This is a genomic window from Actinomyces sp. Z16, assembly GCF_003111765.1.
Lineage (GTDB): Bacteria > Actinomycetota > Actinomycetes > Actinomycetales > Actinomycetaceae > Actinomyces > Actinomyces glycerinitolerans.
On sequence record NZ_CP027862.1, the window covers coordinates 749,730 to 807,400 of the forward strand.

Here is a 57,671-nt window from a genome sequence, read left to right on the forward strand (position 1 = left end):
GCAGTACAGCTGGGAGGACCGCTTCACCGCCGCATCCCTGGCGGGCATCACCCAGTACGGCGGCTACCACGGCATCCCCTGGACCTTGCAGGCACAGGGCCTGTACTACAACAAGACCTTGTTCGAACAGGCCGGCATCGCCGCCGAGCCGACCACCTATGACGAGCTCATCGCCGCCTGCGACGCCCTCAAGACCGCAGGCATCACGCCGATCGAGTTCGGCGGCACCGTCAACTGGCACGTCATGCGTCTGCTCGATTCACTGATCGAAACCAAATGCGGCGCCGACGTCGCCAGAACCCTGGTCACCGACAAGACGGGCTGGGACACCGAGACAGGTGTAGCCGAGGCCTTCACCGAACTCAAGACCTGGGCGGATAACTACTTCAACGCAGGCTACATGTCCATTTCCAATGACGACTCCAGCCTGCTGTTCTGGAACGGGCAGGCAGCCATGGCTCTGGAGGGCACGTGGTTCGACGCCCAGTGTGTGGACAACGGAATGGACCCCGAAGAGGTCGGCATCTTCCCCTTCCCCACAGGAACCGGACGCCTGTATGGATTCGGCGAGGGCTTCTACATCAACGCCAACACCGAGAAGGCTGACCTGGCCGCGTCATTCCTCGACTTCGTCACCTCGGCTGAACAGATGGGCGGCAGCGGCGGTGCCTGGGCGGCTGTGAGTGTGAATAAGGACGTCGAAGTCTCCGAGGCCAACCCACTCGACGCACTGTGGCCCCCGATCCTGGAGTCCTCGGAGGAGATGTACAACAACTTCGACCAGGCCCTCAGTCTGGATGAGACGACCGAGTACTGGCGCATCCAGAACGCCGTCCTCATCGGTGATATGGCCCCGGAGGAGGCCGGCCCGGCCATGCAGAAGTTCATCGACGCCAACTCCTGATCGGCCGGTACCGCGCGAGCGGACAGGCCAGTTCAGGTCCGATCCGCGCAACAAGCTCAGCGAAAGAACTTCTCATGGCAACAGCTCAAACGGCGTCAGCGCCCGTACGGGCCATCAAACAGCACCGCGTGCTGCGTTCCCTGCCCTACCTGGCCCCGGCGGCCCTGCTGTACGGCATATTTCTGCTGTATCCGATGATTGACTCGGTACGGCTGTCTTTCTTCTCCTGGTCCGGCTACGCCACCGCCGCCCAGGAATTCGTCGGGCTCAAGAACTATCGGTACCTGCTCACGCAGGACACGGTGTTCTGGACTGCCCTCAAGAACTCAATGATCTGGGTGGTGCTATCGGTAGCCATCCCCATGGTGCTGTCCCTCCTCATGGCCCTAGCCCTCAACCAGCGCATATGGGGGCGCAATGCCTTCCGCTCGATCTTCTACATCCCGAGCGTTTTCGCATCCATCACGGTGGCAGCGATCTGGCGGTGGATCTACAACCCCACCATGGGCGTTATCAACCAGGTACTCGAAGCGGTCGGTCTGGGCGGACTGGCCCACGAGTGGTTGGGTGACCCACGCACCGCCCTGTACTCCATCTTTGTCGCCTCGGTATGGCAGGGGGTCGGCTTCAACATGGTGCTCTTCCTCGCCGGTCTGCAATCCGTGCCGGCCGAGCTCGTGGACGCGGCCAAGGTTGATGGGGCGGGCCGTTGGCAGGTCTTCCGCAACGTGACCTGGCCCGCGCTGCGACCGACGACCGTCGTCGTTGTCATTCTGACCATTATCAACTCGCTGAAGGTCTACGACCTGGTGGTCGGCATGACCGGGGGAGGGCCGGCGCAGTCCAGTCAGGTTCTCGCCCTGTGGTCGTACCAGCAGTCCTTTTCCAACCACAACTTCGGGGCCGGTGGTGCCGTCGCCACCGTCCTGCTGATTCTCTCGCTGTGCCTGGTGGTTCCCTACCTGGCCTGGTCCATGAAGGGGGAGGACTGAGATGACTGCTATTCCTGTGGCCCGCACCGCCGTCGGCTCCGATGCCGGGGCAGTCGCCGCACCGAACCGGCCGCCGCGCGACTGGGTCACCATCGGCCTGTGGGTCGCGCTACTCATCACGGCTGCGTTCTGGCTGGTGCCCTTCGCCGTCATGCTGCTCACCTCCTTCAAGAGTCGAGCGGACCTGGCGAGCGGATCTACGCTCGGTTTGCCCTCGCAGTGGCTCTGGAGCAACTATGCCGACGCCGTCGACACCGGTGACTTGTGGATCAGTGGCAGTAACAGTCTGCTGGTCTCGGTCATCAAAGTGCCGTTGGGCCTGCTGCTCGCAGCACTCGCGGCCTACGCATTGGCCCGTATCCATATGCGGCGGGCCAAGTGGGTCGTCGCCGTCTTCGCTGTCGGCTCTATGGTGCCCATCCAGGTTGCCCTCGGGCCCATGTTCCAACTGCTGCTGAAGGCGGACTTGCTGGACACCTACGTGGGCTTGATCCTGCCGTACCTCGCCTTTGGCGTGCCGTACCAGGTCTTCATGCTCTATGGCTCCTTCCGAGCCATACCCGATGAGGTCGAGGAGTCCGCCCGGCTCGACGGCGCCTCCACCTTCCGCATCTTCTGGCAGATCTGCTGCCCGTTGATCAAGCCGACGCTGGCTGCTCTGTTCGTCCTGGATTTCGTGTCTACCTGGAACGAGTACGCCATGGCCTCCACAATTCTGCAATCAGGATCGATGGCGACTATCCCGCTGGCCGTGCAGAACTTCTCCGCCCAGCACGGCACCGACTACGGGCCGCTGAACGCCTTCATCATTATGACTGCGATCCCGGTGCTGATCGTCTACCTGCTCTTCCAGCGCTATTTCGTCTCCGGTGCCTTCTCCGGGGCGGTGAAGGGCTGAGCGCGCCGGCCGCATCGACGGGCTCGGCGTCGGGCGATCGACGGGGAGCTGGGGGTGGGGCGTCCGGTGACCAGCGGTGTCCGAAATGGTGACAAACGTCGGACTCGGTGCCCGGATTGGTTTTCGCAGCCGCATGATTCCAACGTTTCGTGAGTCGTGGGCCGACGTCCCGGGCTCGTTTGTCACCGTTTGTGACAATGCGGGTGCCGTCATCCATCATCAACTGGCCCTTTCAGGAACTAACAGGGGATAATGACGAAACCGTAACGTACGTCGACCCGTCACGCCAGGTGCCTTCGAGACCCTGGGGCGCGCGAGGGACCCCGGAACCCAGGCAGCGTTAAGGTGCCGCCAGCGTCGGCACTACCTTCAAAGGAGAGAATGATGCTCAAAGGAATCAATACCCTGATGACGCCCGAACTGCTGGGCGTGCTGGCCCGTATGGGGCATGGCGACGTCATCGCCGTCGTCGATTCCAATTACCCCGCCTACGCCACCGGCCGGCCGGTCATCCCCATGCCCTCGCTGAACAGTCCCGAGGCCGTGCGGCTGGTGGTTGAGCTCATGCCGCTCGACACCTTCGTCGACGCCCCCGTGCGCTACATGGTCGGCGAGGGCGACACCGAGTTGCGCGAGGTGACCCGCGACGTCCTCGCCGTGGCCACGGAACTCGAGGGCCGCGAGATCTCCGGTTCCGCAATGGAGCGCTTCGATTTCTACGAGGCCGCTCGCTCCGCCTCCGCGGTCATTCACACCCAGGAGACCCGGCCTTACGGCTGTTATCTGCTCACCAAGGGCGTGCTGCCGAGCTTTGGGCCGCAGGACTGACAAGGAGGGGACGATATGTCCGCGCATGTAGTTGTAATCGGCTCCATCAACCAGGATGTCACGGTCACCGTTGACCGCTTCCCAGAGCCGGGGGAGACCCTGTATACGCGCTCCCTCAGCTATCGGCTCGGCGGCAAGGGTGCCAACCAGGCCGCCGCGGCAGCCCATGCCGGCGCCCGCGTCCGCTTCGTCGGACGCGTCGGCTCTGACGCCGCCGGCCCAGCGCTGCGCGAGGAACTTGCCGGTCATGGTGTCGATGTGAGCGGCCTGCTGGTAGATGAGGGGACCACCGGCTCCGCCTTCATCACCGTGTCCGCCACCGGGGAGAACACGATTCTCATTGACGCGGGTGCAAACGGCCGGGTCGCCTCCGAGCAGGTCGACGCCGCAGCTCTGCAAGCAGGAGACGTCGTCGTCCTCCAGGGTGAGATTCCGGCCGCCGCCAATGCGGCCGCCATCGCCTCCGCTCGCGGGGCCGGGGCGACGACGATTCTCAACCTCGCGCCGGTCTACGGCATCGCCGCGGAGGATCTCGCCGCGGTGGACATCCTCGTGGTCAATGAGACCGAGGCCGGTCTGGTTCTCGGTCGTCCCGCCCCGCGCGGCGCTGCGGAGGCGCTTGACGCCGCCGCCCAGCTGACCGAGCGGGGGCCGCGTCGCGTGCTGATTACGCTCGGGGGCGCCGGCGCCGTCTGGTACGACGCCGCGGTTGCCGGTGGTCCACAGGCCGCACACGTTGACGCGATTTCCGCGGGTCCGGTGGTCGACACCACCGGTGCGGGGGATGCCTCCGTCGGCGCGCTGGCGGCTGCCCTGACACTTGGGCTGGACTTTGAACGGGCCGTGGCGGAGGCCATGCGGGCGGGTTCGGCGGCGGTGCTATCCGCAGGCGCGGCCGCCTCCTACGGTGCCATCGAACCCATTGGGATCTGAACCGCAGCGGCGTGAGTGCGCCACAGAAGCTCGGGGCCCGCCGGACGTCGGCTGGCCCCGAGCTGTTTCTGCGCTCGTGTCCCTCCCAGGAGTCAACCGCCGTTATGAAGTTGACAGAAACGAGACCGCGGGCGACACTAGAGTTGTCATTCATGGACGAATGAATATGTCAACGCAGGCGGATCGTCCCGAATCCGCCACGACAGAGCGAGGAGGCTCAAGCGGTGGCACGAACTAACAAGACACGACGCGGGCGCCCCTGGGGTGTCATCTTCAAGGTCGTCGGAGCGGTGGTGATACTCGCCATCTGCTTCTTCGGTACCACCTTCATGACCCCGGAGGAGGCGGAAGCCGTGCTCACAGCCGGATCGACGGATCCCGTCGCATACGCCAACGAGCACTACGACTCCACCATTGCGTACGTCAATGACAACGCCACCGACCTGGCGGGGCTGCTCGAAGATCTCCAGGAGGACGAGGAGGGCACCAGCGAGGAGCTCGGCCACCGTGACGGTGAGGCCGCGTACACCTTCGCTGTGACCACCACCGGCACCGTGGAGGAGGGCGGCTTCGGCCAGGTCAACCTAGCGGTCGACGGCGTGCCCTCGGGGGTCACCGTCTCCGTCCAGACGGGTCCCGCCGTGATGGGCACGGCTCTGCGAGACGTTACCGGTGAGGTCACCTTCGACATGTTTGAGAACCAGATCGACTACGCCCAGGTGGGACTCTCCCTCAACGATCCCCTTAAGGCAGGAGTGCTCACCGAGAACGACCTGAACTCCATGATCGGCCAGAAGATCACGGTGGTCGGCGCCTTCGCATACTCCGATTCCGCGCACGTCGTCATCACCCCCGTCTCTATTGAGGTGGCGTCATGACCGTAAGCGAGAACGCCCCCGTCGTCCTCGCCGGCCGCGACATCACCAAGGCCTTCGGGGCGACTCACGCCTTGCGCGGCGTCGACTTCGAGATTCACCGGGGCGAGGTAGTGGCCCTCATCGGAGAGAATGGCGCCGGCAAGTCCACCCTGATGAAGATCCTCTCCGGAGTGCAGCCGCCGACCTCTGGCACGATCGAGCTCGACGGTGAGCCCATCACCTTCACCGACACCACCGATGCCGTTGCGCACGGAGTCGCCATCGTCCATCAGGAACTCAACCTCTGTCCCAATCTTTCGGTGGTTGACAACATCTTCCTCGGCCGTGAGATCGCCTCACCTACAGGCATCTCGCGCTCCCGGCAGCGGGAGCAGGCCGCCGCGGCGCTCGCACGCCTGGAAGAGCCGATCGACCCCAACGCCCTCGTGGGCGACCTGCGGCTGGGGCAGCAGCAGCTCGTCGAGATCGCCCGCACCCTCGTCGAGGGGGCGCGCGTGCTCATCATGGACGAACCCACATCGGCGCTCTCGGCCACGGAAGTGAAGGTGCTCTTCCGCATCATTCGCGAACTGACCGCGGACGGCGTCGCCATCGTCTACATCTCTCACCACATGGACGAGTGCCTCGAGATCGCGGACACCGCGGTCATCCTGCGCGACGGCCGGCACGTGGCCACGGCGCCCATGGCGGACGTGGACCTGCCCTGGATCGTCAAGACCATGGCGGGACGGGATCAATCCGATCTGTTCACGGCGATCACCGCTACTCCCGGCGAGCCGATCCTGGAGATAGAGGACCTGGTGGTGCCGGATCCCGCGAACCCGTCGCGCATCGCGGTTGACAACCTCTCACTCACGGTGCGTGAGGGGGAGATCGTTGCCATTTATGGGCTCATGGGTGCCGGGCGCACCGAACTGTTGGAGACGCTCGCGGGACGGCATACCGCCGCATCCGGCCGGATCCTGCTCGATGGGCAGGACATATCCAATGCTCCAATCGGCGAGCGGATCGACGCCGGACTCGTCCTGTCCCCGGAGGATCGGCAGGCCGACGGCATCGTCCAACTCATGAGCGTGGGCCGCAACATGAGCCTGGCGGCGTTGCGCATCCTCACCCGCAATGGGCAGGTCAAGCGCAAGCAGGAGGCCAAGGAGATCAATCACGGCATCGAGGCCGTCCGCATCAAGACCGAGTCCCCAGGCATCGGGATCACCTCCCTTTCCGGGGGCAACCAGCAGAAGGTCGTCATCGCCAAGGCGCTGATGACTGCACCCCGCATGCTGCTCATGGACGAGCCCACCCGCGGAATCGATATCGGCGCCAAGTCGGACATTTTCTCCACCATGGCCGAGGTGGCGGGAACCAAGGTCGGCGTCCTCTTCGCCACCTCCGAACTGTCCGAGGCGCTGGGCGCCTCCACCCGCCTGATCGTCATGGCCCGCGGACGCATCGTGGCCGACTTCGACCCGCGCACCACCACCCGCGACCAGGTCATGGCCGCGACCGGCGAACAGATCACAGCTACCGACGACGACGCCGCGAGCGCAGACAACGCCGCGACGAGTGACACAAAGGACGAGGACCAAGCATGACACCCGCATCCACCCACAAGTCCGGCCTGCGCATAGGCAATCGGAGCATCGGCGAGTTTCTGATGGCGCAGCGCGCCTTCATCGCCCTGCTCGTGCTGATCGTCATCTTCGCCTCGCTGTCCAACTCCTTCCTGACGGCCACCAACCTGGTGACCATGACCAAGCACGTGGCTTACAACGCGCTGCTCAGCCTGGGCATGCTGCTGGTCATCCTTACCGGCGGCATCGACCTGTCCATCGGATCGATCGTCGGCCTGTCCGGCGTTATCGCCGGCGTCATGCTCAAGGGCATGCACCTGTCGGTCTTTGACATCAACGCCTACCCGTCGGTGCTGGTGGTCGTCATTGTCGCCTTGGTGGTGGGCACCTTCGTCGGTGCGATCAACGGGCTGCTGATCACCAGATTCAACGTTGCCCCCTTCATCGCCACCCTGGGCACCATGTATATGGCGCGCGGCGCGGCGCTGCTCATCTCCAAGGGAGCCACCTACCCGGACCTGGCGGGCGAGGAGGCCTTCGGCAACACGGGATTCTCCTTCCTGGGGGTGTCCCGGCCGCTCGGATTGCCCACCAGCGTCTGGCTGATGATCATCTTCGCGATCGTCGTCGCCCTGGTGGTCGCCCGCGCCCCCTTCGGCCGCTGGCTCTACGCCGTGGGCGGCAATGAGCGTGCCGCCGAGCTCTCCGGTGTGCCCGTCAAGCGGGTCAAGATGCGGGTGTACATGGTCTCCGGCTGCATGGCCGCCCTGGCCGGACTCATCATCGCCTCCGAACTCACCGCCGCCGCACCGGCTGCCGGTGAGACCTATGAGATGAACGCGATCGCCGCCGTCGTCATCGGCGGGGCTTCGCTTGCGGGCGGGCGCGGGGACGTCAAGGGCGCCCTCATCGGCGCCTTCGTCATCGGCTTCCTGAACGACGGCCTGGTCCTCGTGGGCGTGTCCTCGTTCTGGCAGACCTTCCTCAAGGGCCTGGTCATCGTCCTGGCCGTGATGCTCGACCAGGGGCAGCAGCGCCTCGAGCGTTCTCGTGCCGCCGCCCAGGCCGCACAAGAAGTCAAACGGGAGGCCGCCCGCATTCAGCGGGCCGAGGTCAGTCCCGGCGACGCCTCCGCCTGATCCCGTCGAACTGTGAAACAAGCAGAGAAGAAGCGGAACCCATCATGACATCTACCATCACCTCCATCAGCTCGTCCATGAGCCCGATCCCTCGCCGCACCGTATTGCGCGCAGGCGCATTCGGAGCGCTCACGATCCCCCTCCTGCCCGGCCTGGCCGCCTGTTCCGCGGGCGGTGACTCCAACTACTTCGCGGTCATCACGCCTTCGCATGACAATCCGTTCTTCAAAACGGAGGCCGAGGCGGCCGTTGCCGCCGCTCGGAAGCTCGGCTACACCGCCGACGCCTTCTCCCACGACGACGACGTAAACAAGCAGTCCGAGCTGTTCGACTCCGCGATCTCCCGGAATGCCGCGGCGATCATCGTGGACAACGCGGGCGCCGACTCCACCGAGGGGGCGGTCCGCAAGGCCGTTGAGGCGGGCATCCCGGTCTTCTTGATCGACCGGGAGATCAATACCTCCGGCCTTGCCGCCGCACAGATCGTGGCCAACAACTCCCAGGGTGCAGCGCTCGTTGCGGAAAAGCTCGCGGACACCCTCCAGGGGGCGGGTCGCTACTACGAGCTCTTCGGACGGGAGACGGACACCAACGCCCAGGTCAGGTCCACGGCCTTCCATTCCGTGCTCGACCAATATCCGGACATGGAACTGGTCGGTACCGAGACGGCCGACTGGGACCAGCAGCTCGGTTATCAGAAGGTCGAGACGCTGCTCCAGCGCGACGCCGACGTCCAGGCGATCATCTGCGGCAACGACACCATGGCGGTGGGCGCCGTCGCCGCGGTGCAGCAGGCCGGTAAGACCGACGACATCCTGGTGATCGGCTTCGACGGCTCTCCGGATGCTGTCAAGGCGATCAAGGAGGGCACGATGCTCGCCACCGGTATGCAGCCGGCTGTGCACATCTCCGAGATGGCCGTGGAGCAGGCGGACGCTTTCATTAAGAACGGCGAGACCGGGAAGAAGGAGAAGCAGCTCGTGGACTGCATCCTGATCGACGGGTCGAACGCTGATCGCTACACGCTCTTCGAACTTGAAGAGGAGTGAGTGTCGGTAGCTCGCGCCGCGGTCAGAGGAGGTCCCGGGCCGAATCGGCTTCGGCCCGGGGCTTCCCAACCACGGCGGCACCTGCTAGGCTCACATCTAGATTCAACGAGGAATAAAAATGCCAAGCGCTGGTCGCGCTCGGCACGCAGGAAAGGAGGCGCTGCATGAGCGATGCGGCTCGACATGCGCCCGGGGGAACGGCAGGTCCCTACGTCCTCGCCCTCGACGAGGGCACTACCAACGCCAAGGCCTTCGCCATCGCCCCAGACGGCGCGATCCTGTCCTCCGGCTCGGCTCCGGTCGCCGTCTCCTACCCACGCCCCGGCTGGGTGGAGCAGGATGCGGACGCCGTATGGGCCGCCCAGTGCGCCGCCATCCGGGAGTGCCTGGCCGGGGTCGTGGGCACGCCGGTCGGCATCACCATCTCCAACCAGCGTGAGTCCGTGGTCGCCTGGGATGGCGTCACCGGCCGGGCGTTGGCCCCGATGCTCGGTTGGCAGGACTCTCGCACCGCCGAGTTCTGCGACTGGTTGCGTTCCCCGGAGCGTGAATTCGCCGTCGCCTCCACCACCGGCCTGAGCCTGGATCCCATGTTCTCGGCGCCCAAGATGCGCTACCTGCTTGATCAGGTCGGTTCGGGGCCGGTGCGCATCGGCACCGTGGATGCGTGGCTGGTAAGCCGCCTGACCGGTCAGTCCGCTTACGTCATTGAGGCCGGCAACGCCTCCCGGACGCTTCTGTTGGACCTCGCCGCGCTCGACTGGTCGCCCGCCATGTGCGAGCTGTTCGGCATCGATCGTGCCGCGCTGCCCGACGTCGTCGCCTCCAACGCCGTTTTCGGCGTCACCGCCGGGCTGGACTTCCTGCCCGACGGCGTGCCGATCGTGGGTGTGCTCGGGGACTCCCATGCCGCCCTGTTCGGCCACGGCTGCCGCAACACCGCCGAGGGCAAGGCCACCTATGGCACGGGCTCATCGGTGATGATTCCCTCCGGCACGGACCGCTCCGTCCGCACCGGGGTATCCACCACCTTGGCCTGGCTCACCGACGCCCCCATGTACGGGCACGAGGGCAATATCGTTGCCTCCGGCACCGCCATGGACTGGACCGCCCGCCTGCTGGGCGTGAAGCCCGGCCTCGAGTTGGATGAGCTGGCCGCCACCGTGCCCGACTCCGGCGGCGTCAGTCTGGTGCCCGCCTTTACCGGACTGGGGGCTCCTTGGTGGGACCGCCAGGCCGTTGGCATCATCTCCGGGCTCACCGCCGGCACGAGCCGTGGCCACGTCGCGCGCGCCGCCCTTGAGGCCGTCGCCCACCAGATCGCCGACGTCGTGGACGCCCTGGACACCTCCGACCTGCAGGTTCTCCACGCCGACGGCGGCGCCACCGCCTCCCGCCTGCTCATGCAGTGCCAGGCGGACCTGCTCGGCCGCGACGTGGTCGTGGCCGCCAACGCGGAGGTTTCCGCCCTGGGTGCCGCCCTCATGGGCTTCACCCGACTGGGTTGGGAGCTGCCGGCGGTCGCGCAGCAGGAGGGCAGTCGCTACCGCCCGGCCTTCGAGGACGGTGCCCGCGCGGCCGCACGCTCACAATGGCGCGACGCGCTGGCTCGCTCCCGGGCCGTGCCCGCCTGACCGGCGGTCATCAACCAACCATCCGACAAGATCACCAACACCGATACACCGACACAACAACGACTGGAGTTGAACAAACAATGTCTGACACCCCCGTTTTCGGCGCAGGCCTGTGGAACTTCGCCACCTACGTGGACCGTTACGCCACCGACGGCTACGGCGACCCCCGCTCCACCATCGAGCAGATCGAACTGGCCGCCGAGGTCGGCGACATCAGCTACGTGGACCTGAACTACCCCTTCACGGCCGGCGTGAGCCTCGACGACGTCAAGGCGGCTCTGGAGCGCACCGGCCTGAAGGCCATCGGCGTCACCCCGGACATCTACCTGCGTGAGCACCAAATGGGCGCCTTCACCAACCCGGACCCGGACAAGCGGGCCTCAGCCATGGCGATCATGCAGGGCGCCGCCGACGCCGTGCGCGAACTCGGCGCCCGCTATGTCAAGATCTGGCCCGGGCAGGACGGCTTCGACTACCCCTTCCAGGTGGACTACCGGGAACTGAACCGGCTGGCCGTGGAGGGCATGCGCGATCTGGCCAAGGCCAATCCCGACCTGAAGTTCGTCATCGAGTACAAGCCCCGCGAGCCCCGCACGCACATGTTCTGGTCTTCGGCGGCCAAGACCGTGCTCGGTATCCAGCAGATGGGTGTGGACAACGTCGGCGTGCTCCTCGACTTCGGACACGCCCTGTTCGGCGGTGAGGCCCCGGCCGAGGCCGCCCAGCTGCTCATCGACCACGGCCTGCTGTGGGGCATGGATGTCAACGACAACTACCGCGGCTGGGACGACGACATGGTCGTCGGCACCGTCCACATCACCGAGATCTTCGAGTTCTTCTACACGCTGAAGAAGAACGGTTGGGAGGGGGTCTGGCAGCTCGACCAGTTCCCCTTCCGGGAGGACGTGGTGGACAACGCCCGCACCTCCATCCGCTTCCTCAAGGCCCTGCACCGCGCCCTGGACAACCTCGACGAGGCCGCCCTCGCCGACGCCCAGGCCCGCCAGGATCCGCTTGCCGCGCAGCGGGTCGTGCAGGACGCGCTGTTGACCTGCATGGCCTGAGGCTCCGGGCCGCCCCATCACGCCCAATGCTCTAGGAGTAAAGAACCATGACAGTTTCTGTTGAACTGCCCGTAGTCGGGCGCACCACGCCCGACATGAGCCGGGAGGAGGTGATCGCGCACATCAAGGAGGGAGCGCGCCTCATCCGCCGCAAGGACCTCACACTGGTGGCGAATGCTCGCATGGGCCACCTCGGCGGTGAATTCTCCATCACCGACGTACTGGCAACCCTCTACCTCCACGTCCTGAATGTGACCCCGGAGAACCTGCATGACCCCGAGCGCGACCGCCTGATCCTTTCCAAGGGACACGCGGCCTGCGCCCTGTACACCACACTCGCCGCAGCCGGCCTGCTGGATGTGGCCGAATTGGAGACCTTCGTGCAGCCCGAGTCCCGACTCAACGGCCACCCCAACCGGCTGTATGTGGATGCCGTGGAGGCCAACACCGGGCCGCTGGGGCACGGTCTGCCGATCGCCGTCGGCCAGGCCATCGCCGCCCAGCTGGTCGGCTCTCCCCGCCGTGTATTCGTCCTGACCGGTGACGGTGAGCTGCAGGAGGGCTCCAACTGGGAGGCACTCATGTTCGCCGCCCAGCGCGGCCTGGCGAACCTCTGCGTGGTCGCCGATCGCAACCACCTCCAGCAGGGCGCTACCACGGAAGACACCAACGATCTGACTCCGCTGGATGACAAGGCCCGCGCCTTCGGTATGGAGGTGGTGGATGTTGACGCGCACGACATCGGCGCCCTGCTGGATGCCTTCGCCGCCGTACCAGCCGCCTCCGGCAAACCCACCTTCATCATCGCCCACTCTCACAAGGGACACCCGATCTCCTTCATGTCCGACGCCGTCGCCTGGCACCACAAGCTGCCCACCGACGCCGAGGTGGAGCAGGCACTAGCAGAACTGGAGGCACTGGCATGACCGCCATCGCCGAAGCGAACGCCCTGTACGACTGCCGTGACGCCTTCGCCGACGTCCTGACGGAACTGGGGGAAGCGGACGAGCGCGTCGTCGCCGTCGTCAACGACTCCGTGGGCTCCTCCAAGCTCGGGGGGTTCGCCAAACGCTTCCCCGAGCGCATTATCAATGTGGGCATCGCCGAGCAGAACCAGGTGGGCGTGGCCGCGGGACTCGAGGGCGGCGGCCGGCTACCGATCGTCTCATGCGCCGGCTCCTTCCTGTCCGCCCGGGCGATGGAGCAGGTCAAGATCGACGCCGCCTACTCATACCGGCACATGGTGCTCACCGCCCAGAGCCCGGGCCTGGCCTATGGACAACTCGGCAGTACCCACCACAGTGCGGAGGACGTGGCGTGGATGCGGGTCATCCCCAACATGACGGTGATCGTTCCCGCCGATCCGGTCGAGACCGCTGCCGCCGTCCGCTGGGCGGTTACCGAGCACGACGGCCCCGTCTACATCCGCATCTCACGGATGAAGGTGCCCGCCGTACACGCCGATGACTATGTGTTCACCCCGGGACGGGCAACCACGCTGCGCGATGGTGACGACCTGACCATCATCACCAATGGCACCGTGCTGCACCGGGCACTCGCCGCTGCGGACGCACTTGCCCAGGAGGGAATCCGTGCGCGCGTGCTGTCCATGGCCTGCGTCAAGCCGCTCGATGAGGACGCGGTGCTGTCCGCCGCTCGTGAGACGGGCCGGATCATAACCGCCGAGGAGGGACTCACCGCCGGTGGGCTCGGGGGCGCGGTCGCCGAACTGGTAACCGCCAACCAGCCCGTGCCGGTGAAGCGAATCGGCATCCCAGACACCTTCGCGCCCACCGGCTCGGAGGGCTGGCTCATGGACCACTGGGGGATCAGCGCCGACGGCATCACGGCCGCCGCCAAGGAGCTGCTCGCCTAGCGGATACCCGGCGTGACCTGAACGCGGCCGGGACCAGGCGAAAAACCTGGTCCCGGCCGCAACCCTTTCCCCGAAATGCCCTTAATCGCGATAAGTTTAGGCTCTAAGCCCTGCTGCGGGGAAAGGAACCACTCCGGTGAACGATGATGCCCAACTGCGGCTGATGGCCCGCATAGCACGCATGTATCACGAGCGCGGCATCAAGCAATCAGAAATCGCGGCCGAGCTGCACGTCTCCCAACCGCGCGTCTCCCGGCTGCTGAAACGTGCCGCCGACGAGGGCATTGTGCGCACCGTTGTCACTTTGCCCGCCGGTACCTTCACCACCTTGGAGGAGGAGATCGAGGCCCGCTACGGGCTGGACGAGTGCGTGGTGGTGGACGCCGGCGAGGACGAGACCACGATCGAGAACGCGCTCGCGGCAGCCGCAGCCACCTACCTGGAGACCACGCTCACCGGCGGCGACGTCATCGGATTGTCGTCCTGGAGCGCCACCTGGCTGGCGGCGATAGAGAGGCTGCAGCCCTTCCGAACCCAGGTTGCCTCCGCCGTCGTACAGCTATTCGGCGGAATCGGTAACCCCACCGTGCAGGTAAAAGCCACCCGCATGATCGATCTACTCGCCCGGGCCACCGGTGCCGCACCCGAGTTCTTCCCCTCGCCGGCCGTGCTGGGTACGCCGGCCGCGGCCGCCGAGCTGCGCAACGACCCCTCCGTCATTCACATTCTCGAACTACTGCCGCAGGTCACCATTGCGCTGGTGGGCATCGGTAGCCTCGAGCCCTCCGCGCTGCTGCGCCAGTCCGGCAACATCTTCTCCGACGCCGACCATGAGGAACTGCGCGCGGCAGGCGCCGTTGGAGACGTGTGTCTGCGCTACTTCGACGCCGACGGCGCCCACGTGGACTCCGACTTTGACCGCCGCCTAGTGGGAGCCGACGCCGATCAGCTACGCGCCATCCCGCGCAGGGTGGCGGCGGCCGGCGGGAAGCGCAAACACTCCGCCATCCACGCCGCCCTACGCGGCGGCTGGGTGAACGTGCTTATCACCGACGCCGCAACGGCACGCGCACTGCTGGAGGAATGACGCGACTGACGACGGGCGGCGGGGCGAGAACACACCATCGCACCCTTCCCACACACGGGAAAGGTACAGCGCACACGGCCCGACAAACGAGCCGCTTCTCGACCTACCCGGCCAGGGCAACAGCCTCTTCGATGAGATCGGGAGTCTTCTTGATGGCCACGCTCGGGTCTACCTCGAGGAGCCTGCCCGCGTCGCGCTTCTCGTCAAAGCGTTCCTCCATCTCGATGCCAACGGCAACGGCCAGGATGGCGACATCCGCCTCGTCTACCTCGTCCTGTTCAATCTCATTGTCAATGCCCATGCCCCCCTGGGTCTCGACCTTGCATTCGATGCCACGCTTGGCGCACTCCTGCTCGATGGCTTCCTGGGCCATGTAGGTGTGGGCGATGCCGGCCGTGCAAGCGCAAACTGCGACGATCTTCATGGCATAATTCCTTTCTGTTTTCGTGATTGTTCTGGAAGTTCTACGTACTGTTCTTCACTGCGTGCCCTCCAGATGGCGAGCACGTGTCATCGACTCTATTGCTGTTCCTAGGCGCCGGCCTCTGCCACAAGGCGTAGCGTCCTTCTGACCTCCTCCACGCTCTTAGATGCGATGAGACGCTCGACATACGGCCTGCTGCCGACGAGGCTGTTCATCATGCGATAGAAACTCGCCAAGCCTCGTGACTTCTTCTGTCCTATCGAAAGAAGGAAGACTAGCTGGGCGTCTTCGCCGCCCCAGTCGATCGGGTGTCTGAGGACGGCCAGGGCGAGAATGTCCTCGGCTCCCACGGCCCGAATCGGGTGCGCGATGGCAACCAGGTTGCCGAAGGCCGTCGTGCCGGCTTCCTCGCGTTCCAATACGAGCTGCTCGAAATCATCGGGCAGGTCGGCACAGTCCTTCATCTTGCGACACAGGAAGGAGATGACTGCTTCCTTGCTCTCAAAACTCCCCCAGAAGACCAGGTCGGGATTAATGAGTTCCGTCGCGAGGCGACTCATTCTTCCTTCGGAGAGTGCGCGCGTAATGTTGCTGACGTCGCGATCGGCGAGAAATGTGGAGACTTCGACGATTGGCACCGGGATCGGATGCTCGATGGTCACGGTACTGAATGCATAGTCGATATCGCTGAAGTCGACCCGGCCGAGTTCGTGTGCACTCGTCGTCCCGACGATGTTGAGATATCTGCCGAAGAGATCGCGAATCCTGTGCGCGAGCATCTCGGAGGATGCCCTTCCGCTCCCGCACACGACCAGCACGTTGTCCTTCTCATCGGTTTTGTCGCGATGACGGTCGAGAGCGACCGACAGGTACATGGCCACATAGGCGACCTCGTCCGCGGGCACGTCGTATCCCAATTCCCCCTCGAGAACGCTGCAAGCAACGGTCGCCATGCTGAATGCCAGCACATAACTGTGGCGGATCTCATCAAGTAGCGGATTCACGGAAGGCAGTCCGTACTTCATGCGCGTTCTCAGGGGTGCCAGATGCATTGCGAGGGTGGTGACCAACTCAATGTCGTAGCGCAAGTCGATTTGATAGCTCTCGCGCACTCTCTCGAGCATGCTGAACGCCAGGCGCGTATTCTCCTCGGTCACTATCGTGTTCGCCGTCGCGTCGTCGAGGCTCACGATCTGTTTGCCGGAGAGGCGTGCCAGAAAGTTATACGCCTCGCCCTGGGGAAAGCTGACGTCATATGCGTGTTCGACCTGTTCCAATATCTCGGTCGCTACGTCCATACTGCCGCCCTTGGTCTCCCGTGCCAGCTCGGAGATCATCTGCGGGTCCAGTTCGATGCGATTGCCCATGCGTACGCGTTTGATCGCGATGTACAGGTGCACGGCAAGATTCTCGACGGCAATGTCCGAGATTTGGAAATGATGGTCGGTCACTTGCCTAGTGACAATCGCGCGCAGGGCTGCTAGCTCGTCTCCTTCGGCGCTGTCGTTATTGAGGCAGACTACTCTCTTGAGGTGGGCAAGACAGTTGCGGATGCCCACTTCCTCGCCGTGGACTCTCATCCCGTGATATGCGCGGTTGTCGATGGTTAGATCGAATTCGCCCAGAAGTTGGCGTACCTCCCGCATATCCCGCTTGAGAGTGGAGCGGCTGAAATGCAGCATGTCCGCAAGGTCGTCCAGCAAGACCGGCTTCTCGACGGTCAGAAGGTACTCCGCTATCTGGCGAGTCCGTTCGTCCTGGGTTAGGTCCGACTGCTCGTACTCGGGACGATAGAGGGAATACCTCTGCCTGTTGCATACGACCAGCGTCACGCCCTTTCGCGGGGTGGAGGTTACTCTCGCTCCCCATGTGCGGAGCTCATCGTTGAGTTGTGCAATGTCGGACCGGATGGTTCGCGAGCTCACGCCCAGCACTTGGGCAAGGTGCGAGGTGGTTACGTACGAATCTTCACGTATGAGGCCGAGTAATTCCAAATAGCGCCTCACGGCTCAGTTCACCTCCTGTATTGGTCTAGTCCATGATGCGGGCGGCCTACGTCTCGACCCGTCTTTCGCTACTTCCCGTCGGTGTCCAGCTTGGGCTTGATGAGGAAGAGGATTCCGACTATGGCCAGAGCGCCGATGAGCATGTCGACCACATACCAGAGCTGTCCCTCGTAAACGCCGGGGATGGCCACGATGCCGCCAAAGGCCACGACGGATGAAATGCCGTGCACCATGCCGATGCCGCCGGCGATGGCCGTTCCGATCGCGCAAGCAATCCAGGTGCGCTTAAAGTCTTTGCCGGCAAAGGGTATGGCGCCCTCGGTTATACCGGAGGAGGAAAGGAACAGGGCGGAGATGCCCAGGTTGCGATCCGCCTTGTCATAGCGGTCGCGAAGGATAAACGAGGCGAGTGCCATGCCTAGGGGCGGGATGGCGCAGCACATGCGGAAGACGCCGTTGGGGCCATAGAATCCCTCGGCCATGAGAGCGATGGTGAAGGCAGTGGCAGCCTTGGAGCAGGGGCCGCCGAAGTCTGCTGCGGCAAGCACGCCGATGGCAATGCCCAGAGGTACAGCGCTCACCCCGTTCAGCTTGTACATGACGTCTACGATGACTTGTACGAATGCGTTCAGTGGGTAGGTGAGGCAGTAGGTGTAAACGACGCCACATATAAAGGTCGTGACCAGTGGGACGAGGAAGGTGGGCATCATGGGCTTGAGCACATCTGGGACCTTCCAGCTCTTCGTCCATTTTACGAAGTAGCCCACCATGAAACCTAAGATGAGGGCGCCGAGGAAGCCAGTGGAAATTTGGCGGGAACCGATGGGGTTGTTTGCCACGTATCCTAGGATGAAACCGGGCGCGAGTGCGGGCTTGCTGCCCACGCCGTATGCTATGTAGGCGCAGAGGACCGGTACCATCATGGAGAAGCCGGCTTGGCCCAGGTCGTAAACGTTTTGCCAGAACTGGTTGGAGGGGACAATGGCGCCGTCTTCGATGCGACCGGTGATGAGTGTTAGCGAGAACAGCATGCCGCCCGCGATAATTACGGGTAGAAAGTACGAGATGCCCGTGTTGAAGTATTTGAAGAGCTGAGCGCCCAGGCTTGCCTTCTTTTTGGTCTGTCCCAAGCTCATTTGACGATCTCCTTCTCTACGTCCTTGAGAATCTCAAAGACCTCTTCCTTTGAATCGGTGCCGAGCAGCCTGTCGCGGAAAGCTTCGCGTACGAGTCCCTTGCTAAGCTCCGCAAGTATCCTCAGGTGCAAGTTCCCCGCCGCCGCCTCCGGGACGCCGATCATGAAGACGTGGGTGGCGACCTCGCCATCCTCGCCCCAGGTGACGCCCTTCCCGAGACGCTGGTAGATGACGAACGGACTCTTTACGATGTCGGTCTTGCCGTGGGGTATGGCTACGCCGTGGTCGATGTAGGTGCAGAATGCCGCCTCGCGCTCCTTGACCGCGTTGGCAAACCCCTCGACGCTATCGACCTTGTTGGCGACGAGCTCGGCCATCCCCTCAATGACGGCGTCTTTCGACGCGTACTCGGTGTCGCTGAAGACGATGAGTTCCTTTTCGAACACTATACCAAACCTCCTTGTCTGGTCTTCGGCTGCGCCTGATGTGCTGGCTCCGGGCGCCGCTTAAATTGTTCGCGGTGACCGTGGTTGCGTCGATGCTACGTGGTCAAGCGGGAGATGAACAGCTCGAGTGTTTCCACATTGAATGTGGAAGTCGTAAGCCTGGTGTGGCGATACAGGTTCTCGGTGCTGGCCTATTGGTTCGATCCGACGGTTCTGGTGGCTGTCAGAATTTGCTGGTGTTAGCGTTATATCCGCTGATAGGCGATACAGCTTTTCGTGCTCGAAGAGTCGCGTGGCTGCCGGTATCGCGGCGCCCGGGGCGGTTGCCGGTATCGCCGTGCCGGGAGACGGTTGCCGGTATCGCCGTGCCGGGAGACGGTTGCCATCTGCTACGTCGCTTCACCGTCTGCAACGCCACTTCGGGGTTAACAACGCCGGTTAACGGTCTACTGAAGGGCTCCGAGGTATACAGCAGACCGTTAAGTAGCGTTGTTAACGTCGGACCCGCGTAGCAGACGCCCCAGTCCACTCGCACACCCGACCCAGACTCCCGACCGGCCCGTGGACACCACACCCCTAGGCAGGCAGAGCCCGTTAGTTGGCGTGGTACTCCCGAACCGGCGTGGTGGGATGACGCCTGATCATCGCGCGCGCACCGCCTCCAGCCAATTCACCTCGCCATGCACTGTCGCCGTGATTGCGTCAAGCTCGGCCGCGTCCACGTCCCCGGCGGACTGGGGCGTTGGCGTGAGCAGAAGCGTATGGGCAACGGCTGACTCACAAGCGGGCCAAGAGGCTACGGAGCCGGTTCCCTGGCGGCCGCACGGTTCGCCGTCGGCGGCGAAGTTCGCCCAGGTCGAGCCGATCGTGCGGGATAGAGCCCGGGCCTCGTCACCTCCACCATTGAGGCCCCGAGCCGCCTCCACATTGCCGAATGCGAGTGCGACGTCTAGCTCGTGCGTAGACATATAAACGCCGTCGTCCACCGGGGTCCGCCAAGTTATGCGGTAGCGCCATGTGGGCGCACCGCCGTGTGCCTGTGCCCAGGCGACCCGTCGCTGGACCGCGGTGCGCGTGTGGACGCAGAAGGCCAGGTCGGAGGAGGCCCTCAGCGCCAGTTCGTAGGGGGACGCGCTCGGATGGGAGTCTTGCAGGGCGGCAAGGAATTTGTCCGCCACCTGCGTGCCCAATTCACCTGTCAATGCCCGATGCAGTCCGTCGAGCCCCTGGGTCGCGAGCTCGTCGTGACTTCCTGCGAGGAACAACGCCGCCTCGGTGTCGAGATCACCGATGATTGCAGGCACATGGGCGGACAATGCCAACGCGCTAGGCGCGAATGGTGCGCAGGGCAGTGTGCTTCCGTCGATGACAGGGGAGAAAGTGGTCATGGAGGTGCCCGCGGCGGCGAGCGACGCACGCATGAAGTCTTGGATCGGGAGCTTAGCCAGCTCGGTGACAGCGGCGTCCCCGGGAAGTCCGGCGCAGACACGCAGATGGCGCCCGGTCCGCAGGGCATCGTCGAGCGGACGCGCCAGCGTGGTGGCACCAGAACACAATACGGCGCGGTGAAACAGCCCGGCCGCGGACGGCATAGCCATAAGAATGGAGATCTTCATGGCCCCGCCGCTCTGACCGGCCACGGTAATCCGTGAGGGATCGCCGCCGAAGGCGGCGATGTTGTCTCGTACCCAGGCCAGCATCGCCACAATGTCGAGCATGCCGACGTTGCCGGATTCGGCATAGGGGGAGTTCGGCTCCGTCGTTGGATCAACTACCTGCGTGTAGCCGAGCGCGCCGAGTCGATGATTGAAGGTGACGACCACCAGGTTGTGCTCACGGGCAAGATGAGTGCCGTCGATGGAGGGCGAGGAGCCCGAGTTCGAGGAGTATGCGCCCGAATGTACCCAAACCAGTACTGGCCTGCCGGGGTGGTCGGGTTGGTCCGTGCGGGCGCCGTCAGTTCCGTCGCCAGAAACTGAAGCTTCCTGAGACAAGCGTGCAGGTGTCCACACGTTCAGGAATAGGCAGTCCTCGTCCTCCGGCAGATTGTCGGTGAGTCCGATCTTCTGCAGGAAGGGATTCAGGGCGCGATCGACACCGGTGTCCGGGTGATCCTGTGGGCAGGTGGGACCGAACTCGAAGGCATTGGCAACATCTGTCCAAGGCTGTGGCGGCCGGGGTGGTTGGAAGCGGTAGGTTCCGGTGTCGGCGCCGTAGCGGATGCCCTTGAACGCGGCGACGCCGTCCACCACCCGTCCACGGACCGGACCATGGACGGTGGAGATGACTATGGAGTTGTACACGCTGCCTCTTCCTTTCAGTTCTCCAGCCACTCGGCCAGGACGGCCAGGGAGTCGAACATGTCGTCGAAAAGGAGTCGGTTGTCGATGCGCTGGTAGCGGCGCATCGGCCGGACGTCTTGCGGGTAGCGGTAGGTGCCGTCCTGCGCAATGCGGGGCGTGGGGATGACGTCGTAGTAGGAGGAGGCGGCGTCGGGCTCGAAGGTGGTCTGCAGCGAGGACAGCAGCACCAGCGGCTGGTCTCCGAGCACGTAGGTGGCGCCGGGGTGCGTCATGCCCGAAACCATCTCGCGCACCTGGTTCAACTCACCGAGCAGGTAGGCGCCAACCGTTCCCGCGCGAGCGCAGCCGCGGCGGATGGTCGGCATGGAGACGGTGGCGGAGCGGTAGACGTCGCGCGGAATCTGCCAGATGCGCGCCTCGGTCTCATTGAAGACGTAGCGGGCGCTCGCGGGATCGAGTGCCAGGTTGTATTCCATGTCCGTGCCGCCCTCGGGCACGTACGCCAGTCCGGCGTGTTCCCCGCCGCCGATCCAGACGAGCGTTAGGCGCTCGGCAATGGCCGGCTCCGCCTTGAAGGCCCGGGCGACGTCGCCCAGCGAGCCGCCGGCCACGAGGAACAGCGGGCGGTCGTCGTCGCGCAGCGCCTCATCAATGATGAAGCGGGAGGCGGCGGTCTGGTCGGCGTAGGCGTCGAAGCCGCGGTCGTCGCCGTCGTACAGGTCGACGCCGGTCACCCCCATGGTCGCCAGCAGCGTCTCGACGCGCTCGTGGCCTGCGCGCACGGAGGAGTCGGTGCGATTCCACGGGTCGTCCTCGCGCAGTCGGGAGATGACGACGCCGCGTACCTCGGTGCCCTCGACCAGCAGGTGGTGGGCCAGCGCGAAGAGGTCGTCGGGATCGCCGGCGAAGTCGTTATCGATGATGACGCGGGTGCGGGGAGCCACGCCGGGGAGCCGGTCGGACTCGGAAAGCCAGGGGAATGAGCCATAGGCCCAGGTCTTGGGGTGGTGTTCATGTCTTGCTCCTTTGCAAGCGATTCTGGGTCAAGCGGCAGTGAGTTACCGGTTGGGATGGTGGCGGCACCGGACCGGCTGGGACCGATGCCGCCACCAAGTGCTTCAGACGCTACTTCACCTTCCGGACCGGGATGATGGCTGCGGCGCTAATAGCGACGGCGATTACAGCGGTAATGAAGATCGCCGAGTAGCCGCCGGTGTGGGCGACCAGCTTGCCGGCGACGAAGGGCGCCAGCATCTGGCCGATGTTGGAGGCCACGTTGGCCACGCCCAGGTCACGGCCGGCGGCGTTCGGGTCGGGCAGGACGTCGATGAACAGGGCCACGTCCACCGCCATGTACATGCCGTAGGCGGCCGCCAGCAGGATGTAGAAGAAGAAGTACATCGGGAGCGTCGGAACCAGCAGTGGCACCAGCATGTCCAGGGCAATCACCAAGGAGGCGCCGATGACGAAGGGCTTGCGCCGCTTGACCTTGTCCGAGAGCTTGCCGGCGAAGGCCAGCATGAGCAACTGCACCGGCAGAGCCGCCGCCGACAGGGTGGCAACGATCGTGTTCGCCTCGGCCGCGGTGTGAGCGGGCCGCAGGTGGGACTGAATGATGTACAGGTTGTAGTTGCTGACGGCCGTGTAGCCGAAGAACATCATGAAGCGGGCGATCCAAACCCAGCGGAAGTCATGGTCGAACAGTGGGACGAAGAAGCCCTTGAAGAAGGCGATCCAGTCGAATTCGCGCAGCTCCAGGTCCTTGGAGGAGCGGTCCTTGGCAAAGGTGACGAAGATCAGGGCGCCGACGACGACGGCGATGGCGAACACGAAGTAGGCATCCAGCCCCATGGAGTTCATCAGAATGCCGGCCACCACGGAGCCGCCGGTGAAGCCGGCCATCATCCCGATGCCGGACAGGCCGGAGACCGTGCCGGTCTTCTCGGCGGGAACCCGGTCCGCCACCGTCGTCGACAGCGGCCCCTGCATGAAGTTCAGCGACACCTGCGCGGTGGTCCAGAAGATGGTGAGCATGAGAATCGTGGTGGAGTAGCGCAGGCCGATCATGAAGGCGGCCCCGGCGACGGCGCCGGCCACGATCCAGAAGGCGCGCCGGCCCCAGCGGGAGCGCCAGCGGTCGGAGAGGACACCGACGATCGGCTGGGCGAACAGCGTGAAGAACGAGCCGACGATCATCATGTTGGAGATCGAGGAGGCCCGAGCGGCCTCGTACTGCTTCAGCAGGTCCAGCAGGTGCGCCTGCTCGGACGTCGCGGTGACCGTGCCGGCGTTGACGTCATTGGCCAGGTTGGTGAGCTCGGTGAGCTGGTCCAGGGTGGTGACGGTGGTGCCGGAGAAGTAGTGCTGGAACTCGATCGTCTGCACGGTGTTGGGCAGCAGGAGCGCCGCCAGCGCCGAGTAGCAGGCGTACAGGAAGACACCCGCGATGACGAAGGAGATCAGGTACTGGTAGTACGGGCGTCCGCCCAGATACTTGGCGGAGGTGCCCGGACGGGTGGGCTCCTCCAGACGGGGATCGGCGGCATTGGACATGTGGCTCCTTTGCATCGATGTCCGGGCGCTGAACGCACGCGAATCCTCCGCGAGGTTCCGACCGGTTGGTTCATTTAACGCTGAATGGATTCATCCTGTCAAGGCGCTGTCAAGGCGTCCGGTCTCAGGAGTCGTCGTCTACGACGTAGCGCCTCGGGTTGCGCAGTTCCGCCGCCTCCCGGATGCGCTGCAATCTGCGCATCCGTGCCGCCCTGCCGCCGGTTCGGCGCTCGGAGCCGCGCGAACCCAGCGATTCGACCTCGGGGCTGAGGAAGCTGACGTAAATGGCGGCCATCTCCTCCGGGGCCTGCCGGTAACCGTGGCGGATCCAGGCGTCAATGAGCCCGAACAGGGCATAGGCCTTGAAGCGGTGCAGGAAGCCGGCTCGATCGCTGGCGTCCGTGGCCCCGGCATCGGAGGCAGGGGTCGTCGCCGGGTCCGGAGCCCGGCCCTCCAGCGACTCCACAATGACTCCCAGCAGGATGCTCCCAAGCTCCGCCCCATAGACGGCGTCGTTGAGCGTACGCACCTGCAGACAGAAGTGGAACCGGGCTATGGCATTCGCGCGGTCGTCGGACTCGTCGTACCAGTGCCGGGCGGCGAAGTCCCTCCAAGCGGTTCGATACTTATAGGCGAGCACCTCCTCCTTGGAGGAGAAGTGCCGGAAATAGGTCACTCTCCCCAGGCCGGCACGCGAGGCGATCTCACTGGCGCTTATCTTTCGCAGGGGCTTTTCGTGCATGAGCTCGAGCAGGGCATCACCCATGGCGTCCTTGAGCGGCGCCGCGGAGTCCTCGAGTCGTGCCATGTTGACCTCCAGGGATTGGTCGAATCGGCAACGTGCGGGGCCCGCCTTCCGAGGGCTAAGTCGGCTGGCGGGTACCCCCATTTCGCAATATAGCGATACCGCCGGGGCGGACACGCCCACACGCCGTAGCCCACTTGGGGTGAAGTATGCCGCCCGCGTCGCGGCGGTAGCCCTGCTAAAGGGGTGGAATTCGTGTCGGTGCCGCGCGATACCGTGTATTCATGTTCGGGAGCAGGGGGAGCGAGGGTGGACCCGCCGGGACCGGTACGGCGGGCCGAGTTGCGCTTCCTGCCGCCAAGAACGGGATGCCGACGACGGCGACGGAGCCGACGACGGCGCGGGCCGCTTTGGCTGGTGACACCCCGGATCCTGGCGCCCTGGTTGATCGCCTGGCTGGGATGTCGGCGGGAGCCGGCTTGGCGGGCCTGGTTGAGGACTTATTGGCCGGGCTTCTAGTACCTGCGCGTTCCGAGGGTGAGGCAGACGGCTGTGGCGCCACCGTTGCCGACGCCGGCGGTGTTGTTGACTCCGCCGAAGTTGCAGAGGTCCTGGGCGTTCCTGAGATGGACGAGGTGCTGGGCGCGATCACCAGTCCGGCTGACCGTGACCTGGCGCAGACGGCTGCGCGGCTGGGCGTGGATTGGGGCGAGGGAACCGGTATCGACGCCCTGGCCTCCCTGGGAGGGCAGGTGCTCAGTGAGCTGGTGGCGGCTTGTCATCGGCTGGAGGCTTGGGTGTCATGGGCGGAGGCAGTCGCGGCAGCCTGCCTGGCAAGAACCGCGGAGATGAACCGTGGGGCGGCCCCGTGGGGGCCCGGTGGAGAGCCCGCGAAGCTGGTTACCGAAGAGGAATCGCGGTTCACCACCAGCAACGAGATCGCCTGCCGCCTGGGAGTGCCGCGCGCGACCGCCTCGCGGATACTTGACCGCGGGCGGGCTCTGTTGCAGCCCGAGTTCGCGCTCACGGAGGTGTTGTACCGTGCGGGCCTGGTGGATCAGTCCAAGACTGCGCTGATTGTTGCGCGGCTCGAGGGGACGGGTTCCGCGACTACCGCTGCGGTCCAGGAACGGGTGCTCGCCCGCGCTCCACGTAGAACGGCCGCGCAGCTCGGGCGGGATGTCGACCGCGCTCTGGCCGCCCTGGATCCCCAGGGAGCGAGCAGCCGCCGCACAAGGAATGTTGCCGATCGTCACGTGCGCCATCCCCGTCAGGCCTGAGTCCTGACAGTTTAGTGCCCTGCGGCGTTCAGGTTGTTGAGGATTTGCTGTGCGGTCTGGGTGGTCTGGGGTTGGGCGGTTATTTGGTGTCCGTTGATGGTGATTGTGACTTCCTGAAGTGGCTTCAGTTCGCGGACGAGTTGTTTGATGCTGATGCCGGTGGCGGCTTGTAGGTGGCGGGCGACGGCCAGGGATGCCATCACCACGGTGAGATGGGCCTGGATGGCGTCGTGGGTGTGGTGGAAGACGGGCCTGGCCCGCAGGTCGTGCTTGGACATGCGCAAGTGACTGCTCCACGTGCCACAGCTCGTGGTAGGAGGCGATCACTTCACTGGCGGGCATCACGGTGGCGGGGATGTTGCTGACGTAGCCTTTCAGTCCCGCGAGCCGCTTAGCGCGAGCCAGAGCCTTCTCGTCGAGCACCTGGTCGCCCTTGCGGGTGGTGACGAAGCGGGTGCCCTTGGGGCGCCTGTGGCCGGCGACCACCGCCCGCGCCCGGTTCTCCTGCGCGGTCAGGGTCTTGTTGTCCCGAGCGAACCGGCGCGCGCTATAGGCCCAGATCGCCCGCCACGAGCCCGGGAACTCCACTGGGCTCCAGACGGGCTCATCACGCGTCTTGTCGTCCCTCTCGGTCGAGCGCGTGCCTCGACGTGGGGTGATCGTATCGATCACCTGCCCGTCGGCCAGGGCGTCCCCGTGCCAGCGGAAATGGGCGGCCAGGTCCGCCGGCGCCTTGGTCATACGGGACCCGACGATGAACCCCAAGCCGGCCTGGTCGAGCGCTTCGAGGTTGGCCGCGGAGAGCATGCCGGCATCGGCCACCACCACCAGGTGCTCAATGTTGGAAGCCTTCCGGAACTCCTCGACCATGGGGATCAACGTGCTGGTCTCGGCCTTGTTGCCCTCCCAGCAGCCGATCTGTAGGGGGAAGCCGGCCCTATCCACCAGCAGCCCCACGATGACCTGCGGGTCGACCCGCCTCTCCTTGGAGTACCCCACCCGCCGCAGGGAGTCCTCCTTCTCGACCTCGAAGTACAAGGTGGTCACGTCGTATAGGCACAGGGACAGGTCCCCGCCGGCACTCACGTGCCGCAGGCAGGCGGCCTGAATACGGGAGCGGTAGTCGCCAGTAATGCAGCGGGCCAGGGACCGGAACAAGGAGCGTGGGGTTAGGGCATCAATTCCGAGTTCTCCCAGCACGGCGGGGACCTGCTCCTTACTGGTGGGCTCGACCAGACGGGCCAGCACCATCTGCATAAACCCCTCATCCCCACCCACCGCTTCATCCAGCCCCAGGGCCTCATACGCACCACACAGCACGTCCCACAGCAGGGCAGAGCGCTGCCCGACGACTACCGCCGGGGCGGCCTGGCGGGCAGCCTGAGGTGTCAGGCCGGCCAGGTCCAGCACCCCCTGGCCTCCCCGGATCTTCTCCCGCCCAGCCTGAATCAGGGCCGCCAGCTCCGCCTCATCGTGGGCCGAGCCCAGGTGCTCCACAACCCGGCGCACACCGTGCTCCTTAGCCACGATCTGCACAGCCGTAGCCCCCGACGCGGTACGCACCTTACGAACATACGGGCTCACACACCATCACTCTACCGCCACCGGATTAGTGCCCCACAACCACCAACCCAACCACACCACACCAACGAAAAACCCCAATCACCCCAGCGACCTGTCAGGAGTCAGGGCTCGGGCGGGATGTCGACCGCGCTCTGGCCGCCCTGGATCCCCAGGGAGCGAGCAGCCGCCGCACAAGGAATGTTGCCGATCGTCACGTGAGCCATCCCCGTCAGGCGGGTGAGGGCACCCATGAGATGCTGCTGCTGCCCAGCCTGGATGCCTTCCTAGTCGACGCGACCCTGGACGCCATCGCCGCCAGCGCCCGCGCCGCCGGCGATGGGCGCAGCCTGGGCCAGCTGCGGGCCGACGCTCTCACCGGTATGGCCCTGCGCACCCTTCAAGGCAGCCAACACGTCGCCTGCCGAAGCACGCGCACGAGCGATGCGTCGGATTTTGTCGACGCCGGTTGCCGTTCCGGCGGTCCAGTCGGAGAGGCCGCCGCCGAGATACCCATCGCCGCGATACCCGCCGAGATACCCGTCGCCGTGATCCCCACAGCGGAGAACTCCAGCGCCGGCGACGCGACCGGCGTAGCACATGGCACCTTCGGAGCCGGCCGCGGTGGCTGCTTGTTGCCGGATGGGGTTCCGCTGGAGGGGCTGCTCGGCGCTCTAAGCGGTTTGGTGGAGCCCTCTCGTCCCTGGTGGACGCCGTCCGGCATCGACCCGGTCTTCCCGCCACCCGGAATTGGAATCAATGTTGATGTCACGGTCCCGCTGACCCTGCTGGTACCCGATGACGACCACACCGGCGGCGCGCCGCCGGGTGGCGAAGACGGCTCACGCGGCGCGAGTGGGATGAGTCTGCCTACCGGCAGTGGGGGAAGTGCGCCCACTGCCGTCGATGGGATCGAGACGCCCGTAGTTGTCGACGGGAGCAGTGCGCCTGCAGCCCATGGGAGGAGTCAGAGCACCACCAACGGCGCAGGTCTGTACGCGGGCGGTGGGGATGCGCTGCCGCTGGGGACGGCACCGACGGCCGAGGTCGTAATCGGCCGCAATCGGGCGCCCATCCCCGCCGCCACTGCGCGTGCCCTGGCTCTGGGCGGTGTCTGGCGTCGGCTGGTCACCGATCCCCTTTCAGGCGCCGTAGTGGACGTGGGGCGGTCGCACTACCGGCCTCCGGCCGCCTTGCGTGACCTGGTGCAGGCCCGTGATCAGGCGTGCACCTTCCCCGGGTGCACGGTGCCGGCCGCGCGTTGCGACATCGACCATGTCATTTCCTGGGCGGAGGGCGGGACCACCAGCCTGAACAACCTCACCTGCCTGTGTCAGGCCCACCATCGCCTCAAGCACACTCCCGGATGGACCCTCACCCGGCAGGATGATGACGCCCTCCTGTGGACTACGCCCTCCGGGGCCCGCTACCGCAGAGCCCCGGAGGGGACCGTAACCCTCCTGCCGCGTCGCGTGGGCCCCCGCCAACTCCAGGTTTCTGCTCGAATCATCCCCGAGCGAGAGGCGCGGGCCGTCGACGGCGCGGTCGTGGAGCGGCTTCGCCGCGGTTTGGAGATGGCATCCCGCCGGGGCGGGCCCGGTCATCCGCCGCAGGTAACCAGTCGAGGACCCCGTCCCGCCCAGCCCGTCGGCGCCTTTGAAGCCCACCCCTACCCGGCGGCTCTGCATGACCTGGGTCTGGCCCCTTTGCTCGACAAGATCCCGCCCTTCTAGGGCGGGTCCTAGAGGCGGGGCTCAGAGGCGGGCCCTAGGTCGTGTTGTGTGAGTCGTTTGTGCCGGTGGGGCGGTGCTGGCGATGTGGGTGGTGGTCTGGTAGCGGATGGCGAGTTCGCCGTGTCTGCTGGCTACGGGGCCCCAGCTTGAGTGGGCTGTGTGCGCCCGTCGAAGGGGGCGAGTGGGTCTTGCACCGCCCCGGTTGGACCGCCCACGCCCCGTTGGACCGCCCACGCCCCGTTGGACCGCCCACGCCCCGTTGGACCGCCCACGCCCCGTTGGACCGCTGTAACCGGCGGCTACGGCGGTCCAACCGGGGAACAGGGGTCCATCCGGGGAACAGGGGTCCATCCGGGGAACAGGGGTCCAACGGGGGACAGCGGTCCAACGGGGGGGACAGCGGTCCAACTGACCGGCTCAACAGCCACACACCGCCACCCAACCGCGCACCGCCACCCAAGCACTTACACAACAGGACCTAGATGCGGGCACGGAGCGGGCCGGCGACCGAGTCTCGTGCACAGACCGCGTGCGGCGGCGCGTTCCATGAGCGGCCGCAGCAGCCGAGTGGTCGCGGGAGCCGAGTGGTCGCAGCAGCCGAGTGGTGGCGGGAGCCGAGTGGTCGCAGCAGGCGAGTGGTGGCGGGAGCCGAGTGGTCGCAGCAGGCGAGTGGTGGCGGGAGCCGAGTGGTCGCAGCAGGCGAGTGGTGGCGGGAGCCGAGTGGTCGCAGCAGGCGAGTGGTCGCAGCAGCCGAGTGGTGGCGGGAGCCGAGTGGTCGCAGCAGCCGAGTGGTGGCGGGAGCCGAGTGGTCGCGGGAGCCGAGTGGTCGCGGGAGCCGAGTCGCAGCAGCCGAGCGGTGGCGAGAGTCTTGCGCCGTCGCGGCTCCGCACTCAGTTCGTCGTCGGCTCTAGTCCCAATGACACCGTCACGTAGGCGGCACGTGGGATAACCAGTTCCAGCACGCCGTCCGCCAGCGACCAGTCCGAGAACGCAGCCGGTGATACGGCGTCGGGGGCCTCTGGCGTGTTGCAGGCGTCGAGCGCGGCCGCGGTCAGCACGCGCGCACCGTCCACCGCCGCCGCGGCACCGCGCAAGTCCAGACGGATCGTGTGGGGCGCCGCGGGGTCGAGGTTGGTTGCGGAGATGAGCGCCGTGTCGCCCTTACGGGAGGCGGAGACGGAGACCAGCGGGAAGGGACGGGCGCCGTCGTCGGCATGGGCGGGAAGATCATCCACCCAACGCATGTCGAGCCGAGTGGCGTCGTGGTGGCCCAGGTTCATCGCCAGCACGTGGTAGGTGGGAGTGAGCACCATGGCGCCGCTGGTCGGGTCGGTGAGGATCGGGGCCTGGAGCACGTTGACCGTCTGGGCCAGGTTGGCCATGATGACGCGCTCGGCGTGGCGGTGGAAGATGTCGAAGTGCAGCGAGGCGATGAGCGCGTCCCGCAGGGTGTTGTCCTGCTGCAGGAAGTGGGGGTTGGTGCCCGGCTTTGCATCCCACCAGGCGCCCCACTCGTCGACGACGAGCCCCACCTTGCGGTGGGGGTCGTAGCGGTCCATCACCGTGGAGTGCCGGGTGATCAGTTCCTCCATCCACCAGGCGTTGGCGAAGGTGGCGTACCAGTCCTCGGTGCTGAAACCGCGGGCCTGACCCTTGGCCTCGAAGGAGTCGCGGAAGGTGTAGGAGTGCAGGCTGATTGCCTGGTAGGGGCCGGGCTCGGAGCGCGGGCAGGTGTCGCAGACGAGGTCGCGCATCAGTGCGTCGGTCCACGCGTAGTCGTCGACGTTCGCCCCGCCGGCGATGCGCACCATCTCGTTCTCGCCGTGGCTGCGCACGAAGGTGGCATAGCGGCGGGCCTGGGCGGCGTAGACCGGCGCGCTCATGTTCCCGCCGCAGCCCCAGGGCTCGTTGCCGATGCCGAAGAACGGCACCCGCCACGGCTTCTCGCGGCCATTGGCCCGGCGTAGGCGCGCCATGGGGGAGTCCCCCTCGCGGGTCAGGTAGTCGACCCATTCGCTCATCTCCTGCACCGTGCCCGAGCCGACGTTGCCCGTGATGTAGGCGTCGGCCCCAAGCAACTCGCACAGTTCCATGAACTCGTGCGTGCCGAAGGAGTTGTCCTCCACAACGTCGCCCCAGTTGGTGTTGACCATGGTGGGGCGTTGATCCTTGGGGCCGATCCCGTCGCGCCAGTGGTATTCGTCGGCGAAGCAGCCGCCGGGCCAGCGCAGGTTGGGGATGGCGATCGCCCTCAGCGCTTCAATGACGTCGGTGCGCAGACCGTGGACGTTGGGGATGGGGGAGTTCTCGCCCACGTAAAAGCCGCCGTAGATGCAGCGGCCCAGGTGCTCCGCGAAGTGCCCATAGATGTGACGGGAGATGGTGGGGCCGGGTACATCGAGGTCGACGACGGCGCGGGGGACAGGAGAGCTGGACATCATGGAACTTCCTTGGTCTGTGTGTCTGAGCATGCGGGAGTAAGGAGTGACGGGGCGGGTAAACCGGTCCCATGGATGTAACGTTACATGTCAGGGTGTGGTCGTTCAACCGCGGCTTGGATGGGCTCAGCGCGAGGATTCCCTCTCGATGAGCGTGTAGGCGGGGGTGAACCGGCGTCCGGGCAGTTCCGACGCGGGTGCCTCAATGCGCGTCAGGAGCATGTCGACCGCTGTGCGTGCCAGCTGGGTTATCCCAATGTCCACGGTTGACAGTGAGGGAACGGATATGGCTCCCTCGCGGATGCCGTCGAAGCCGATGATGCGCACATCCTCGGGGCAGCGAAGGTCTCGGTCGGACAGAGCGCGTATGGCTCCCAGTGCGACGGAGTCCGTCATGGCGAAGATGCCGTCGACGGGTGTGCCCACGGCCAAGGCGGAAAGCATGGCGGCGTACGCGGGCTCGCAGTCCCATGCGCAGGGGATGGGGGTCAGATCGACCTGTGGGTTGTCCTCGGCTGCACTCAAGGCGCCGGCCCAGCGCAGGTCCTGGCCATCGGCGCCGGCGCGGCCATGAGGGGCGCTGTGTGTGCCCAAGACGGCGATGCGGCGGCAGCCCTTGGTGATGAGGTGCTCGACCGCGGCCCTCCCGCCCGCCTGATTGGGGCTGGAAATAAGGTCCAGTTGAGTGTTCTGGATGCGCTCGTCGTACAGGACGACGGCGTGGCTGCTCGCGGCGTCCTCGATTTCGCGGGCGCTTGCGCCGACCGCGGAGACGATTGTGCCGTCTACCAGGGAGGCTGTAGCTCCGCGCAGGATCTCGAGCTCCCGCTCGGGGTCGGAAAGCGTCTGCTGGACCATCACCCTGACGCCGTGTTCCTCCGCCGCTGACGTGGCGGCCGCGGCAAAGGCGGCGTTGAAGGGCATGTCGAGGCGGGGAACGCAGAGGGCGATGATGCCGCTGCGACCGGACCGCAGGCTCTTGGCGGCCATGTTGGCCCGGTAGTCGAGCTTGGTCGCGGCGGCGAGCACACGCTCGCGGATTGATGCGGAGACGTTGGGCTTACCACGCAGCACGTTGGAGGCGCTCATAACCGACACGCCTGCCTCCTTGGCGACGTCCGCCAGAGTTGTCATTGGCTCCTCCTCGCTATGTGCCGCAGCCTACCGGGTTGCGGCGGTCGCTCTGTTGACAACTGCGGAAACTGCGCTATGGTACCGATGTAACGTTAAATCGAGCGGGCGTCGCTCGTCACGTGCAAAGGAGCACCGACCATGATCTCCAACATCGCCAGCACCGCCGTCTCTCGTCGTCAGGCCCTCGCCGGCCTCGGGGTGGCCTCGATTGCGGCAACCCTCGCCGCATGCGGCGGGGGCGGGAACTCAGGCAAGACCACGATCACCTACCTGTCATGGGAGACCGAGGAGGTGGCACGGCCACTTATCGATGCCTTTGAGGACGCCAACCCAGACATCGCGATCGACTTCTCCTACTCCGCTCCCACCGCCGGCTACTTTCAGACGCTCCAGACCCGTATCGCCGGCAACCAGCAGCCCACGGTTCATCGCATCAACCCGGAGACCAAGGAGAAACTCATCGGTGAGGGCCTGGTTGCGGACCTGACCGACGAGCCGTTCATGGGTGCGATTGCGGACGCGAACCTGCGCGCGTATGAGGACGACGGCAAAATCTACGGCGCCTCGTTCGGCGCATGGGCGGCCGGCGTCGTCTACAACCGGGACCTGTTGGCCCAGGCGGGCGCGGATGACGTCCCGCAGGCCTGGGATGAGTTCCTTGACCTGTGCAAGCAGCTCAAGGGTGCGGGCGTAACCCCCTACCGCGAAAGTGTCCAGGACATTCCCTCGATGTTCCAAGCATTCCTGGGGGCCGGCTACGACCTCGCGGGCGACGAGCGGGGGGAGAAGAAGATCTTCACCGGCGAGTCCACCTTCGCCGAGGAGTGGCCGGAGCCGATGAAGCAATGGTATCGCCTCTACGACGAGGGCATCGTCGGAGCTGAGTCCGTCTCGCTGACCGGAACGCAGCTCAAGGAGGACTTCATCGCCGGCAACCTCGCCATGTTCATTACCGGCCCCTGGGACTTGGCGGACATCGCCGCGTCCGGCCTCAACTGGGGTATCTCGCCGATGCCGGCTGCACCTGGCGGCGAGCCCTTTGCAACTGGTGCCCCGGATCCGGGCTTTGCGATCTCGGCCTCCGCACAGGGGGAGGAACTCGAAGCGGCCAAGAAGTTCATCACCTTCCTGGCGTCGCAAGAAGGCCTCAGGCTCGCCAACGAGCACATCGGCACCCTGGTGAACACCTCGGACTTCACGGTTGAGGTGGCCCCGGAGTATCAGGGTCTCTACGACGATTACCTCAAGACTTCGAAGATCTACCTGCCCATGAACTACTGGGACCACGCCTCGGACGCTCTCCAACTCGAAGGCATCGCGCTGTGCCAGCAGTTGGTGCAGGGGCAGATCACCGTGGAACAAGTCGCCGCCGGGATGGACACCAAGCTGGCCTCCTTGTGAGCCGCTTTCGCAGAATCACTTAGGAGAATCTGATGTCCCGTCCGGATCGTGTCAATTCCAGGGGTAGGGCCCGACGCCCGCGTGGGCGCCAGGCCTCGGAGAGCTTGGCCAGCTCCGCATTTCTTCTGCCCGTCATCGCCGTCTTCGTCCTTTTATTCGCCGTCCCATTGGCGCAGACCTTCTACTTCAGCCTCACGAACTTCTCCGGCTACTCCACCGATGTGGAATTCGTGGGCCTGAAGAACTACGCGACGGTGTTCTCCGACCCCTCGCTGCTTCAGGGGCTGGTGTTCACCATCATGTTCGCCCTGGCCACCACGGTGCTCATCACCGTGCTCGCGATTCCGCTGGCGGTGGTGCTCAACAAGCGCTTCCTCGGGCGCAACTTGGTGCGTTCCCTGTTCTTCTTCCTGTCCGTACCCTCCATGGCCATTCTCGGACTGGTCTGGCAGTACATCCTCTCGCCCCTGGATACCGGCGTGGTCAACAGCATCCTGCACTCGTTGTTCGGTGCGGACGCGGTGGCATGGCTCGCTCAGTCGACGTCGGCACGCGTGTGCGTCATTCTGGTGGCCGTCTGGGCCGGAGTAGGCTGGCACGCCACTCTCTACCTGGCCTACCTGCAGGCGATTCCTGCCGACCTGTACGAGCAGGCCGAGCTCGACGGCGCCGGTCAGCTCCAGCAGTTCCGCCACATCACGCTGCCACAGCTGGCCCCCGGCATTGTGGTCTCCACCTTCCTGCTGATGTCCGGAGGGTTGAAGGTCTACGACCTGCCGTTCACCCTGACAAAGGGTGGCCCCGGGTTTGCCACCAACACGCTCACCCAGTCGATCATCGTCCAGGGCATTGCGCAGGGTCGCGCCGACGTCGGCTCCGCACTGGCTGTCATCTTCACCGCCGCGGTCGCGCTCATAGTGCTGGCGCAGCTCGCGGTCTCCAACCGGATCGAGAGGAACCTGTCATGAGCCCCGCCGCTCGCCGTCGCCTGTGGTACTGGATTCGGAGCGTCGTCATGATCCTCCTGGCCCTGATCGCGGCAATCCCCCTCTACTACATCGTGGTCAACACCATTAAGACCAGCCAGGACATGGCCGTCTCGCCGCTGGGACTGCCCTCCACCCCCACGCTGGAGAATTACTCCAAGGTCTTCGCGACCACGCCGGTCCTCCGGTCGTTCCTCAACACCGTTTACGTCACGGTGGTGGGTGTTGCCGGTCAGGTGTTCATCGGGTCGCTGGCCGCCTACGGCATTGTCATGCGCAGAAGTCGGTTCACTGCGGTGGTCGGACTTGTGCTCATGATCGCCTTCGTCATCCCGGCGCAGGCCACGCTCATTCCTCTGTACCGGCTGGAGGCCCAGGCCGGTTTGGTGAATACCCTTAACGGGCTGGTGGTCATGTATCTGGCCGGGGCGGTCTTCTGCTACTTCCTGATTGTCGGCTACATGCGCAAACTCCCTTGGGAGATCATCGAGGCCGCCCGACTCGATGGCGCCGGCCCCTTCACCATCTACTGGCGTATCGTGCTGCCGCTCATCCGCCCGATCCTGGCCACGGTCATCGTCTTCCAGACCATGAGCACCTGGAACGACTTCATGACCCCGAACGTGTTCATCTCTTCCACCGCCAAGCGCACGGTAGTGCTCCAGGTCTACAACGCGGTCGGGCAGTTCGCCACCGACTGGCCGTCCTTCATGACCATGACGGTCATCGCGCTCATCCCGGTGTTCATCTTCTTCATCTTCTGCCAGCGCTGGATCGTTTCCGGATTGGCTGCAGGTAGCGTCAAGGGATGAGTGAGTCGGTGCTGCCGACGACGACTACGGGTGCGCCCAGCTACAGCGGGGCGCACCCGTGCGTTCCTCCTGGAGACCGCGACGCTGTTGATGTGGGACGCGGAGTCTCCCGGCACAGGCCTCCTCCAGCTCTACCCGGCACCCGTAGCGTCCGGGTGCTGCTGGTCTCTCACCCCAATGGAAGTGTTTCGGCTACCCCGAGCGCGTCGATGATCAGCCTTATCGCGAACCGGTCGTCCTGGTGCGCTGCGGCCCCGGGATCCGACGGCGCTCAGATGGTCCCAATCAGATGTGACAGCGCGCCGTCACGCAGAAGAACCGGGATGGAGCCGAGCGGGGCGTCAAGGTTGACCCACTGCCCGCCGTCGTGGATCTGTCCGGTGTGGGCGTGGGTCCACGACGCCCCGGCTGGGAGGTAGACCTCGCGGCTCGTCGCCCCGGGCGTCAGTACAGGGGCCACGAGGACGTCCGGGCCGAACATGTACTGATCAGCCAAGTCCCGGCAGGCGTCATCGTGGGGGAATTCGTAGAACATGCCGCGCATGACCGGCTGGCCGCCGATATGCGCCTCGCGCATGAGTGAGCGCGTGTACGGCCGTAGGTGCTCGCGCACCCAGACGAAGCGAGTGAGGATTTCTTCGACCTTCTCCCCGAAGCTCCACAGCTCGTTCGCAGCGCCGCTGTGTTCACGGGGCGTACCGTCGGCGGCGGTGACCTTCTCGAAGGGCAGGCGGTCGCCGTGCATGCGCATCACGGGGAAGAACGTGGACAGCTGGAACCACCGTACGAGCAGCTCGTGGAAGGCGGGGTCGCGGGCATCGCCGCCGTGGAAGCCGCCGATGTCGGTTGTGAACCAGGGGATGCCGGCGACGCCCATGTGCAGACCCGCGATAAGCTGGCGGCGCAGGCTTGTCCAGTTGGAGGGGATGTCCCCGGACCACACGAGGGCGCCGTAGCGTTGGGAGCCCGCCCACGCGCAGCGCACGAGATTGACGATGTCCTCCTGCCCGGCCGAGACCTGCCCCTCGTAGAAGAGCCGGGAGAACGCCTGTGGGTAGATGTTTCCGACCTCGGATACCGGTCCGGCGTGGTAGCGGTAGGCGTCGAAGTCATACGTGCCGTATTCGGGCTCCGCCTCGTCGAGCCAGAAGAGCCTGATGCCCAGGTCGTGATAGCCGCGCTTGCAGATCTTCCACACGGTGTCGCGGGTGCGCGGGTTAGTGGGGTCGAGGAACAGGGATGGGCCGCCGAAGGCCATCTGGGGCTGCAGGCCGTGGTCCGCCTGGACGAGGAGGTTCTCCTTGGCGAGCAGAGGGTAGTTCTCGCTGAGCGGGGAAACTTGCGGCCAGACGGAGACCATTAGCTCGATGCCTAGCTCGCGCAGCTCCTCAACCATGGCGCGCGGGTTGGGCCACATCTCCTCATCGAAGTGGTAGTCGCCCAGCTCGGGCCAGTGGAAGAAGTCTGCGACGATGACGTCGATCGGCAGTCCTCGGCGCGTGTGCTCGCGAGCGACCTCGAGCAACTGGCTCTGGTTCCAGTAGCGCAGCTTGCATTGCCAGTAGCCCAGCCCGAACTCGGGCATCATCGGTGCGTGCCCGGTGGCGTCCGCGTAGGCGCGGGAGATTTCCGCCGGGCTGTCTCCGACGGTCACCCAATAGTCGAGTTGGTGGGTGGCGTTCGCCACCCACTCGGTCCTGTTAAGCGCGAAAGTCGCACGACCGATGGCGGGGTTGTGCCATAGGAAGCCATAGCCGGCGCTCGACAAGACGAAGGGGACGCTGGCCTGGGAGTTGCGGTGCGCGAGCTCGAAGGTCGAACCCTTGAGGTCGAGGATCTCCTGCTGGTACTGGCCCATGCCATACAAGTGCTCGTCGACGGGCGACTCGAAGGCGGCGAGGAGATGGTGGGAGCCTCCGGGCAAAGCCGTGAAGTTGCGGGCGACGAGCTTGAGCGCCCCGCCGTCGCCGAGCTCGCGCAGGAGGGTACGGCCGTTGCTGTCGCGGATCTCCAGTCGGGCCCGAAACACCTGATAGCCCGCCTGGGCGTCATAGGCGCTGTCGGCGTGCACGAGCACAGTGAGTCGGCCGTTGACCAGGCGGGCATCGGGCCCGTCGACGGTAACGGTCGTGGGCACGTCCGGCACCGGCAGGAGCGCCCAGTCGGTATCGATGAGGTCCCCGGCCGGGACGCATCGCACACGTACGGCGCTCTCGCCCCAGGACTCGACGCGCAGTGTCTGGCCGGAGCCGCGCCAGGTGATCGAGGCGGGCCCGATCTCGAAGACCGGCGTGGTGGCGGCGTGTATGGGGGGCATGACGGTCCTCGGTAGTGGGAGAGCGTGACGGATTCAGGCAACCGCGGCAACGGCGCAGCCGTGGGCGGGCAGGTCCATCTCCCACCAGCCGTCGACGACGGCGGCGCGCTTGCTGGTCCACAGGTCGGTGAGGTGGCGGGTCGTCTGGGGCAGCCCGAGATCGGCCAGGTGCAGGCGGCGGGTGCGGGGCTCATCGCCGAGGTTGAAGACGGCGCGGACCTCCCATTCCCCTTCCCCCCGGCCGGGCGCCGGACGCAGCGTGGAGCGCCAGACCACGAGGTCGCCGTCGCGGATGATCTCACGGCAGTCGGCGCCCCGCTCACCCAGGGCGAGCACGACGTCGTTGCCGAGCAGGGCGATGGTTTCCGGCGAGGACTCCGGCAGATGTCCGCCCATCATGAGCGGGGAGCGTGCAATGCTCCACAGCGTCAGCATGGTGCGTTGCTCGTCGAGGTTCAGGCGCGAGTGCCGCGGGTCGCCGACATGCGCGCGTAGACCAATTCGCCCCAGAGGCAGCATGTCCAGGTCCCCGACCCCGTCGTCGCTCTGTACTGCGGCCCAGCGTGCGGCCCGTTGGAACTGTTCCACGACTGCTTCCCAGTCGTCCCACAGGTCGTCCGAGACCCGCCACATCTGGGCGTGCTCGCGTAGGAAGTCGGCGTGCTCAAGCGACAGCTCGCGCCCCGGAGACAGGCTGAGCGTGATGTCGCGGCCGGAGCGCTTGATCGCGCGGTGGATCATGGCGATGTCGGGGCGGCGGATGGGCGGGTAGAGCACGTCGTCGACCTTGACGAAGTCCACACCCCAGGTGGCCAGGAGTGCGAGCAGCGAGTCGTACCAGGCCTGGGAACCGGGGTGATCCGGCTGCACACCCTCGTTGTCCGGGTTCCAGGGGCAGCGGTCGGATGGGGGAGTGGCAACGTCCCGGGCGGTGTAGGCGGTGCCGAGGATCGGGGTGTTCGCGGCGACGGCTCGGCGCGGGATGCCCCGCATGAGGTGCACGCCGAAGCGCAATCCCAGGGCGTGGATCGCCTCCGCCAGCGGTCCGAACCCGGCTCCACCCGCCGCCGAGGGAAAACGGTTCTCGGCGGGCAGCGGACGCCCGTAGGCGTCGATGACTGCCGCCGAGTGGGCGTTGTAGTCCGCGGTGCCGGGGGCCGGCTCGTACCACTGGATGTCTACCACGACGGTGTCCCAGCCATGTGCGAGCAGGTGCTCGTGGATGAAACGCGCGTTGTCTAGAACCTCGGCCTCGGTCACCGACCCGCCGAAGCAGTCCCACGAGTTCCAGCCGCGCGGCGGGAAGGTGGCAGGTGGGGAAACTGGTGGTGTCATCACTGACTCCTAGAAGCTAAATGTAGTCCGTATCATGAAGCAGTGATGAATCGTTGTCAAGAGTGCTCGGTGGGTTCGGTGCGGAGACCGTCGCCATGCGTGGCATTGGGCTGCCGCAACCGCTGTACCCCGATACCGTGTGATCGGCGGTGGATGGAGCCGCCCCGGGAGCGAGACACGGGAGGGGGGAGTCGATGGCTGTCACTATGCGCCAGGTAGCGGAACTGGCGGGCGTTTCGCTCAAGTCCGTCTCCCGGGTGGTCAACGGTGAGCCGAATGTGAGCGACGAGCTCAGACACAAGGTGACGACGGCCATCGACCAGCTCGGTTGGCAGCCCAACGCGCTGGCGCGAACGCTACGTACCGGCCGCACCGAGACCGTGGCCGTCATCGTTCCCGACTTGCGTTCCGGCTGGGTCGCCGCGCTGGCGCAGGCATTGGTGATCGAGGCGGACCGGCGCGGGCTCCGCACCGCCATCGAGCCGTGTGGTCGCGATCGCAATCGCGCCGTCCAAGTGCTGACCGAGCAGTCGACGTCATTCGACGGGGCGATTGTGGTGGGAGGAATCCATGGCGAGGACGTTTCCTCTGCGGGGGAGGGCCTCTGCCGGTCTGTCGGATCGAGGCCTTCGGGGCTAACGGCACTCCGACGACCGGCGGAGGTGTCGGCTTGGATTTGGATCAGGCGGCCGACGTCGTCAGCCGGCATCTGCGGGCGCTGAGACTGACGGCTCCGGTGGTCGTCGGCCCTCGCCTGGACCGGCCAGGTGCCTTCGCCAATGCCCTGCAGCGGGCGCTGGATACTGCGGCGGTACTGGAGACGGATGCCGTGCCCAGTCGCGCGGAGGGATTTCGGCTGGCCGCACGACTGGTGGAGGACCTCGACCGCCATGACGTCGTCGTGTGTGCCGATGACGAGCTCGCCCTGGGTGTGCTTGCGGGGCTCAGAAGTCGAGGAGTGCGGGTACCGCACCAGATCGCGCTGTGTGGGTGCGGCGGTCTCGAGGATGGACGATTCTCCTCGCCGTCGCTGACCACACTCGGCTTTCCCACCGGAGAGATTGCGAGGATTGCGCTGGACGATCTCCAACGGAGGTGGGAGCCGGGTTCGCACAACAGGGCGATGACACGGGTCGGGGCCACGCTGATACGTCGCGAATCCACGCTGGGGTTCACCTCCGCGGCCCCGCTGTCGATTGGGCAGTTGTCGTCTCCCCGGGTGGAGGGGTTCTGATGCAGCGGCGGGTCAGGCTCCGCGATGTGGCTCAGGCGGCCGGCGTGTCGGTGGCCACGGCGTCGACGGCGCTATCGGGAGGCGGGAAGAGCGGGACGACGCGATTGTCCGAGCAGACCCGGAGGCGAGTCAGGCAAGCAGCGCGTACCCTCGGGTACGTGCCCTCTGAGGCCGCTCGGGGATTGGTCACCGGCGTATCCGGGCGGATCGCAATCGTGGTTCCCAACCTCTATCAGCCCTACTTCTCCCGTCTTGCGGAGATGCTTATCGACGAGCTCGCCCAGCGCGGCCTGCGCTCGACGATCCGACTGACCGAGGATGTGCCCGCGCGCGAACGCGACGCCGTCATGGGAGTGTCCACGGGGGACGCGGACGGCGTACTCATATGCCCCCACCACTTGAATGACGCGCTGTTGGCCGGTCGGCGGCCTCCCCTGCCGGTGGTGCAAATCGGTTCGACCCCGACGGCGGGTGTTGCGGGAGTCGCCATGGACGAGTTCGGTGGCGCCCTCGCCGCAGCCCGACACCTGGTCTCCGTCGGCCGTAGCCGCATCGCCTACATGGCCCAGATGGACGGCGATGGCGGGCCACGTTTGGAGGCCTACCGCTTCGCGCTGCAGGAGGCGGGTATCGATGTCGATCCGGCCCTGACCGTGCGGGGCGAGGACTGGGACCGCAGGGACACCGGCCTGGAGTCGACAATCGGCCTGCTGCGCTCGGGGATCCGCTTCGACGCGCTGATGTGCATCAATGATGCCGTGGCCATCGGTGCCCTGCGCGCTCTGCAGGCGGCCGGAGTCGCGGTCCCCCGGGATGTCGCGGTGACCGGCTTCGACAACACCGTCGAGGGCGAGTTCACCGTTCCGTCGCTCACCACCGTCGATCCGGGAACCGACACCATGGCCCGTGCCGCGGTGGAGTGCCTCGTGGCGCAGCTACAGGGTGAGGCGCCCGGGGCGCCCGCAGAGGCGCCGACCACCTTGATCGTGCGCGGCTCCAGTCGCTGAACCTTCTGCGCACCGCCGCTCCTCTGTCTGGTGCGACGCCCACATCGACGACAAGGTGTGCCCTGAATCACTTGATCGCGGTTGACAACGTTTAATCAGGCGGTCATGATGGACATGTCACAACAGCAATGAGGAGTTGACAATGGCGCCACTCGATTTGCAGCAGACCGCCTCTTCGGCCTGTCTGTGTGCTCCGGCCGCCCCGGGCCCGCACGCCCGCCCCGTCGGCCGTGCCCCGCTCGGCATCGACGCGGTCCGCATCTCCCCCGAGAGCCCTCTGGGGCGCTGGCAGGAGCGCAATGCTTCCCGCACTATTCCCCACTGCATCGAGCAGCTGGAGGTCTCCGGCGTCATGGACAACTTCCGGCGCGTGATCGGCGAGTCCGGCGCCCCCTACCGCGGTTTCGTCTTCGCCGACTCGGACCTGTACAAGGTCATCGAGGCCGTCGCCTGGGAGATCGGCCGCTCCGGCACCCACGACTTCGACGCCTGGCTCGACGAGGCCATCGCGCTGATCGCCCGCGTGCAGGAGCCGACCGGCTATCTGCACACCTGGATTCAGGGCGTTCGCCCGGACAAACGCTTCGCCGAGCTGGAGCGTAACCACGAGATGTACGTGCTCGGGCACCTGATCCAGGCGGCTGTCGCCCTGGACCGGGCGGCTGGACGGGACGAACTGCTCCGGGTCGCGATCCGTTTTGCCGCCCTGGTGGACCGCCGCTTCGGCCCGGGCCGTGAGGACGGCATCCCGGGGCACCCCGAGATCGAGACCGCACTCATCGAGCTTCACCGCCACACGGGCGAGGCCCGCTGGCTGCACCTGGCCGAGCACCTGATCAACCAGCGCGGCCACGACATCCTCCCCGATGAGGGCTTCGGACGTCGCTACTACCAGGACCACGCGCGCGTGCGTGAGGCCGTCGACCCCACCGGCCACGCGGTCCGCCAGCTGTATCTGAACGCCGGTGTCACCGACCTGTTCCTGGAAACCGGTGAGTCGGCGCTACACGACGTCATGCGAGCGCAATGGGAACGCGTCCACGAGCGCAAGATGTACCTGTCCGGTGCCTTCGGCTCCCGCCACCGCGACGAGTCCTTCGGAAACGACTACGAGCTGCCGGCCGACCGGGCCTACGCCGAGACCTGCGCCACCATCGCGGACCTGCACTGGACCTGGCGCATGCTGCTGGCCGGGGAGGACCGCCGCTACGCCGATGTCATGGAGCGCGAGCTCTACAACGCCCTGGCCGCGTCGGTGGATGAGAGCGGCACCCGCTTCTTCTACTCCAACCCCATGCAGCGGCGCCCCGACCGCTTCAGTGAGGAGAACGCCCCCGCGCAGCGGCAGCCCTGGTACGCCTGCGCCTGCTGCCCGCCCAACATCGCCCGCACCATCGCCCAGGCCGGTGCGTACGTGGCCACCGTCCGGCAGGCCCCGGACGGGCCCGCGCTGGAACTGCACCAACTTCTCGCCTGCGAGATCGAGCTGCCCGAATCGCTCGGCGGCGGAACGCTGACGGTCCGGACTCGTTACCCCGCCGACGGTGAGATCTCCCTGCACGTCGTGGGTGGCGCCCTACCTCCTGGAACGGCGGTGCAGGTACGCATCCCGGTCTGGGCGGACGGCATCACCCTGCGCGTGGGAGGGAAACAACGCCCGGTGTCCGAGGCCGAGCAAACCCACGGCTACATCCAGATCCCGGCCGACGACGTCGACGGCGCCGTCCTGCAGCTCCCGCTCCGTCCCCGCTGGATTGCCGCCAACCACCGTGTGGACGCCGTACGCGGTGCCGTCGCCCTCGAGCGGGGGCCGATCCTGTACTGCCTGGAGCAGGTGGACCTGCCGGAGGAAATCGCCGCCGATGACGTTTTCCTGCCCGGGCCGCCGGATGTCGCTGAGCTACCACCGACGACGACTGGTCCGGCCCCCGTACTGCGGGTGAGTCTGGGGGTGCGTGATCCTGATGATCGGCTTTACCGCCCGGCTTCATGGGTCGAGCCGGCCGAGCCCTCACGAAACGTGGAGGCGGAACTTGTGCCCTTCTCCACCTGGGGCAACCGCGGCCCCGGTGCCATGCGCGTATGGATTCCGACCATCTGACCCTGCTGAGATCCACGCCCTTCCGCATTTGTCCATCCCACAACCCTCACTCAAAGGAGAGAACCATGAACACCTGTACACGTGTGCCCGCGTTCAGCCGACGCACCATGCTGCGGAGCCTGGCAGCGGCCACCGCCGTCACCGCTGCAGGCGGCACGCTCGCCGCCTGCAGCAGCGGATCCGGATCGGGTGGCTCCAACCAGCTTCGCATCCTCGTGCTTAAGCACCCCCTCACCAAGCCCATGGCCCAGATGGCGTGGACGAAGCAGCTCGAGGACGTCGCGGGTATTCCCATCGCCTGGGAAGAGGTCTCCGCCGACTGGGATCAGAAGAAATCCACGATGCTCGCCGCAGGCGATGTGCCCGATCTGATCGTAGGCACTGGAGCCATCTCGGACTCCGACCTGGCCACCTACGGCACGCTCTTCGAGGATCTCTCCGACGATCTCGACGCCATTCCCAACGTCAAGGAAATGCTGGCGGCGAAGCCGGAACTCACGGCCCTGGCCACCCAGAGCAGCGGTGCGATCTACGCCGTCCCCGGGTACAAGCGCTTCTGGCCGCCTACCGTTCAGCACCAGTACATCAACCGCCAGTGGCTGGATGCGCTGGGTCTGGAAATGCCCACAACCTGGGACGAGCTGTACGACGTACTTGTCGCCTTCAAGGAGGGCGATCCGACCGGGACCGGGGCGAAGGTGATCCCCATGGACTGGAGCCCGGTGGGCACCACGGGCTTCGGCTACTTCCAATCCGTACTATTGCTCGGGTCCACCGGCCTGCCACTGTCCTCGGGCGGCGGCCAGGGCTACTTCCTCCAGGACGGCAAGGTCTCCAATTTCCTCATCGACGAGCGCTACCGCGACGTCATGGTCTTCCTGTCCAAGTGCTATGCGGCGGGGCTGATCTCCGAAGAGGTGCTGACCCAGGACTACTCGGCCTACCAGTCCGCCGCTCGCGGGCCGGGGGACGGTGTCGCCACGGTCGGGTTCACCTGGGGCTGGACCCGCTCCGACCGCTTCGGTCCCGAGATCTACGAGCAGTACGAGGCCATGCCCGTACTCGCACAGAAGGCAGGACAGACCGCTCCCGTGGCCTGGAGCTACGACGGATTCGGCGAGAACTTCCCCGCCAACCAAATCGTGGTCTCAGCCTCCACCCCGAACAAGGAGGCCGCCCTGAAGGTCCTCAACGCCTTCTACGACCAGGAGATGAGCCTGCAAGTGCTCTTCGGAGACATTGGTCCAAACATTGAGAAAGTCGATGAGAGCACCTATAAGGTCCTGCCGGCCGAGGACGGCACCGACCCCTCGACCTGGAAATGGACCTCCACGCTGGCGGACAACGGTCCCATGTGGATCCGTGACGACATCACCGTGGAACTGCCCACGGACCTGCAGGAGGCCATCGACGAGACCGTCCCCCTGCAGCCCGCCATCGACAACATGGATCTGGAGAAGGACGTGTACCCCACCCAGTTCATCAAGATGACCGCCGAGGACATCAGCGCCATGGCGCTGGTCAACACCACCATGCTCAACACCACCCAGACCAAGTTCGCCGATTGGATCACCAACGGCGGGGTCGAGGAGCAGTGGGACGACTACCTCGCCACCGTCAAGGCGTCGGGCATCGAGGACAACATCACCAAGATGCAGCAGTACTACGACGACTACATGGCTTCGAAGCAATGAGTACCGCAGTAGTGAAACGCGCCGGCGCCCCGGCGGGACGTTCCGGGCATGGCCTGGCCAGACACCTCAAGCGCTATTGGCAGCTGTGGGCCATGGTGCTGCCGGCCACCGCCTTCGTTCTGGTCTTCGCCTACGTTCCCATGTACGGCATTCAGCTGGCCTTTCGGGAATTCGACTTCACTGCCGGCCTGACCGGCGGCAGGTTCGTGGGGTTGAAGTATTTCCAGCAGTTCTTCGATTCCCCGATGTTCGCCACCCTGATGCGCAACACCGTGCTGATCTCGATAACCACGCTTGTGCTGGGATTCATCGCACCGATCATCCTCGCGCTGTTAATCAACCAGTTGATGCGCTCGCGCATCAAGCGCTGGGTCCAGACCATCACCTATCTGCCTCACTTCATCTCCGTGGTGGTGATCGTGGGCATGCTGCAGGTGTTCCTGTCTCCCAGCGACGGCCTGCTTACACGGCTACTGGCGTCCATTGGTATTTCCGGCACCAACTTCCTGGGAGACACGGGCAGCTTCGTCCCGGTCTATGTCCTGTCTGACATCTGGCAGCACGCCGGATGGAACTCGATTATCTATCTGGCAGCGCTCGCGGGGGTCAACACCCAGCTTTACGAGGCCGCCCGAATCGACGGCGCCAACCGGTGGCAACTCATACGCCACGTGGATATACCGGCCCTCGTGCCCACGATGATCATCCTGCTCATTCTCAACATGGGCAACGTACTCAACACCGGCTTCGAAAAGGTGTTCCTGATGCAGAACACCCTGAACCTGCCGATCTCCGAGGTCATCTCGACCTACACCTACAAGATCGGCATTCTCAGCAGCCAATTCAGCTACTCGACTGCCATCGGCCTGTTCAACACGCTCATCAACTTCACCTTCCTCGTGCTTGCCAACCGCATCGCGAAGCGGGTGTCGGATACGAGCCTGTGGTGACGAAGGAGGAGACATGACCACCACATCGCTCTCATCGGGTCGATCCCGCAGGGCACGGCGACCTCACTCTCGGCGTCGGCGCTGGTCGTCGGGGGAGAGGCTGTTCGACCTCGGCGTGCTGCTGGCATGCGCGCTTGTAGTGTTCGCGACCCTGTATCCGATCTACTTCGTCCTGATCGCGTCCATCAGTGACTCGGGTGCCGTGGCCACCGGACAAGTCGTCTTGCTTCCCAAACGCCTGAGCCTGTTCGGGTACGAACAGATACTCGGCGATGCGCGTATCTGGACCGGGTACCGTAACACGATCGTGTACACGGCGGTGGGTACGGCCTTGAACCTGGCGGTCACACTGCCCGCGGCCTTCGCGCTGTCGCGCAGGGAGTTCCGACCGCGGCGCCCGCTCATGCTGTTCTTCGCCTTCACCATGTTCTTCAGCGGCGGGCTCATTCCAACGTATCTGCTCTACAAGGACCTTGGGCTGCTGGACAACTGGCTGGTGTTCATCCTGCCTTCGGCGGTCAACGTCTACAACCTGATCATCGCCCGTTCCTTCTTCGAAAACTCCCTACCCGAGGAGCTCTACGAGGCGGCGACGCTTGACGGCGCGGACTACTTCAGGTTCTTCGGCACTATCGCGCTGCCGCTGTCGAAGGCAATCATCTCGGTGATCGGGCTGTACTACCTGGTGCAGCACTGGAATGACTTCTTCACCGGGCTCATCTTCGTCCGTGACTACGCCAAGCAGCCGCTGCAGATCGTCCTGCGAGACATCCTGCTGTCCAACCAGGCCTTCTCCGGCGGGGCCGGCGGTGGCGGCGGGTCGGGAGGCGCTTACGCGCAGCGATACGCCGACCAGATCAAGTATGGGGTGATCGTGGTGTCTACCCTGCCCGTCATCGTCGTATATCCCTTCCTGCAGAAGTACTTCGAGAAGGGTGTGCTGATCGGAGCGGTGAAGGGATGAGTGGCCGGCCCGCCCCACGGGGGCGCCTTATGCCCGCCCTCGTGGGGTGGCACGTACGCATCGGCGAGCTAGTAGGACGCCTGTTCGTCCTGCACCTGGTCTGGCTGCTGGGCGTGGTCGCCGGCGGGGTCATTCTCGGTGCGGCACCGGCGACTATGGCTCTCAACGCCGTCATTCGACGGGACCTGCTCAATCAGGCCTTGGATACGCGCAATTTGGTCGTCGCCGAACGGCCCGGCCTGTGGCAGGAGTTCTGGCGGGTGTGGCGTCAAGAGTTCTGGCGTGCGCAGGCGATCGGCGGCGTGGTGCTCGTGGGTTGGGTCGTGTTCGGTCTCGACCGGCTGGTACTGCGGGGCGGCATCGGCGGGGTCACGCCTTGGCTCTCTGGGATCGTGGTGGTGCTCAGCGTGCTCTGGGCGGCGGTGACGTTCATCGTTTGGCCGGTGGCGGTTCACTTCGATGAGCCCCTGCCACGGATGACCAAGCTGGTGGTGGTGCTGGCGCTGTCGCGTCCGGCGCACTCGCTGACGGTGCTGGCCGTCGTGGCGGGATGGCTGTGGTTGTGGCGCGCGTGTCCTGGGCTGATCCCAGTCTTCGGCGTGGCCCTGCCCGCCTGGTGCGTCTCCTGGTTGTACTGGCATTCCGGAGTCCTCCCCCTGCCCGAGTCGGCGGTGCCTTATGACGATCCCGACGACGTCGACGCCGAGGCAGCCATCCGGGCGCTGGCGGAGCCGTGACCGCTCTCGGGGGCTGCGCGTGTACTGGTTGGAACGGCGTCGGCTAGATGCCGGGTACACGTGGGGTGTCGTGGGCGACAGAGCGGACCCGTGTGGCAGAAACGTACTCGTGCGTTCCAAGCCCTCGCGGGTGTCGAGGAATTGGAACGAAGAGGTCGTATTCGATCAACGGGGTCCGATCGAGCATGACCGCTTCAGCCCGGGCACGTCCTCTAGCGCCCGACTACGAACGACCGCCACAGGCCGCCCGAACGATCTCGTCCCGCGACCAAACCCTCAAACCTGAAGAGTTGGTAAAGACATTCAACCAGCCCAGGGATCCTCCTCGATGCGGTTAACCCACCGCGAGTACCGCGCGAATCGCTTGGAGTAGAACGCGGCACGTTCCGGGTCGGGGGCGAAGGTCTCGTGATGGGGGTTGAGATGCTCAATGCCGGCGTCAAGTGATGCGAACTCGTCAGTCGCTACGCCGGCGATGATGGCTGCCCCCACCGCGCCGATCTCTTCGACGGGCGAGACCTCGACGACTCGTCCGGAGACATCCGCGAATAACTGGGACCAGATGCGGGACCGGGCGGCTCCGCCCGCCAGCCGCAGCGGAGTTGTCGGGCTACTGGCGGCGGCAAGGGCTCCGACGTGACGCCGGTGCTCCAAGCAGATCCCCTCAACAACCGCCTTGAGCATGGTGTAGTCGGTATCGCTTGACGATAAGCCGAGCCAGGCGCCTCGGGCACCGGCGGACTGCCTGGATCCGTCCAGGTATGGGATGAACATAGGGCCGTTTGGATCTGGGGTCAGGTCGCGCACGGCTTCGAGGACGTGGTCGTAGACATTGATCCCCAGGCGATCAGCCTCAATTGAGGGCCCGCGCTGGACATGATCCAGTGCCCAGGTAAGCGTTGAGGCCGACGTCGCTGACGCTTCTATGAGCAGTGCCATGCCGGTCGGGACCGCCAGGCAGGCCGCATACGGCGAGACTGCTCCCAGCGCCCCGGATATCGTCATTTGGTCCTGGGGGACGAGAAGTTGGTTGATCGACCAGGTTCCTGCACCCACTAGGATGTGAGTCCCGTCCGTGACGCCGGCGCCGAGTTGGAGCGCTACGTTGTCGACTACGCCCGCGGAGACCGGGGTGCCTTCAGGCAGCCCCGTGAGCTTGGCGGCCTCACACGTAATCGGCCCGACCAGCATGTCGTGGGTTACAAGGGGCGGCAGCAGTCGCTTAAGGTCCTCGATTTCATAGGAGCAGAGTGCGGCATCGGAGATACTGAGGTTGCTTGAGTCCAGAAGACCATTACAACTCCATGTGGTCAGCTCTCCTTGGAGCGTGCCCGTCAGCCTTGCGCGCAGGTAATCGCCGCACATGAGCGCGGTACTTGACCGCCGTAAGGTATCGGGCTCGTGACGAGCCAACCATGCGAGCAGAGGGCCCGGCTGACCCGGCCACAGGTCGTTCCATACCTGTTCCCGCAATTGCTCAGGTACCCCGTTGACTGCCCATCGGTGTACGAGGTCGGCAGCACGCGTGTCGGAGGCCTGGATCGAGGCCCGTGTAGGTACGCCGTATTCATCCACCAGGTATAGGCCGTTGCCGTGAGCGGTGACGCCTACCGCGGCAACCCGGTCACGGCCATGCGGAACAGCCTCAACTGCGGAGCGGATCACCTCAGCAGCTCGCATCCACAGGAGTTCAGCGTCGCGCTCGTTGTGGCCCGGTCGTGGGTGGCTCGTGCCGACGGAGCGCTTGAAGGTCGCCGAGTGGCCGTTGGCCAGGTCGAATGCGGTCGCCTTTACATAGCTTCCGCCTGCGTCGAGGCCAATTAGTACGTTGCGAGAGGAACGCGCCATCAGGGTTACCCCTCGTGGACCAGCGCGCGGAGCGCACTCATGGCTTCGGCTGCGTCGGTTCGCTGCCAGGCATTGCGCCCGAAGACAACGCCCTTCGCGCCGCTTGCGAGGCCGCGACTCGTGCGCTCCAATAGTTGGTCGAGTGGGAGGCTGGGGCCTCCTAGCATGAGTACGGGTACCGGACATGAAGTGACTAGCCTGTGCATTTGCTCCGCGTCGTCGAGGTTCTCTGTTTTGACGATGTCTGCGCCGAGTTCAGCGGCAATGCGAGCGCTTTGGATTACCGTGGCAGGGTCGTGATGGTCGGTGGAGGCCTTTCCCCACGGCACAGCCTCCACGATCAGCGGGATACCGAGCCGACGACATTCCCGCGCGACGCGTCCCACGGCGGCTGCGTTGTCTGCGAAGACGCGGCGTTCCTCGACCAGGGTGGTCAGGAACATGACAACGGCGTCAGCCCCGAGTGCAACAACTTCTTCTACTGAAGCAATGAGTCTGAATTCCTCGCCCTTGCCTTGCGTGGACTCATACATGAAGGGATAGTCGATTCTCGCTACTAGGGCGGGGCCTCCGTGGAAGGCGGCAAGCATGCCAAACTGTTTTATGAGGCCGGGGCTCAGCAGCATTGCGTCTGCTCCGCCCTCGATGACCGATTGTATGAGAGTGCCAGGGGACTCAGTGAATGGCTCTACGCCGACGCCGAGCGTTCGGTCCAGCGCAACCATAAAGGATCTGCCGGAGCTCTGGTCGAAAAGGCGACGGGTTCTGAGACAATTCGTTGTCATGATGGTGTTCTCCTTCGAGATGATGATCAGGGACATGGACAGGCCAAATGGCTGGTTCAGGTGCGAGCAAGGGCTGGGGAAAGGAGAGCGCGGGCGACCCTCTCGTCGGTGACGAGAGAATTCCAATATCCTGCAAGAAGCGCGACCCGTGCAGCCTCCGCCTTGTTGCGTCCGGCCACGAGGCCGACGACGTTCTGTTGCTTGCGCAGCTCCTCAAGTGACATACCGACGTGACAGGGGCCTCTCTGCGAGGTGATCGGGGTGCCGCTGCCGTTGAACCATTGGCCGAGCATGTCGCCGACGGCGCCCGAGGAGATGACCTGCGTGATCTCCTCGGGGGTGAAGACGCCTGCTCTGGCGATGTTCGAGCTGAGCGAGGCTGGGCCGACACTGGTTAGTGTCATCTCTGCTGTCCGCGCCAAGTCCAAAGTTGCTTTCACGGACTCCTCCCTGTTCAGAGCTTGGGCAATGCGGGTAGAGGAGACGACGAGCGGAGCGGGGATAGGTCTTAGGCGCTCCGCGACCGAGGGATATGTGGACAGACGGGCGTTGATGTAGTCCATACCGCCACCAAGCGCGGCGAAGGTAACTCCTTCGAGGCTACGAGATGGAAGGTGGGCGAGAGTCTGTTGTACCGTCTCCCCCCATGCGAGCCCGATCACACTGCCGGGGTGAAGGTGGCGGGAGACGTAGATCGAGGCTGCTGCGGCTACGCGATCGTTCTGTGCCTCCTGACTCAGGCTCTCCGCACCCGCCGGGATGACTACAACGTCGTCGAGCTCATACTCTTGTTTCAGGTCGTTTGCCAGTTGCAGGTCGCCGAGCTTCGTAGTGTCTACTTCTATGCGCACGATTCCGTTAGAGCGTGCACGTTGCAGCATGCGGCCCACGGTCGGACGAGAAACGAACAGCCGGTGCGCGATCTCCTCCTGTGTCAACCCATCGACGTAATAGAGCCAGGCGGCCTGTACAAGACGCTCGTCGTTGCCGTCGGTGTCGTGAGATGCGGTCGTGGTTTGCGTAATCAACGTGCCACTGCCTTAGTCCGTGTGGTCACGGCGATGCGAGGACCACGTGGTTGCGTGGCCTGCCCGTACGCCTGCGTACGTGCCAGAACGAGGGCGTCGTCCTGTCGTCATGAACCATACGACGGATCGTCATTGTCGGCAAACATTCGCGCACGTCATGAGCATTTGCTCAAATCCTGGGTCGATGCCTGTATCTTCGGGAATCTGCGTGTGAGCAATTGCTCAGGTAGTGGGCATTTGTGACACATCGTTCCACTCGAACGGTAGTCTCAAGACATCTCAGATCCGGCTCCAAGGGGGAAGCTGATGGCTGACGCAGTGAGGCGCGCAGGCGGGAAAAGGCCCGATGTGGAGCCCCGGCTCAAGATACGCGGTATTCGCAAGTCATTTGGAGATACTCGTGCTCTCCGTGATATCTCGTTCGAACTCCTGCCGGGGGAGATCCACGCACTAGTTGGTGAGAACGGTGCTGGAAAGTCCACACTTATCAAGATCCTCACCGGATTCCAGAAGCAGGATAGGGGCGAGATCGTCCTGGACGGTGAGCCGGTCTCTTTCGCCTCGACTCTTGACGCACGCGCAGCGGGTGTGGCTGCTGTCTATCAAGATCCGGCGCTGTTCCCTTCGCTGACTGTTGCCGAAAACATCTTTGCTCCTCGCTATCCGATGCGCGCAGGCAGGGTCGATAAGGTTGCGATGAAGAAAGCGGCGCAGGAACTGCTTGATGACCTCGGCTTTGATATACGTGCGGACGCCGTCGTCTCCGATCTGTCCGTTGCGCAGTGCGAGTACGTCGAAATCGCGCGGGCACTGTCTTCAGATTTGCGATTACTCATCCTGGATGAACCGACCTCCTCGCTTACGCCGAAGGAGGCGAGTGACCTGTATGGCGTCGTTCGTCGTCTTCGGGAGACGCGGGGAACTACCATCGTCTGGATCTCTCACCGTCTGGAGGAGGTGCATACGCTTGCTGACCGCGTCACCATCATGAGGGACGGATCTCACGTGCGCACTTGCTATGTTGATGACATCACAACCGACGAGATCATCGCACTCATGGTCGGCCGCGAACTGGACCTAGAGCCACACCATGAAGAGACAACGCTCGGCGCCCCGGTGCTCGAAGTAAGGAATCTATCTGCCACGAACCTATTCGAGGATGTGGGCTTCACGGTGCATTCCGGAGAGATTCTTGGCGTAGCCGGGCTAGTCGGAGCTGGACGGTCCGAGGTAGGGCAGGCAGTTTTCGGCTTGGTGCCGGGGTTTCGCGGCGAAGTGCTCCTAAATGGCGTAAGAGTGCCCCGTATCTCGACGAGACGTATGGTGCGGTCGGGCGTGGTTTATCTTCCGGAAGACCGGGACTACGAGGGTGTCGTGACCGACATGTCGGTATCCGACAACCTTGTCCTGCCCAGTCTTCGCACGATCTCTACTCATGGTCTGCGCAACAAGCGGGCAGAGCGGTCCTTCGTCGCGAAGCAGATCAAAGAACTGGAGATCAAGGCTCGCCCAGACGACATCGTCGCTTCTCTGTCGGGCGGGAACAAGCAGAAGGTTGCACTTGGCCGCTGGCTTTCTATCGAGCCCGGACTGTTGATTCTCGACGAGCCCACCCACGGCATAGACGTCGGGACCAAGGCCGAGGTCCACGCAATGATCCGTCGTCTGGCCCGTGAAGAACGGCGTGCTGTCATTGTGATTTCCTCAGACATGCCGGAACTACTTGCGCTCAGCGACCGGATCGTCGTCATGTGCCGTGGTCACGTCACCGCTGAGCTCGATGCCTCCACGGCCACCCAGGAGCAGATCATGGCAGCTGCCGTGCGTTCCGCGCATTCCCAATCTACCGACAGTGCTTCAGGCCAGGAGGAATAAGGCGATGAACGCATTCATGAAAGTAGCCCGACGTATCAACGTGCGTCCCCAGGCCCTTGGGACGGCTGTGTCCTTGTTGGCCGTGATCGTCGTCTTCTCCCTCGCGGCACCTCGGTTTCTCTCGGCGAGTAACTTGACGAGTATCCTGTACTCCGCATCGCTACTGGCGATCGCTGCCGTGGCAGAAGCGGTCGTGCTCCTCACCGGGAACTACGACTTGTCGGTCGGATCGATCATAGGCCTGACTGCCTACGTCTGCTACGACGTTACCTCGCACGCTGCCTGGTCGCAACCACTCGTTATTCTTGTCGGAATCTGCTTCGGAGCGATACTTGGCGCACTTAACGGGCTCCTTGTGGGGTATCTAAAGGTTCCGTCCATGGTGGCTACGCTCGGCACCTTGTCGGTATACAGGGGACTGTGCTCGCTCTACTCCGGATCACGTGAGGTAACCAACGACCAAATTCCCGCCTGGCTTAACGCGCTGGCGCCGCGGTCTTTTCTTGGCGTGCCGTTCTACGTGTGGTTAACGCTGTTGATGGTGCTTATAATGACGTTCCTATTGTCCTCTAGGCCTTGGGGGCGCAAACTTTATGCGTTTGGCGCCAACCAGAATGCAGCAGTGTCTTTCGGTCTCAATTCCAGACATATCCTCTTGGGGGCCTACGTCGCGTCCGGTGCTATATGCGGCCTTGTGGGCATGCTCATGGGGGCGAGGGTCGGTACGATCAATTCCCTACTAGGCAATGGTTATGAGATGACCGTGATCGCTGCGGCAGTCATCGGTGGAGTCAGTCTGTGGGGTGGTACGGGCTCGGCGGTCGGTGCGATGCTAGGTGCCCTCGTCTACGCCTGTCTTGACAACGGCCTCGTACTTCTTGGGGTTGAGGAATACGTCAGGCTCATATTTCAGGGCGTCGCGATCGTTGGCGCTATCGGTATTGACGCTGTTGTTAGGCGAAAGGTTCTCCGCGTTGGTCAGCGTCGCGCAATTCTGGAGGCTACGGCATGAAGGCCATCTTGATCCGCTACCGTTGGGAAACAGTGCTTGTGATACTCATCCTGCTCGGTGTCGTCATCGGGTCGATGCTGTCTCCCTACTTCCTTGACTTTGGAAACTTTTCCCGGTCTGCGATGACCTTCGTGCCGGTGGCCCTGATGACACTCGGTCTTTTCCCCGTCGTCGTCACGGGCGAAATCGATATCTCGTTGCCTTCGACTCTCGCCGTTTCTGCGGTGTTATTTGCGAAGTTGTCCGAGGGCGGCGTAGAGATGCCGGCAGCTCTCGTAGCCTCTGCCCTGCTGTGCACCTTCCTTGGCGCGGTTAACGGTGTCCTGGTCGCGGTTGCTGGCCTTCCCTCGATGGCCGTGACATTGGGGGCAATGGGCGTGTATCGCGGTATTGCCTATCTCATTGGCGGTGACGCCGGTGTTACAGGGATTTCTGAGTCATACCTGGCCTTCGGCAGGGGCTGGGTGTGGTGGTTCCCGGTCCCAGTTGTCGTCTTCATCGTCATGGCGGTGCTGGTTTGGCTTCTTATGTCCCGATCGAACTTCGGCAGCTACGCCTATGCGATCGGCAGTGGCGCGCCCGCGGTTCGTTCAGCCGGCATCTCGGTTGCGCGGACGAAGATTGGTGCGTACGTGTTCGCTTCACTCATGGCATGGCTTGCCGGGTTGGTCTGGGTTGGAGAGTACATGTCGGCCCGCGGCGACAACGGGGATGGCACGATCATGCTTGTGCTCACGGGCGTGGTGCTCGGCGGCGTGTCAATCTTTGGCGGTTCAGGCAAGACGAGTGGTGTTGTGCTGTCCTGTTGCTTGCTACTCGTGCTCCAGACAGCCATGAGTTTGGCCAACGTTCCGGGCACGACCCAGACCTTGATCTCGGGCGCGGTGTTGCTTATAGCGGTTATTGTGCCCAACGCCGGACAGCTGATTGATCACCTCCATCGGCGCTCACCAGGGAGGAGTGTGGAACACGCCCAGTGAAACTGTAAAGGCTTCCATTGATCGTGATTCACTTATCCGCGACGCAAGTTTTGAAAGGACAATGACGTCATGCGTTCCAACAATCTCAACATGATGACCCGTCGTTCTGTGCTGGCAGGCGTGGGTGTTGTAACTGCCGCAGCACTCGCTGCTTGCTCTTCCGAGGCGCCCAATTCGGGTTCCGGTCCGGCTAGTGGCGCGTCAGGTGATGAGAAGATCCTGATGATTCCGAAGTACACCGGGTTGAAGTACTTCGATGTCTCTGGCGATGGCGGCAGGGCCGCGGCTGAGGCTCTTGGCGTCCAGTATGACTACATCGGCTCGCAGGAGGCTACCGCGACCGCCCAGAGTACGACGATTACGAACGCGATCGCTCAGAAGCCGTCTGCCATGGTTGTTTCGGCCATCGACGAGGATGCTGTGGCTCCTGCGTTGAAGAGTGCGATGGAAGCTGGCATCAAGGTTGTGACTTATGACGCCGACTCTGCGGTGGACTCTCGTAGCGTATTCGTCAACCAGCTTTCATACGAGTTGGCCGCTTCTTCCATGCTTGACTCGGCCCTTCAGAATGACCCTGAGGGTGGTCTGTGTGCATTCGTTTCTGCGTCTCCGACGGCGACAAATCATAAAAAGCATGTTGAGCTGATGAAGCAACTCATTGATTCAGACGAGAAGTATTCCTCGCTGAGTTACATTGACACTGTTCAGTATGCAGAGGACGACGCCACTAAATCCGAGGAGATTGCCCGTAACTTGATGCAGGCCAACCCGGATTTGAAGTTCATCATCTCGTCTTCGGTTGTGACGACGCCGGCCGCTGCGAAGGCTATCGAGAACGCGGGCCGCCAGGGTGAGGTGTTCGCTCCAGGCTTTTCGATGCCGTCTTCGATGACGCAGTTCATCGAAGACGGAACGGCCAAGGCCTTCGCGCTGTGGGACCCGGCGCAGTTGGGGCAAGTCGCCGTCGAGGTGGCGCACCAACTCGTGGCTGGCACGATCACAGGTGCTGAGGGAGAGAAGGCCACGGTTGAAGGTGTGGGCGAGTTCGAGATTCTCGCAGACGGTGAGCTCGATGTGGACATGCCGATCATCTTCACGGCGGATAACATCGGACAGTATGACTTCTGATCTCTGCCGGAGTGTGGTGGGGCCGGCGCGTCTCGGGGGCGCGCCGGCCCCACGCTGTGTGCGGAGGCAGTGTGAGTCGGTAAGTGTGTGCGGGAGGCGGAGCGCTTGCTGTGTCCATCCCGCCCGGGACGAACGGGATGCACCCACTCGAAGCCTTGAGGTGAACCTGGCGTCCTTCTCAACCTGCGGTAACTGCGGTCCCAGCGTCATGCGCATGTGGACTTCGACCATCTGAGCGTCTGAGTCAGTGTGTCGCGGACATGAAGCGCCTTGACACCACCGATGTGAACGTTCACTATTGGGGTGTTGAGCTGCGGTGACCGCCGCGGCCGGGTCTGTGTGGCACCCAGACGGTTGGATGTCCAGCAAACCCTCACCAGTGCGGCAACGGTGCCGAACGGCGCCGCCGCAGACCATGACCGACCGGACGAACAACTAGGGGAAGAACATGACCGAGCGGATTGTGTTGGCTGATTTGGATGATGGTGTGCGTGGGGCGGTGGCTGATGCGCGTGAGCGGGTGGCGCGTTTGCATGGGGAGTTGATTCGGTGGGGTTTGGTGGTGTGGACGGCCGGGAATGTGTCTGAGCGGGTGAGCGTGTCTCGTCCGGATGGGAGTGTGGAGCGGACGGACTTGTTCGTGATTAAGCCGTCGGGGGTGGCGTATGAGGAGCTGACGGCGGACAACATGGTGGTGTGCACGCTGGACGGGGACAAGATCGAGGATGGGACGCCGGAGAATCTGACGCCGTCGTCGGATACGGCGGCGCATGCGTATGTGTATCGGCATATGGACCGGGTGGGTGGGGTGGTGCATACGCATTCGACGTATGCGACGGCGTGGGCGGCGCGGCGGGAGCCGGTGC

General features: G+C 64.7%; 47 protein-coding genes and 3 pseudogenes (2 of these 50 cut by a window edge). 33 read left to right on the top strand and 17 right to left on the bottom strand.

Translation table 11 applies throughout. From position 1 onward, the window contains the following. The 14 genes from C3B71_RS02965 to C3B71_RS03030 form a co-directional block, all read left to right on the top strand. Window positions 1-904 carry the 3' portion of an ABC transporter substrate-binding protein gene (locus C3B71_RS02965; protein ID WP_108969478.1) on the top strand. Its footprint begins 371 nt before the window's first position, so only the last 904 of its 1,275 coding nucleotides appear in the window; its start codon lies off the left edge, out of view; its stop codon occupies window positions 902-904. A gap of 74 nt (window positions 905-978) precedes the next feature. Next, window positions 979-1,896 carry a carbohydrate ABC transporter permease gene (locus C3B71_RS02970; RefSeq protein WP_073327698.1) on the top strand — a complete coding sequence of 306 codons (918 nt, stop codon included), beginning with the start codon at window positions 979-981 and terminating at the stop codon, window positions 1,894-1,896. Window position 1,897: 1 nt separating this feature from the next. Beyond that, complete coding sequence (locus C3B71_RS02975) at window positions 1,898-2,794, top strand: carbohydrate ABC transporter permease (protein ID WP_108966049.1); 897 nt, start codon at window positions 1,898-1,900, stop codon at window positions 2,792-2,794. A 381-nt stretch (window positions 2,795-3,175) separates the two neighbouring features. Continuing rightward, a complete protein-coding gene (locus C3B71_RS02980) occupies window positions 3,176-3,622 on the top strand; it encodes an RbsD/FucU family protein (protein ID WP_199912559.1) in 447 nt (148 codons plus the stop codon). 15 nt (window positions 3,623-3,637) lie between these two features. After that, complete coding sequence (locus tag C3B71_RS02985; RefSeq protein ID WP_108966053.1) at window positions 3,638-4,555, top strand: PfkB family carbohydrate kinase; 918 nt, start codon at window positions 3,638-3,640, stop codon at window positions 4,553-4,555. 224 nt (window positions 4,556-4,779) lie between these two features. Beyond that, window positions 4,780-5,433, top strand: a complete 654-nt coding sequence (locus tag C3B71_RS02990) for a DUF2291 family protein (protein WP_108966056.1) — start codon at window positions 4,780-4,782, stop codon at window positions 5,431-5,433. Next, entirely contained in the window at window positions 5,430-7,025 is a 1,596-nt protein-coding gene (locus C3B71_RS02995) for a sugar ABC transporter ATP-binding protein (protein WP_108966058.1), read from the top strand. The genes C3B71_RS02990 and C3B71_RS02995 overlap by 4 nt, the downstream gene beginning before the upstream one ends. Continuing rightward, complete coding sequence (locus tag C3B71_RS03000; RefSeq protein ID WP_073327691.1) at window positions 7,022-8,143, top strand: ABC transporter permease; 1,122 nt, start codon at window positions 7,022-7,024, stop codon at window positions 8,141-8,143. The genes C3B71_RS02995 and C3B71_RS03000 overlap by 4 nt, the downstream gene beginning before the upstream one ends. 44 nt (window positions 8,144-8,187) lie before the next feature. Further along, entirely contained in the window at window positions 8,188-9,192 is a 1,005-nt protein-coding gene (locus tag C3B71_RS03005; RefSeq protein WP_199912560.1) for a D-ribose ABC transporter substrate-binding protein, read from the top strand. A gap of 164 nt (window positions 9,193-9,356) precedes the next feature. After that, a complete protein-coding gene (locus C3B71_RS03010) occupies window positions 9,357-10,826 on the top strand; it encodes an FGGY-family carbohydrate kinase (protein WP_108966060.1) in 1,470 nt (489 codons plus the stop codon). 80 nt (window positions 10,827-10,906) lie between these two features. Then, complete coding sequence (locus C3B71_RS03015) at window positions 10,907-11,890, top strand: sugar phosphate isomerase/epimerase family protein (RefSeq protein WP_073327688.1); 984 nt, start codon at window positions 10,907-10,909, stop codon at window positions 11,888-11,890. A 47-nt stretch (window positions 11,891-11,937) separates the two neighbouring features. Next, the gene (locus C3B71_RS03020) at window positions 11,938-12,816 is read left to right on the top strand and encodes a transketolase (protein WP_108966062.1); all 879 of its coding nucleotides are present in this window, start codon (window positions 11,938-11,940) and stop codon (window positions 12,814-12,816) included. Continuing rightward, the gene (locus C3B71_RS03025) at window positions 12,813-13,766 is read left to right on the top strand and encodes a transketolase family protein (protein WP_073327686.1); all 954 of its coding nucleotides are present in this window, start codon (window positions 12,813-12,815) and stop codon (window positions 13,764-13,766) included. Before C3B71_RS03020 ends, C3B71_RS03025 begins: the two co-directional genes overlap by 4 nt. Before the next feature lie 136 nt (window positions 13,767-13,902). Continuing rightward, complete coding sequence (locus tag C3B71_RS03030) at window positions 13,903-14,853, top strand: sugar-binding transcriptional regulator (protein WP_234416068.1); 951 nt, start codon at window positions 13,903-13,905, stop codon at window positions 14,851-14,853. A 103-nt stretch (window positions 14,854-14,956) separates the two neighbouring features. Here the strand turns inward: C3B71_RS03030 and C3B71_RS03035 are convergent, their stop codons facing one another. From C3B71_RS03035 to C3B71_RS03070, 9 genes and pseudogenes are all read right to left on the bottom strand, one after another. Beyond that, the gene (locus tag C3B71_RS03035) at window positions 14,957-15,277 is read right to left on the bottom strand and encodes a PTS fructose transporter subunit IIB (protein WP_073327685.1); all 321 of its coding nucleotides are present in this window, start codon (window positions 15,275-15,277) and stop codon (window positions 14,957-14,959) included. Window positions 15,278-15,384: 107 nt separating this feature from the next. Further along, on the bottom strand, window positions 15,385-17,109 hold the full coding sequence (locus C3B71_RS03040; RefSeq protein ID WP_234416069.1) for a BglG family transcription antiterminator: 1,725 nt from the start codon (window positions 17,107-17,109) through the stop codon (window positions 15,385-15,387). Between the two features lie 9 nt (window positions 17,110-17,118). Further along, window positions 17,119-17,283, bottom strand: a pseudogene (locus C3B71_RS16870) (HTH domain-containing protein); the annotation flags it as partial. Window positions 17,284-17,351: 68 nt separating this feature from the next. Beyond that, window positions 17,352-18,419, bottom strand: a complete 1,068-nt coding sequence (locus C3B71_RS03045) for a PTS fructose transporter subunit IIC (RefSeq protein WP_108966066.1) — start codon at window positions 18,417-18,419, stop codon at window positions 17,352-17,354. After that, window positions 18,416-18,865, bottom strand: coding sequence for a PTS sugar transporter subunit IIA (locus tag C3B71_RS03050; RefSeq protein WP_073327680.1), 450 nt, complete (start codon window positions 18,863-18,865; stop codon window positions 18,416-18,418). The genes C3B71_RS03045 and C3B71_RS03050 overlap by 4 nt, the downstream gene beginning before the upstream one ends. 641 nt (window positions 18,866-19,506) lie before the next feature. After that, window positions 19,507-21,168, bottom strand: a complete 1,662-nt coding sequence (locus tag C3B71_RS03055; protein ID WP_159097627.1) for a carboxylesterase/lipase family protein — start codon at window positions 21,166-21,168, stop codon at window positions 19,507-19,509. Window positions 21,169-21,182: 14 nt separating this feature from the next. Then, on the bottom strand, window positions 21,183-22,112 hold the full coding sequence (locus tag C3B71_RS03060; RefSeq protein ID WP_159097628.1) for a nucleoside hydrolase: 930 nt from the start codon (window positions 22,110-22,112) through the stop codon (window positions 21,183-21,185). 181 nt (window positions 22,113-22,293) lie between these two features. Continuing rightward, window positions 22,294-23,721 carry an MFS transporter gene (locus tag C3B71_RS03065; protein WP_159097629.1) on the bottom strand — a complete coding sequence of 476 codons (1,428 nt, stop codon included), beginning with the start codon at window positions 23,719-23,721 and terminating at the stop codon, window positions 22,294-22,296. A gap of 124 nt (window positions 23,722-23,845) precedes the next feature. Further along, window positions 23,846-24,529 (bottom strand): TetR/AcrR family transcriptional regulator, encoded by a 684-nt coding sequence (locus tag C3B71_RS03070; protein WP_073327674.1) that lies wholly within the window; start codon window positions 24,527-24,529, stop codon window positions 23,846-23,848. Between the two features lie 221 nt (window positions 24,530-24,750). On the opposite strand from C3B71_RS03070, the gene C3B71_RS16875 reads away from it, so the two are divergent. Then, window positions 24,751-25,746, top strand: a complete 996-nt coding sequence (locus C3B71_RS16875) for a hypothetical protein (RefSeq protein ID WP_146752402.1) — start codon at window positions 24,751-24,753, stop codon at window positions 25,744-25,746. 11 nt (window positions 25,747-25,757) lie between these two features. On the opposite strand, the pseudogene C3B71_RS03080 reads toward C3B71_RS16875, so the two are convergent. Beyond that, a pseudogene (locus C3B71_RS03080) lies at window positions 25,758-27,330 on the bottom strand (IS1634 family transposase). 140 nt (window positions 27,331-27,470) lie between these two features. Between C3B71_RS03080 and C3B71_RS03085 the strand changes: the two are divergent. Continuing rightward, window positions 27,471-29,039 carry an HNH endonuclease signature motif containing protein gene (locus C3B71_RS03085; RefSeq protein ID WP_234416186.1) on the top strand — a complete coding sequence of 523 codons (1,569 nt, stop codon included), beginning with the start codon at window positions 27,471-27,473 and terminating at the stop codon, window positions 29,037-29,039. Between the two features lie 890 nt (window positions 29,040-29,929). Here the strand turns inward: C3B71_RS03085 and C3B71_RS03090 are convergent. Together C3B71_RS03090 and C3B71_RS03095 are read right to left on the bottom strand one after the other, a co-directional pair. After that, window positions 29,930-31,480 (bottom strand): alpha-N-arabinofuranosidase, encoded by a 1,551-nt coding sequence (locus C3B71_RS03090; RefSeq protein ID WP_199912561.1) that lies wholly within the window; start codon window positions 31,478-31,480, stop codon window positions 29,930-29,932. Window positions 31,481-31,603: 123 nt separating this feature from the next. Beyond that, window positions 31,604-32,611: a LacI family DNA-binding transcriptional regulator gene (locus tag C3B71_RS03095; protein WP_108966081.1), complete on the bottom strand. Its 1,008-nt coding sequence runs from the start codon at window positions 32,609-32,611 to the stop codon at window positions 31,604-31,606. A 138-nt stretch (window positions 32,612-32,749) separates the two neighbouring features. On the opposite strand from C3B71_RS03095, the gene C3B71_RS03100 reads away from it, so the two are divergent. The 3 genes from C3B71_RS03100 (at window position 32,750) to C3B71_RS03110 (ending at window position 35,810) form a co-directional block, all read left to right on the top strand. Beyond that, window positions 32,750-34,012, top strand: a complete 1,263-nt coding sequence (locus C3B71_RS03100; RefSeq protein WP_108966083.1) for an ABC transporter substrate-binding protein — start codon at window positions 32,750-32,752, stop codon at window positions 34,010-34,012. A gap of 104 nt (window positions 34,013-34,116) precedes the next feature. Beyond that, window positions 34,117-34,980, top strand: coding sequence for a carbohydrate ABC transporter permease (locus tag C3B71_RS03105; RefSeq protein WP_073327668.1), 864 nt, complete (start codon window positions 34,117-34,119; stop codon window positions 34,978-34,980). Further along, entirely contained in the window at window positions 34,977-35,810 is an 834-nt protein-coding gene (locus C3B71_RS03110; RefSeq protein ID WP_108966086.1) for a carbohydrate ABC transporter permease, read from the top strand. Before C3B71_RS03105 ends, C3B71_RS03110 begins: the two co-directional genes overlap by 4 nt. A gap of 271 nt (window positions 35,811-36,081) precedes the next feature. Here C3B71_RS03110 and C3B71_RS03115 read toward each other — a convergent pair whose 3' ends face one another. Next, window positions 36,082-38,127, bottom strand: coding sequence for a glycoside hydrolase family 31 protein (locus tag C3B71_RS03115; protein ID WP_108966088.1), 2,046 nt, complete (start codon window positions 38,125-38,127; stop codon window positions 36,082-36,084). Window positions 38,128-38,160: 33 nt separating this feature from the next. Further along, window positions 38,161-39,462 carry a glycoside hydrolase family 27 protein gene (locus C3B71_RS03120; RefSeq protein WP_108966090.1) on the bottom strand — a complete coding sequence of 434 codons (1,302 nt, stop codon included), beginning with the start codon at window positions 39,460-39,462 and terminating at the stop codon, window positions 38,161-38,163. 194 nt (window positions 39,463-39,656) lie between these two features. On the opposite strand from C3B71_RS03120, the gene C3B71_RS03125 reads away from it, so the two are divergent. From C3B71_RS03125 to C3B71_RS03160, 9 genes and pseudogenes are all read left to right on the top strand, one after another. Next, entirely contained in the window at window positions 39,657-40,184 is a 528-nt protein-coding gene (locus C3B71_RS03125) for a LacI family DNA-binding transcriptional regulator (protein ID WP_108966092.1), read from the top strand. After that, window positions 40,133-40,696, top strand: a complete 564-nt coding sequence (locus C3B71_RS15805; protein ID WP_159097630.1) for a substrate-binding domain-containing protein — start codon at window positions 40,133-40,135, stop codon at window positions 40,694-40,696. Before C3B71_RS03125 ends, C3B71_RS15805 begins: the two co-directional genes overlap by 52 nt. Continuing rightward, window positions 40,696-40,851 (top strand): annotated as a pseudogene (locus C3B71_RS16880) (LacI family DNA-binding transcriptional regulator); the annotation flags it as partial. The gene C3B71_RS15805 and the pseudogene C3B71_RS16880, both read left to right, overlap by 1 nt. Window positions 40,852-40,854: 3 nt before the next feature. Further along, window positions 40,855-41,703, top strand: a complete 849-nt coding sequence (locus C3B71_RS03135) for a LacI family DNA-binding transcriptional regulator (protein ID WP_234416071.1) — start codon at window positions 40,855-40,857, stop codon at window positions 41,701-41,703. Between the two features lie 142 nt (window positions 41,704-41,845). Beyond that, the gene (locus tag C3B71_RS03140) at window positions 41,846-43,804 is read left to right on the top strand and encodes a glycoside hydrolase family 127 protein (RefSeq protein ID WP_108966097.1); all 1,959 of its coding nucleotides are present in this window, start codon (window positions 41,846-41,848) and stop codon (window positions 43,802-43,804) included. A 65-nt stretch (window positions 43,805-43,869) separates the two neighbouring features. Beyond that, window positions 43,870-45,498: an extracellular solute-binding protein gene (locus tag C3B71_RS03145; RefSeq protein WP_199912563.1), complete on the top strand. Its 1,629-nt coding sequence runs from the start codon at window positions 43,870-43,872 to the stop codon at window positions 45,496-45,498. 11 nt (window positions 45,499-45,509) lie between these two features. Further along, window positions 45,510-46,448 (top strand): ABC transporter permease, encoded by a 939-nt coding sequence (locus tag C3B71_RS03150; protein ID WP_234416072.1) that lies wholly within the window; start codon window positions 45,510-45,512, stop codon window positions 46,446-46,448. A 13-nt stretch (window positions 46,449-46,461) separates the two neighbouring features. Continuing rightward, complete coding sequence (locus C3B71_RS03155; RefSeq protein ID WP_108966099.1) at window positions 46,462-47,412, top strand: carbohydrate ABC transporter permease; 951 nt, start codon at window positions 46,462-46,464, stop codon at window positions 47,410-47,412. Window positions 47,413-47,441: 29 nt separating this feature from the next. Further along, on the top strand, window positions 47,442-48,149 hold the full coding sequence (locus tag C3B71_RS03160; protein WP_159097631.1) for a YesL family protein: 708 nt from the start codon (window positions 47,442-47,444) through the stop codon (window positions 48,147-48,149). A 303-nt stretch (window positions 48,150-48,452) separates the two neighbouring features. Here the strand turns inward: C3B71_RS03160 and C3B71_RS03165 are convergent, their stop codons facing one another. Genes C3B71_RS03165 through C3B71_RS03175 form a run of 3 tightly spaced genes read right to left on the bottom strand, consistent with a single transcriptional unit; the run spans window position 48,453 to window position 51,810 of the window. After that, window positions 48,453-49,997: an FGGY-family carbohydrate kinase gene (locus C3B71_RS03165; RefSeq protein WP_108966104.1), complete on the bottom strand. Its 1,545-nt coding sequence runs from the start codon at window positions 49,995-49,997 to the stop codon at window positions 48,453-48,455. A 5-nt stretch (window positions 49,998-50,002) separates the two neighbouring features. Beyond that, the gene (locus C3B71_RS03170) at window positions 50,003-50,818 is read right to left on the bottom strand and encodes a class I fructose-bisphosphate aldolase (protein ID WP_108966106.1); all 816 of its coding nucleotides are present in this window, start codon (window positions 50,816-50,818) and stop codon (window positions 50,003-50,005) included. Window positions 50,819-50,838: 20 nt separating this feature from the next. Next, window positions 50,839-51,810, bottom strand: a complete 972-nt coding sequence (locus C3B71_RS03175) for a sugar-binding transcriptional regulator (RefSeq protein ID WP_073327650.1) — start codon at window positions 51,808-51,810, stop codon at window positions 50,839-50,841. Window positions 51,811-52,116: 306 nt separating this feature from the next. Here C3B71_RS03175 and C3B71_RS03180 point away from each other — a divergent pair, with 306 nt between their 5' ends. The 5 genes from C3B71_RS03180 to C3B71_RS03200 form a co-directional block, all read left to right on the top strand. Beyond that, complete coding sequence (locus C3B71_RS03180; RefSeq protein ID WP_108966109.1) at window positions 52,117-53,685, top strand: sugar ABC transporter ATP-binding protein; 1,569 nt, start codon at window positions 52,117-52,119, stop codon at window positions 53,683-53,685. A gap of 4 nt (window positions 53,686-53,689) precedes the next feature. Next, entirely contained in the window at window positions 53,690-54,697 is a 1,008-nt protein-coding gene (locus C3B71_RS03185) for an ABC transporter permease (protein WP_159097632.1), read from the top strand. Continuing rightward, window positions 54,694-55,677 carry an ABC transporter permease gene (locus tag C3B71_RS03190; RefSeq protein ID WP_073327645.1) on the top strand — a complete coding sequence of 328 codons (984 nt, stop codon included), beginning with the start codon at window positions 54,694-54,696 and terminating at the stop codon, window positions 55,675-55,677. Before C3B71_RS03185 ends, C3B71_RS03190 begins: the two co-directional genes overlap by 4 nt. A gap of 69 nt (window positions 55,678-55,746) precedes the next feature. Next, window positions 55,747-56,805: an autoinducer 2 ABC transporter substrate-binding protein gene (locus C3B71_RS03195; RefSeq protein ID WP_073327644.1), complete on the top strand. Its 1,059-nt coding sequence runs from the start codon at window positions 55,747-55,749 to the stop codon at window positions 56,803-56,805. 448 nt (window positions 56,806-57,253) lie between these two features. Further along, a protein-coding gene (locus C3B71_RS03200; RefSeq protein WP_108966113.1) for an L-ribulose-5-phosphate 4-epimerase crosses the window boundary here: on the top strand, window positions 57,254-57,671 show its 5' portion. Its footprint extends 320 nt past the window's final position; the window shows 418 of its 738 coding nt (coding positions 1-418); the start codon lies at window positions 57,254-57,256; the stop codon falls past the right edge of the window.

What these genes read in the sequence shown, in the direction of transcription:
- C3B71_RS03155 (WP_108966099.1), top strand. Translation starts at nt 46,462, where the DNA reads ATGACCACCACATCGCTCTCATCGGGTCGATCCCGCAGGGCACGGCGA.
- C3B71_RS03010 (WP_108966060.1), top strand. Translation starts at nt 9,357, where the DNA reads ATGAGCGATGCGGCTCGACATGCGCCCGGGGGAACGGCAGGTCCCTAC.
- C3B71_RS03115 (WP_108966088.1), bottom strand. Translation starts at nt 38,127, where the DNA reads ATGCCCCCCATACACGCCGCCACCACGCCGGTCTTCGAGATCGGGCCC.
- C3B71_RS03190 (WP_073327645.1), top strand. Translation starts at nt 54,694, where the DNA reads ATGAAGGCCATCTTGATCCGCTACCGTTGGGAAACAGTGCTTGTGATA.
- C3B71_RS03165 (WP_108966104.1), bottom strand. Translation starts at nt 49,997, where the DNA reads ATGGCGCGTTCCTCTCGCAACGTACTAATTGGCCTCGACGCAGGCGGA.
- C3B71_RS03160 (WP_159097631.1), top strand. Translation starts at nt 47,442, where the DNA reads ATGCCCGCCCTCGTGGGGTGGCACGTACGCATCGGCGAGCTAGTAGGA.
- C3B71_RS03015 (WP_073327688.1), top strand. Translation starts at nt 10,907, where the DNA reads ATGTCTGACACCCCCGTTTTCGGCGCAGGCCTGTGGAACTTCGCCACC.
- C3B71_RS03120 (WP_108966090.1), bottom strand. Translation starts at nt 39,462, where the DNA reads ATGACACCACCAGTTTCCCCACCTGCCACCTTCCCGCCGCGCGGCTGG.
- C3B71_RS03100 (WP_108966083.1), top strand. Translation starts at nt 32,750, where the DNA reads ATGATCTCCAACATCGCCAGCACCGCCGTCTCTCGTCGTCAGGCCCTC.
- C3B71_RS03145 (WP_199912563.1), top strand. Translation starts at nt 43,870, where the DNA reads ATGAACACCTGTACACGTGTGCCCGCGTTCAGCCGACGCACCATGCTG.
- C3B71_RS02980 (WP_199912559.1), top strand. Translation starts at nt 3,176, where the DNA reads ATGATGCTCAAAGGAATCAATACCCTGATGACGCCCGAACTGCTGGGC.
- C3B71_RS03140 (WP_108966097.1), top strand. Translation starts at nt 41,846, where the DNA reads ATGGCGCCACTCGATTTGCAGCAGACCGCCTCTTCGGCCTGTCTGTGT.
- C3B71_RS03180 (WP_108966109.1), top strand. Translation starts at nt 52,117, where the DNA reads ATGGCTGACGCAGTGAGGCGCGCAGGCGGGAAAAGGCCCGATGTGGAG.
- C3B71_RS03045 (WP_108966066.1), bottom strand. Translation starts at nt 18,419, where the DNA reads ATGAGCTTGGGACAGACCAAAAAGAAGGCAAGCCTGGGCGCTCAGCTC.
- C3B71_RS16875 (WP_146752402.1), top strand. Translation starts at nt 24,751, where the DNA reads ATGTTCGGGAGCAGGGGGAGCGAGGGTGGACCCGCCGGGACCGGTACG.
- C3B71_RS03125 (WP_108966092.1), top strand. Translation starts at nt 39,657, where the DNA reads ATGGCTGTCACTATGCGCCAGGTAGCGGAACTGGCGGGCGTTTCGCTC.
- C3B71_RS02975 (WP_108966049.1), top strand. Translation starts at nt 1,898, where the DNA reads ATGACTGCTATTCCTGTGGCCCGCACCGCCGTCGGCTCCGATGCCGGG.
- C3B71_RS03185 (WP_159097632.1), top strand. Translation starts at nt 53,690, where the DNA reads ATGAACGCATTCATGAAAGTAGCCCGACGTATCAACGTGCGTCCCCAG.
- C3B71_RS03070 (WP_073327674.1), bottom strand. Translation starts at nt 24,529, where the DNA reads ATGGCACGACTCGAGGACTCCGCGGCGCCGCTCAAGGACGCCATGGGT.
- C3B71_RS03065 (WP_159097629.1), bottom strand. Translation starts at nt 23,721, where the DNA reads ATGTCCAATGCCGCCGATCCCCGTCTGGAGGAGCCCACCCGTCCGGGC.
- C3B71_RS02995 (WP_108966058.1), top strand. Translation starts at nt 5,430, where the DNA reads ATGACCGTAAGCGAGAACGCCCCCGTCGTCCTCGCCGGCCGCGACATC.
- C3B71_RS02985 (WP_108966053.1), top strand. Translation starts at nt 3,638, where the DNA reads ATGTCCGCGCATGTAGTTGTAATCGGCTCCATCAACCAGGATGTCACG.
- C3B71_RS03195 (WP_073327644.1), top strand. Translation starts at nt 55,747, where the DNA reads ATGCGTTCCAACAATCTCAACATGATGACCCGTCGTTCTGTGCTGGCA.
- C3B71_RS02970 (WP_073327698.1), top strand. Translation starts at nt 979, where the DNA reads ATGGCAACAGCTCAAACGGCGTCAGCGCCCGTACGGGCCATCAAACAG.
- C3B71_RS03025 (WP_073327686.1), top strand. Translation starts at nt 12,813, where the DNA reads ATGACCGCCATCGCCGAAGCGAACGCCCTGTACGACTGCCGTGACGCC.
- C3B71_RS03000 (WP_073327691.1), top strand. Translation starts at nt 7,022, where the DNA reads ATGACACCCGCATCCACCCACAAGTCCGGCCTGCGCATAGGCAATCGG.
- C3B71_RS03170 (WP_108966106.1), bottom strand. Translation starts at nt 50,818, where the DNA reads ATGTCCCTGATCATCATCTCGAAGGAGAACACCATCATGACAACGAAT.
- C3B71_RS03095 (WP_108966081.1), bottom strand. Translation starts at nt 32,611, where the DNA reads ATGACAACTCTGGCGGACGTCGCCAAGGAGGCAGGCGTGTCGGTTATG.
- C3B71_RS03110 (WP_108966086.1), top strand. Translation starts at nt 34,977, where the DNA reads ATGAGCCCCGCCGCTCGCCGTCGCCTGTGGTACTGGATTCGGAGCGTC.
- C3B71_RS03090 (WP_199912561.1), bottom strand. Translation starts at nt 31,480, where the DNA reads ATGATGTCCAGCTCTCCTGTCCCCCGCGCCGTCGTCGACCTCGATGTA.
- C3B71_RS03005 (WP_199912560.1), top strand. Translation starts at nt 8,188, where the DNA reads ATGACATCTACCATCACCTCCATCAGCTCGTCCATGAGCCCGATCCCT.
- C3B71_RS03035 (WP_073327685.1), bottom strand. Translation starts at nt 15,277, where the DNA reads ATGAAGATCGTCGCAGTTTGCGCTTGCACGGCCGGCATCGCCCACACC.
- C3B71_RS03020 (WP_108966062.1), top strand. Translation starts at nt 11,938, where the DNA reads ATGACAGTTTCTGTTGAACTGCCCGTAGTCGGGCGCACCACGCCCGAC.